The sequence below is a fragment of the Halobaculum sp. EA56 genome (assembly GCF_051195075.1).
Taxonomy (GTDB): Archaea; Halobacteriota; Halobacteria; order Halobacteriales; family Haloferacaceae; genus Halobaculum.
Map to the genome: position 1 here is coordinate 167,211 of NZ_JBNTJX010000001.1, position 54,858 is coordinate 222,068.

56 protein-coding genes, 1 tRNA gene and 1 pseudogene (2 of these 58 running past the window's edge) are annotated in these 54,858 nt (G+C 71.7%); 39 read left to right on the plus strand and 19 right to left on the minus strand.

The window, feature by feature from the left end; translation table 11 throughout:
- The 5 genes from ACQUQ1_RS00780 to ACQUQ1_RS00800 all read left to right on the plus strand — a co-directional run.
- Nucleotides 1-44: the 3' portion of a methyltransferase domain-containing protein gene (locus ACQUQ1_RS00780; protein WP_435062260.1), read on the plus strand. It extends 1,075 nt beyond the left edge of the window; 44 of the gene's 1,119 nt are visible here — the last part of the coding sequence; its start codon lies beyond the left edge, outside the window; it ends in the stop codon at nt 42-44.
- A 101-nt stretch (nt 45-145) separates the two neighbouring features.
- The gene (gene pepF / locus ACQUQ1_RS00785) at nt 146-1,948 is read left to right on the plus strand and encodes an oligoendopeptidase F (protein ID WP_435062262.1); all 1,803 of its coding nucleotides are present in this window, start codon (nt 146-148) and stop codon (nt 1,946-1,948) included.
- A 108-nt stretch (nt 1,949-2,056) separates the two neighbouring features.
- Nucleotides 2,057-3,292 (plus strand): proteasome-activating nucleotidase Pan2, encoded by a 1,236-nt coding sequence (gene pan2, locus ACQUQ1_RS00790; RefSeq protein ID WP_435062264.1) that lies wholly within the window; start codon nt 2,057-2,059, stop codon nt 3,290-3,292.
- Nucleotides 3,293-3,629: 337 nt separating this feature from the next.
- The gene (locus tag ACQUQ1_RS00795; protein ID WP_435062266.1) at nt 3,630-4,112 is read left to right on the plus strand and encodes a pyruvoyl-dependent arginine decarboxylase; all 483 of its coding nucleotides are present in this window, start codon (nt 3,630-3,632) and stop codon (nt 4,110-4,112) included.
- Nucleotides 4,113-4,384: 272 nt separating this feature from the next.
- The gene (locus ACQUQ1_RS00800; RefSeq protein WP_435062268.1) at nt 4,385-4,765 is read left to right on the plus strand and encodes a DUF5811 family protein; all 381 of its coding nucleotides are present in this window, start codon (nt 4,385-4,387) and stop codon (nt 4,763-4,765) included.
- Between the two features lie 214 nt (nt 4,766-4,979).
- On the opposite strand, the gene ACQUQ1_RS00805 is transcribed toward ACQUQ1_RS00800, so the two are convergent.
- Nucleotides 4,980-5,252 carry a hypothetical protein gene (locus tag ACQUQ1_RS00805; protein WP_435062270.1) on the minus strand — a complete coding sequence of 91 codons (273 nt, stop codon included), beginning with the start codon at nt 5,250-5,252 and terminating at the stop codon, nt 4,980-4,982.
- Between the two features lie 216 nt (nt 5,253-5,468).
- Nucleotides 5,469-7,283 (minus strand): translation initiation factor IF-2, encoded by a 1,815-nt coding sequence (gene infB, locus ACQUQ1_RS00810; protein ID WP_435062272.1) that lies wholly within the window; start codon nt 7,281-7,283, stop codon nt 5,469-5,471.
- A 323-nt stretch (nt 7,284-7,606) separates the two neighbouring features.
- Here infB and ACQUQ1_RS00815 point away from each other — a divergent pair, with 323 nt between their 5' ends.
- Both ACQUQ1_RS00815 and ACQUQ1_RS00820 read left to right on the plus strand, forming a co-directional pair.
- The gene (locus tag ACQUQ1_RS00815; protein ID WP_435062274.1) at nt 7,607-7,852 is read left to right on the plus strand and encodes a PRC-barrel domain-containing protein; all 246 of its coding nucleotides are present in this window, start codon (nt 7,607-7,609) and stop codon (nt 7,850-7,852) included.
- Complete coding sequence (locus ACQUQ1_RS00820; RefSeq protein WP_435062275.1) at nt 7,852-8,310, plus strand: NOB1 family endonuclease; 459 nt, start codon at nt 7,852-7,854, stop codon at nt 8,308-8,310. The genes ACQUQ1_RS00815 and ACQUQ1_RS00820 overlap by 1 nt, the downstream gene beginning before the upstream one ends.
- 116 nt (nt 8,311-8,426) lie before the next feature.
- Here ACQUQ1_RS00820 and ACQUQ1_RS00825 read toward each other — a convergent pair whose 3' ends face one another.
- The gene (locus tag ACQUQ1_RS00825; RefSeq protein WP_435062277.1) at nt 8,427-9,170 is read right to left on the minus strand and encodes a CPBP family intramembrane glutamic endopeptidase; all 744 of its coding nucleotides are present in this window, start codon (nt 9,168-9,170) and stop codon (nt 8,427-8,429) included.
- A gap of 1 nt (nt 9,171) precedes the next feature.
- The gene (locus tag ACQUQ1_RS00830) at nt 9,172-10,455 is read right to left on the minus strand and encodes a glucose-6-phosphate isomerase (RefSeq protein ID WP_435062279.1); all 1,284 of its coding nucleotides are present in this window, start codon (nt 10,453-10,455) and stop codon (nt 9,172-9,174) included.
- A 171-nt stretch (nt 10,456-10,626) separates the two neighbouring features.
- Here ACQUQ1_RS00830 and ACQUQ1_RS00835 point away from each other — a divergent pair, with 171 nt between their 5' ends.
- Both ACQUQ1_RS00835 and ACQUQ1_RS00840 read left to right on the plus strand, forming a co-directional pair.
- Nucleotides 10,627-11,148, plus strand: coding sequence for a hypothetical protein (locus ACQUQ1_RS00835; protein ID WP_435062281.1), 522 nt, complete (start codon nt 10,627-10,629; stop codon nt 11,146-11,148).
- 80 nt (nt 11,149-11,228) lie between these two features.
- Complete coding sequence (locus ACQUQ1_RS00840) at nt 11,229-11,792, plus strand: DUF5812 family protein (protein WP_435062283.1); 564 nt, start codon at nt 11,229-11,231, stop codon at nt 11,790-11,792.
- A 120-nt stretch (nt 11,793-11,912) separates the two neighbouring features.
- On the opposite strand, the gene ACQUQ1_RS00845 is transcribed toward ACQUQ1_RS00840, so the two are convergent.
- From ACQUQ1_RS00845 to ACQUQ1_RS00855, 3 genes are all read right to left on the minus strand, one after another.
- On the minus strand, nt 11,913-12,983 hold the full coding sequence (locus ACQUQ1_RS00845) for a hypothetical protein (RefSeq protein ID WP_435062285.1): 1,071 nt from the start codon (nt 12,981-12,983) through the stop codon (nt 11,913-11,915).
- A complete protein-coding gene (locus tag ACQUQ1_RS00850; protein ID WP_435062287.1) occupies nt 12,980-13,165 on the minus strand; it encodes a DUF4177 domain-containing protein in 186 nt (61 codons plus the stop codon). Before ACQUQ1_RS00850 ends, ACQUQ1_RS00845 begins: the two co-directional genes overlap by 4 nt.
- Nucleotides 13,166-13,227: 62 nt before the next feature.
- On the minus strand, nt 13,228-13,536 hold the full coding sequence (locus ACQUQ1_RS00855) for a hypothetical protein (protein ID WP_435062289.1): 309 nt from the start codon (nt 13,534-13,536) through the stop codon (nt 13,228-13,230).
- Nucleotides 13,537-13,892: 356 nt separating this feature from the next.
- On the opposite strand from ACQUQ1_RS00855, the gene secF reads away from it, so the two are divergent.
- Together secF and ACQUQ1_RS00865 are read left to right on the plus strand one after the other, a co-directional pair.
- A complete protein-coding gene (gene secF / locus ACQUQ1_RS00860; RefSeq protein WP_435062291.1) occupies nt 13,893-14,771 on the plus strand; it encodes a protein translocase subunit SecF in 879 nt (292 codons plus the stop codon).
- Nucleotides 14,768-16,330: a preprotein translocase subunit SecD gene (locus tag ACQUQ1_RS00865; RefSeq protein WP_435062293.1), complete on the plus strand. Its 1,563-nt coding sequence runs from the start codon at nt 14,768-14,770 to the stop codon at nt 16,328-16,330. The genes secF and ACQUQ1_RS00865 overlap by 4 nt, the downstream gene beginning before the upstream one ends.
- 58 nt (nt 16,331-16,388) lie before the next feature.
- Here the strand turns inward: ACQUQ1_RS00865 and rnhB are convergent, their stop codons facing one another.
- From rnhB to ACQUQ1_RS00890, 5 genes are all read right to left on the minus strand, one after another.
- The gene (gene rnhB, locus ACQUQ1_RS00870) at nt 16,389-17,060 is read right to left on the minus strand and encodes a ribonuclease HII (RefSeq protein WP_435062295.1); all 672 of its coding nucleotides are present in this window, start codon (nt 17,058-17,060) and stop codon (nt 16,389-16,391) included.
- Nucleotides 17,061-17,063: 3 nt separating this feature from the next.
- Nucleotides 17,064-18,521 carry a tRNA pseudouridine(54/55) synthase Pus10 gene (locus ACQUQ1_RS00875; RefSeq protein WP_435062297.1) on the minus strand — a complete coding sequence of 486 codons (1,458 nt, stop codon included), beginning with the start codon at nt 18,519-18,521 and terminating at the stop codon, nt 17,064-17,066.
- A 101-nt stretch (nt 18,522-18,622) separates the two neighbouring features.
- Nucleotides 18,623-18,901, minus strand: a complete 279-nt coding sequence (locus tag ACQUQ1_RS00880; RefSeq protein ID WP_435062299.1) for a histidine kinase — start codon at nt 18,899-18,901, stop codon at nt 18,623-18,625.
- Nucleotides 18,902-19,013: 112 nt separating this feature from the next.
- Nucleotides 19,014-19,319 carry a hypothetical protein gene (locus tag ACQUQ1_RS00885; protein ID WP_435062301.1) on the minus strand — a complete coding sequence of 102 codons (306 nt, stop codon included), beginning with the start codon at nt 19,317-19,319 and terminating at the stop codon, nt 19,014-19,016.
- A gap of 184 nt (nt 19,320-19,503) precedes the next feature.
- Nucleotides 19,504-19,701 carry a hypothetical protein gene (locus ACQUQ1_RS00890; protein ID WP_435062303.1) on the minus strand — a complete coding sequence of 66 codons (198 nt, stop codon included), beginning with the start codon at nt 19,699-19,701 and terminating at the stop codon, nt 19,504-19,506.
- A gap of 298 nt (nt 19,702-19,999) precedes the next feature.
- Between ACQUQ1_RS00890 and ACQUQ1_RS00895 the strand changes: the two genes are divergently transcribed.
- The 3 genes from ACQUQ1_RS00895 to ACQUQ1_RS00905 all read left to right on the plus strand — a co-directional run bounded on the left by ACQUQ1_RS00895 (nt 20,000) and on the right by ACQUQ1_RS00905 (nt 23,342).
- Nucleotides 20,000-20,947 (plus strand): transcription initiation factor IIB, encoded by a 948-nt coding sequence (locus ACQUQ1_RS00895; RefSeq protein WP_435062305.1) that lies wholly within the window; start codon nt 20,000-20,002, stop codon nt 20,945-20,947.
- Nucleotides 20,948-21,347: 400 nt separating this feature from the next.
- Nucleotides 21,348-22,571, plus strand: a complete 1,224-nt coding sequence (locus tag ACQUQ1_RS00900; protein WP_435062803.1) for an MFS transporter — start codon at nt 21,348-21,350, stop codon at nt 22,569-22,571.
- Nucleotides 22,572-22,697: 126 nt separating this feature from the next.
- Nucleotides 22,698-23,342 carry a peptidase gene (locus ACQUQ1_RS00905; protein ID WP_435062307.1) on the plus strand — a complete coding sequence of 215 codons (645 nt, stop codon included), beginning with the start codon at nt 22,698-22,700 and terminating at the stop codon, nt 23,340-23,342.
- Between the two features lie 18 nt (nt 23,343-23,360).
- Here ACQUQ1_RS00905 and ACQUQ1_RS00910 read toward each other — a convergent pair whose 3' ends face one another.
- On the minus strand, nt 23,361-23,663 hold the full coding sequence (locus tag ACQUQ1_RS00910; RefSeq protein WP_435062309.1) for a DUF2250 domain-containing protein: 303 nt from the start codon (nt 23,661-23,663) through the stop codon (nt 23,361-23,363).
- A gap of 188 nt (nt 23,664-23,851) precedes the next feature.
- Here ACQUQ1_RS00910 and ACQUQ1_RS00915 point away from each other — a divergent pair, with 188 nt between their 5' ends.
- A complete protein-coding gene (locus tag ACQUQ1_RS00915) occupies nt 23,852-25,201 on the plus strand; it encodes a M28 family peptidase (RefSeq protein ID WP_435062311.1) in 1,350 nt (449 codons plus the stop codon).
- Between the two features lie 91 nt (nt 25,202-25,292).
- Here the strand turns inward: ACQUQ1_RS00915 and ACQUQ1_RS00920 are convergent, their stop codons facing one another.
- Nucleotides 25,293-25,892 (minus strand): helix-turn-helix domain-containing protein, encoded by a 600-nt coding sequence (locus ACQUQ1_RS00920; protein WP_435062313.1) that lies wholly within the window; start codon nt 25,890-25,892, stop codon nt 25,293-25,295.
- Nucleotides 25,893-26,078: 186 nt separating this feature from the next.
- Between ACQUQ1_RS00920 and ACQUQ1_RS00925 the strand changes: the two genes are divergently transcribed.
- The 5 genes from ACQUQ1_RS00925 to ACQUQ1_RS00945 are packed head-to-tail and all read left to right on the plus strand — an operon-like array spanning nt 26,079 to nt 32,485.
- Entirely contained in the window at nt 26,079-27,767 is a 1,689-nt protein-coding gene (locus ACQUQ1_RS00925; RefSeq protein WP_435062315.1) for an ABC transporter substrate-binding protein, read from the plus strand.
- 1 nt (nt 27,768) lies between these two features.
- Complete coding sequence (locus tag ACQUQ1_RS00930; protein ID WP_435062317.1) at nt 27,769-28,725, plus strand: ABC transporter permease; 957 nt, start codon at nt 27,769-27,771, stop codon at nt 28,723-28,725.
- Nucleotides 28,722-29,840 (plus strand): ABC transporter permease, encoded by a 1,119-nt coding sequence (locus ACQUQ1_RS00935; RefSeq protein WP_435062319.1) that lies wholly within the window; start codon nt 28,722-28,724, stop codon nt 29,838-29,840. The genes ACQUQ1_RS00930 and ACQUQ1_RS00935 overlap by 4 nt, the downstream gene beginning before the upstream one ends.
- Nucleotides 29,841-31,121, plus strand: coding sequence for an ABC transporter ATP-binding protein (locus tag ACQUQ1_RS00940; RefSeq protein WP_435062321.1), 1,281 nt, complete (start codon nt 29,841-29,843; stop codon nt 31,119-31,121).
- Complete coding sequence (locus ACQUQ1_RS00945; RefSeq protein WP_435062323.1) at nt 31,118-32,485, plus strand: ABC transporter ATP-binding protein; 1,368 nt, start codon at nt 31,118-31,120, stop codon at nt 32,483-32,485. Before ACQUQ1_RS00940 ends, ACQUQ1_RS00945 begins: the two co-directional genes overlap by 4 nt.
- A 253-nt stretch (nt 32,486-32,738) precedes the next feature.
- Here ACQUQ1_RS00945 and ACQUQ1_RS00950 read toward each other — a convergent pair whose 3' ends face one another.
- Nucleotides 32,739-33,419: a DUF1028 domain-containing protein gene (locus tag ACQUQ1_RS00950; RefSeq protein ID WP_435062325.1), complete on the minus strand. Its 681-nt coding sequence runs from the start codon at nt 33,417-33,419 to the stop codon at nt 32,739-32,741.
- An 86-nt stretch (nt 33,420-33,505) separates the two neighbouring features.
- Between ACQUQ1_RS00950 and ACQUQ1_RS00955 the strand changes: the two genes are divergently transcribed.
- Entirely contained in the window at nt 33,506-35,143 is a 1,638-nt protein-coding gene (locus ACQUQ1_RS00955) for a gamma-glutamyltransferase family protein (protein ID WP_435062327.1), read from the plus strand.
- 181 nt (nt 35,144-35,324) lie between these two features.
- Here the strand turns inward: ACQUQ1_RS00955 and ACQUQ1_RS00960 are convergent, their stop codons facing one another.
- Nucleotides 35,325-35,918, minus strand: coding sequence for a carboxymuconolactone decarboxylase family protein (locus ACQUQ1_RS00960; protein WP_435062329.1), 594 nt, complete (start codon nt 35,916-35,918; stop codon nt 35,325-35,327).
- Between the two features lie 139 nt (nt 35,919-36,057).
- Between ACQUQ1_RS00960 and ACQUQ1_RS00965 the strand changes: the two genes are divergently transcribed.
- The gene (locus ACQUQ1_RS00965) at nt 36,058-36,315 is read left to right on the plus strand and encodes a transcriptional regulator (protein ID WP_435062331.1); all 258 of its coding nucleotides are present in this window, start codon (nt 36,058-36,060) and stop codon (nt 36,313-36,315) included.
- Between the two features lie 79 nt (nt 36,316-36,394).
- Here ACQUQ1_RS00965 and ACQUQ1_RS00970 read toward each other — a convergent pair whose 3' ends face one another.
- Both ACQUQ1_RS00970 and ACQUQ1_RS00975 read right to left on the minus strand, forming a co-directional pair.
- Nucleotides 36,395-37,000 carry a hypothetical protein gene (locus tag ACQUQ1_RS00970; protein ID WP_435062333.1) on the minus strand — a complete coding sequence of 202 codons (606 nt, stop codon included), beginning with the start codon at nt 36,998-37,000 and terminating at the stop codon, nt 36,395-36,397.
- Between the two features lie 195 nt (nt 37,001-37,195).
- Nucleotides 37,196-37,723 (minus strand): AmiS/UreI family transporter, encoded by a 528-nt coding sequence (locus ACQUQ1_RS00975; RefSeq protein WP_435062335.1) that lies wholly within the window; start codon nt 37,721-37,723, stop codon nt 37,196-37,198.
- Between the two features lie 356 nt (nt 37,724-38,079).
- Between ACQUQ1_RS00975 and fmdA the strand changes: the two genes are divergently transcribed.
- A complete protein-coding gene (fmdA, locus tag ACQUQ1_RS00980) occupies nt 38,080-39,339 on the plus strand; it encodes a formamidase (RefSeq protein WP_435062337.1) in 1,260 nt (419 codons plus the stop codon).
- 51 nt (nt 39,340-39,390) lie between these two features.
- Here fmdA and thsA read toward each other — a convergent pair whose 3' ends face one another.
- Entirely contained in the window at nt 39,391-41,082 is a 1,692-nt protein-coding gene (gene thsA / locus ACQUQ1_RS00985; RefSeq protein ID WP_435062339.1) for a thermosome subunit alpha, read from the minus strand.
- Between the two features lie 272 nt (nt 41,083-41,354).
- Between thsA and ACQUQ1_RS00990 the strand changes: the two genes are divergently transcribed.
- The 16 genes and pseudogenes from ACQUQ1_RS00990 to ACQUQ1_RS01065 all read left to right on the plus strand — a co-directional run.
- On the plus strand, nt 41,355-41,756 hold the full coding sequence (locus ACQUQ1_RS00990; RefSeq protein ID WP_435062341.1) for a fluoride efflux transporter FluC: 402 nt from the start codon (nt 41,355-41,357) through the stop codon (nt 41,754-41,756).
- 3 nt (nt 41,757-41,759) lie between these two features.
- Nucleotides 41,760-42,128: a fluoride efflux transporter CrcB gene (gene crcB, locus ACQUQ1_RS00995; RefSeq protein WP_435062343.1), complete on the plus strand. Its 369-nt coding sequence runs from the start codon at nt 41,760-41,762 to the stop codon at nt 42,126-42,128.
- Between the two features lie 121 nt (nt 42,129-42,249).
- Nucleotides 42,250-42,876, plus strand: a complete 627-nt coding sequence (locus ACQUQ1_RS01000) for a halocyanin (RefSeq protein ID WP_435062345.1) — start codon at nt 42,250-42,252, stop codon at nt 42,874-42,876.
- Between the two features lie 128 nt (nt 42,877-43,004).
- The gene (locus ACQUQ1_RS01005) at nt 43,005-44,723 is read left to right on the plus strand and encodes an ABC transporter substrate-binding protein (RefSeq protein WP_435062347.1); all 1,719 of its coding nucleotides are present in this window, start codon (nt 43,005-43,007) and stop codon (nt 44,721-44,723) included.
- A 26-nt stretch (nt 44,724-44,749) separates the two neighbouring features.
- Nucleotides 44,750-45,697 (plus strand): ABC transporter permease, encoded by a 948-nt coding sequence (locus ACQUQ1_RS01010; RefSeq protein WP_435062349.1) that lies wholly within the window; start codon nt 44,750-44,752, stop codon nt 45,695-45,697.
- 1 nt (nt 45,698) lies between these two features.
- Nucleotides 45,699-46,721, plus strand: coding sequence for an ABC transporter permease (locus tag ACQUQ1_RS01015; protein WP_435062351.1), 1,023 nt, complete (start codon nt 45,699-45,701; stop codon nt 46,719-46,721).
- Entirely contained in the window at nt 46,722-48,041 is a 1,320-nt protein-coding gene (locus tag ACQUQ1_RS01020; protein ID WP_435062353.1) for an ABC transporter ATP-binding protein, read from the plus strand.
- Nucleotides 48,038-49,066, plus strand: a pseudogene (locus ACQUQ1_RS01025) (ABC transporter ATP-binding protein); the annotation flags it as partial. The gene ACQUQ1_RS01020 and the pseudogene ACQUQ1_RS01025, both read left to right, overlap by 4 nt.
- Before the next feature lie 157 nt (nt 49,067-49,223).
- Complete coding sequence (locus ACQUQ1_RS01030) at nt 49,224-50,900, plus strand: hypothetical protein (RefSeq protein WP_435062355.1); 1,677 nt, start codon at nt 49,224-49,226, stop codon at nt 50,898-50,900.
- 81 nt (nt 50,901-50,981) lie between these two features.
- The gene (locus ACQUQ1_RS01035) at nt 50,982-51,503 is read left to right on the plus strand and encodes a hypothetical protein (RefSeq protein WP_435062357.1); all 522 of its coding nucleotides are present in this window, start codon (nt 50,982-50,984) and stop codon (nt 51,501-51,503) included.
- A 142-nt stretch (nt 51,504-51,645) separates the two neighbouring features.
- Nucleotides 51,646-52,578: a cysteine synthase A gene (gene cysK, locus ACQUQ1_RS01040; RefSeq protein ID WP_435062359.1), complete on the plus strand. Its 933-nt coding sequence runs from the start codon at nt 51,646-51,648 to the stop codon at nt 52,576-52,578.
- Nucleotides 52,579-52,701: 123 nt separating this feature from the next.
- Nucleotides 52,702-53,292, plus strand: a complete 591-nt coding sequence (trmY, locus tag ACQUQ1_RS01045; protein ID WP_435062361.1) for a tRNA (pseudouridine(54)-N(1))-methyltransferase TrmY — start codon at nt 52,702-52,704, stop codon at nt 53,290-53,292.
- A 100-nt stretch (nt 53,293-53,392) separates the two neighbouring features.
- Nucleotides 53,393-53,465 (plus strand) — tRNA-Pro (locus ACQUQ1_RS01050).
- 170 nt (nt 53,466-53,635) lie between these two features.
- Nucleotides 53,636-53,743 (plus strand): zinc ribbon domain-containing protein, encoded by a 108-nt coding sequence (locus ACQUQ1_RS01055; RefSeq protein WP_435062363.1) that lies wholly within the window; start codon nt 53,636-53,638, stop codon nt 53,741-53,743.
- Nucleotides 53,740-54,216, plus strand: a complete 477-nt coding sequence (locus ACQUQ1_RS01060) for a hypothetical protein (RefSeq protein WP_435062365.1) — start codon at nt 53,740-53,742, stop codon at nt 54,214-54,216. Before ACQUQ1_RS01055 ends, ACQUQ1_RS01060 begins: the two co-directional genes overlap by 4 nt.
- Nucleotides 54,217-54,409: 193 nt before the next feature.
- Nucleotides 54,410-54,858 carry the 5' portion of a hypothetical protein gene (locus ACQUQ1_RS01065; RefSeq protein ID WP_435062367.1) on the plus strand. It continues 64 nt past the right edge of the window, so 449 of the gene's 513 nt are visible here — the first part of the coding sequence; it begins with the start codon at nt 54,410-54,412; its stop codon lies beyond the right edge, outside the window.

A 54,858-nucleotide genomic window follows, 5' to 3' on the forward strand; every position in this document is an offset into this window, starting at 1 on the left:
GCCGGGCACCGGGGGTCCGGCTGCTCGTCGCCGAGCGGGCCTGACGGGCTCCCCCGGCGGGTCGTCGGGGCCCTCCGACACCGTCGGCCGCCGGCCGTCGGCCGGCTTGGCAAGACTTACCACCGCCGACCGGCAGGCTCGGGTAATGAGTTCGGTTCCCGAGCGCTCTGAGATCGACGCGGAGTACAAGTGGAGCATCGAGTCCATCTACGCGGACGACGGGGCGTGGGAGGAGGCGTACGAGGAGTGCGAGGAGCGACTCGACGACCTGCGCGCCTACGAGGGGCGCGCGACCGAGAGCGCGGCCACCCTCCGGGAGCTGCTCGACACCTACGAGTCGGTGTTCCGGGAGGTGGCGAAGGTCACCTCCTACGCCCGCCTCCGCTCGAACGAGGACACCCGCGACCAGGAGTACCAGGCGATGTCCTCGAAGGCGCAGGCGCTGTCGGCGGAGGCGTCCAGCGCGTCCAGCTACCTCGAACCCGAACTGCAGGAGCTGTCGTGGGACGAGGTCGAGGAGCTGATGGACGAGGAGCCCGCCCTCCGCGAGTACGAGCACTTCCTCGACGACGTGCTCCGGATGAAGCCGCACACGCGTTCGGCCGAAGTGGAGGAGCTCCTCGCCGACCTGAGCGAGGTCACCGGCGCCGCGAGCGAGGCGTACTCGATGTTGTCGGACGCCGACATGACCTTCCCGACGGTGGAGGGCCCCGACGGCGACGACGTCGAGATCTCCCAGGGCAACTTCACCACGCTCCTCCAGAAGCCCGACCGGGACTTCCGCCGGCGCGTCCACGAGGCGTTCTACTCGGAGTGGGAGACCGTCCGCAACACGGTGGGCACGACGCTCGCCAAGAGCGTGAAGAAGGACGTGAAGATGGCCGAGATCCGCGAGTACGACTCCGCCCGCGAGGCGGCGCTCGACGGGCCGAACGTTCCGGTCGAGGTGTACGACACGCTCGTCGACACCGTCCGCGACAACCTCGACTCGCTGGGCCGGCACGCCGATCTCAAACGCCGCGCGCTCGGCGTCGACACCCTGGAGATGTGGGACCTCTACATGTCGCTGACGGGCGACGAGGGCCCGGAGATCAGCTACGAGGAGGCGAAGGAACACGTCGTCGAGGCGGTCGCGCCGCTGGGCGAGGAATATCAGCGACGGATGGCCGAGGGCCTGGAGTCGCGCTGGGTCGACGTGTACGAGAACCGCGGGAAGCGCTCGGGCGCCTACTCGGCGGGAACGTACGACACCCAGCCGTTCATCATGATGAACTACCAGGACGACGTCTCCTCGATGTACACCCTGGCGCACGAGCTGGGCCACTCGATGCACTCGGAGCTGGCGAAGGAGGCGCAGCCGTGGCAGTACGCGGACTACGAGATCTTCGTCGCCGAGGTCGCCTCCACGGTCAACGAGACGCTGCTGACGAAGCACCTGCTGGAGCACGCCGACTCCGACGAGCTCCGGGCGCACGCGCTGGACCAGTACCTGGAGCGGTTCCGCTCGACGCTGTTCCGCCAGACCATGTTCGCGGCGTTCGAGCAGACCATCCACGAGCACGACGAGGCGGGCAAGCCGCTCACGCCCGACACCTTCGAAGAGCTGTACGGCGACCTGAAGGCGGAGTTCTACGCCCACGCCGACGCGACCGTGGACGAGCACATCCGCCGCGAGTGGATGCGGATCCCGCACTTCTACTACAACTTCTACGTCTACCAGTACTCGACGGGCATCTCGGCGGCCGCGGCCATCGTCGACCGGATCGAGGCCGAGGGCGAGGCCGCCGCCGAGGCGTACCGGTCGGCGCTGCGCGCGGGCGGCTCGGAGTACCCGATCGACGTGCTCGACATCGCCGGGATCGACATGACGGACAGCCGGCCCGTCGAGTCGGCGATCGGCGTGTACGACGACTACCTCGACGAGGCCGAGGCGCTGCTGGACCTGTAGGCGCCGCCGGTGCCGGACTGCGGGCGCACGCCCCCGCCTCCGACGCAGGGGCGAACGCTCCCGCCACCCAAAGCCACATTAACGGCGCTACCCAAGCACGGTCGAGAAATGTCTCGGAGTCCGTCCCTCCCCGACCGGCCTCGCCTCGACCTGGATCCCGACATGAGCGAGGGCGAGCGGCTGGAGGCGCTTCGCAAACACTTCGAGCGCATCGTCCAGGTGAACGAGGAGCTGGACGACCGCCTCGAGGAGGCCCAGAGCCGCCGCAGCGAACTCCGCGAGGAGGTCGACGAACTCAAGCGCCGCAACGAGGCGCTCAAGACGTCCTCGCTGTACATCGCCACCGTCGAGGAGCTCACCGAGGACGGCGCGGTGATCAAACAGCACGGCAACAACCAGGAGGTGCTCACCGACCTCTCGCCCCAGCTGGAGGACGAGCTGGAGGCGGGCGACCGCGTCGCGATCAACGACTCCTTCGGCGTTCAGACCGTCCTCGACGACGAGACGGACGCCCGGGCGCAGGCGATGGAGGTCGACGCCTCCCCGGACGTCACCTACGCCGACATCGGCGGCATCGACGACCAGGTCCGCGAGGTGCGCGAGGCCGTCGAGGACCCGATGATCAACGCCGAGCAGTTCCGTCAGGTGGGGATCCAGCCGCCCAGCGGCGTCCTGCTGCACGGGCCGCCGGGGACGGGCAAGACGATGCTCGCGAAGGCCGTCGCCAACGAGACCGACGCCACCTTCATCAAGATGGCCGGCTCCGAGCTGGTCCGAAAGTTCATCGGCGAGGGCGCCCGCCTCGTGCGCGACCTGTTCGACCTCGCCGAGGAGCGCGAGCCGGCCGTCATCTTCATCGACGAGATCGACGCCGTCGCGGCCAAGCGGACGGACTCGAAGACCTCCGGCGACGCCGAGGTCCAGCGGACGATGATGCAGCTCCTCTCGGAGATGGACGGCTTCGACGACCGCGGCGAGGTGCGGATCATGGCCGCCACCAACCGCTTCGACATGCTCGACGAGGCGATCCTGCGGCCGGGCCGGTTCGACCGCCTCATCGAGGTGCCCAAGCCCGGCCCCGAGGGGCGCGAGCACATCCTCGAGATCCACACCCGCGAGATGGCGATCGCCGACGACGTGGACTTCGCCGACCTCGCCGCCGAGCTCGACGACTACTCCGGCGCCGACATCGCCGCACTCACGACCGAGGCGGGGATGTTCGCCATCCGCGACGGGCGCACGACCGTCCGCCGCGAGGACTTCGAGCAGGCCCGCGAGAAGGTCGAGACCGACGACGAGGGCCCGGTCTTCAACGACGGCGAGTTCGGCCGCTACCAGTACTGACGACGGCTCCGATCCGCGTCGCAGTCACGCGGTTCTGTCGCTTCGTTCGCTTCGAGGCCTCGCTTCGCTCGGCCTCGCGCCTCGCGTTTCGGTGGGCGGAGCGGCACGAAGACCGCTCCGCCGTCCGTCCGAGGCGCTCACTTCGTTCGCGCTGTTCGCTCTGCTCACGGGTCGCTTCGCTCCCCGTTCGCTTCGAGGCCTCGCTTCGCTCGGCCTCGCGCCTCGCGTTTCGGTGGGCGGAGCGGCACGAAGACCGCTCCGCCGTCCTTCCGAGGCGCTCACTTCGTTCGCGCCTCGCATTCGACACCCACTTTCCTCCCCCCGCCCGTCCTCCGACATGGACATCCACGTCGTCGACGGCGTCGGCCGCGGCCCCACCGAGCTGGCCGCCTACGACGCCGCGCTCGCGGACGCCGGCGTCGGCGACTTCAACCTCGTGACCGTCTCGTCGGTCGTCCCGGCGAGCGCGACGGTGCGGGCGGTCGACACCGCCCCGGACCTGGGTCCCGCGGGCGACCGCCTCACGGTCGTGCAGGCGCACGCCTCGGCGACGCCCGCGGACGCCCACGAGACCGACCGCGTCGTCGCCGGCCTCGCGTGGGCGACCGGCCCCGGGCCGGGGCTGTTCTACGAGGCCACCGGCACCGACCCGGACGCCGTCCGCGAGACGGCGCTGGAGGGGCTCGCAGCCGGGCGGGACCTCCGCGAGTGGACCTTCGAGGCGGAGGAGACGCGCCTGGCGAGCGTCGAGACCGACCCCGGGGCGTACGTCGCCGCCGTCGTCGTCGCCGCCTACGGCGAGAGCGAGCCGATCGCCTGATAGTGATTGCTACGAGTCAGTCCGGGATCGACTGCACGACGGCGTGCGGTCGCACCGGTACATAGTCGTCGCAATCACTATGAACCGAACGCGGCGGCCGGGCCGGTCGCTCGCTCCACAGGGGACCCCTCGGTGCGGCGGCGACGCGGGACGACGCTCGCCGCCGCCGTCGCGGACGGCGTTCGGCCGGGAGGCGGCCGCTCGTCAGTGTCTCCGGCCGACACGTCGCCGACGGCTTTATACACGGACCTCCCCAAGCGACCTCCTACCTGATGAACGGCAACAACCCCTATGCGGGGGCGCCCGGCGTCGTCGAGGCGGGGCAACCCGAGGAGGTCGACCTCTCGGCCGACCAGAAGGACGCGCTCCGCCGGGCGGTCGCCAACATCGTGACGCGCACCGAGTCGTATCTCCCCGACGGCTACGCCGTCGGCTCCGAACTCTCCTACGGCAGCAACGGGCCGCAGGCCACCGTCGCGGTCCAGCCGCCGGTCGGCCACGCCGTCTCGGCGGGCTTCTCGCCCGACATCGAGGACGTGGAGGCGGGCCTCGACGACGACGACCGCGACGAGGTCGCCAAGGGCCTCGCCGCCAGCGCCGCCGTGCAGGTCATGTCCGCCGTCGGCGACGACCTCGAACCGACGGCGCGGTAGCGACGACGGGACGCCGACCCGGTCGGACCGTCAGGTACCCGACCGACGACCCCACCGACACCACGGAGCGACGCCGACGACTCCTCCGCACCTCGGTTCGACGCTCTATGCCCCGATCCGTATCGACGTCCTGCAATCTGTCCGGAACGTTGGAACAACGAAAAATTCGGAACACGAGGCGGCTGATCGGTACGACCGATATCTCACACGGCGGTCACTCGCCGGCGCGCCCGTCGCCGCCGCGACCGCCTCCGCCGTCGACGGGGGAGGCGACGAACAGCCCGTAGCCGACGAGTATCGCCGCGACGACCGATCCGAGACCCGTTCCGACCGTCGTCGGCAGCGGCAGCGTCGTCCCGCCGACGGTCCCGGCGAGCAACAGCACCGGCACGGCGGCCAGCAGGAGGTCGTACTTCGAGAGCGGCACGTCGCCGGAGCGGGTGACCGCCCGGCCGAAGCCGTCGCTGGAGGGGTCTCGAACGCTCATCGTCTCTCACCCGGGTAGACGTACTCTACGGTTCGTAAAATACGTTACGGAGGAAATAATATCGGGATAATACGCGTCGCCTACGCGTGCTTGTCCCCGGGGTCACACCTACCCACGCGGTCACGTTTTCGTCGCCGTGTCCCGGGGTCTGGCCTCGTCGGTTCGGCGGTCGTCGTTGCCGGCGGGATCGTCCGAAATCGGGGAGGAACGGTACGGTTACTTCCCCCAGAAGGGGTCCGCCTTCCGCCGCTTCTCCAGATACGCCTTCAGCGCCTCGATCTCGTCGGCGCGGATCTCGGAGGCGAGCTCCTGTTCGAGGATCTTCGCGTGCTTCTCGGGCAGTTCGATCCACAGCTCGTCGCCCTCCTCGATCTGGCGGCCGACGGTCGGGCCGTCGATGGCGACCGAGACGCGCTCGCCCGCCTGCGCGGACTCGACGTCGTCGCCCTGGTGCTGGATACCCGAGAGCGTGCCGACGCGCTCGGGCTCGCTCCCGTCGAACTTCACGACCTGGCGGTTGTTCGCGACCGTGCCGGAGACGACCTCGACGCCGACGACTGCGGGGTCGTTCTGGCGGAACGTGTGGTCCTGGAGGATGCGGAAGCGCGCGGGCTTGGTGATGTTGTCGAGGACGGTCTCCTGCTGGGCGCGCTCCAGCTCCTCGACGTACCCCTCGTACTCCTCGACGAGCTGGTAGATCACGTCGTCGTCGAACAGCCTGACGTCGCTGTGCTCCAGCGTCTCCTCGGCGTCGGCCAGCACGTCGACGTTGAACCCGAGGATCACCCGGTGCTTCTCCTCGTTGGCGGTCTCGGCGACCGTCACGTCCCGGGGGGCCACGTCGCCGACCTCCGCGCGGAGGATGGGGACCTCCGCCTCCTCCAGCGCGTTCGCCATCGCCTCCAGGCTGCCGAGGGTGTCGGCCTTCACGACGACGCCGTCCTCGGCGGTGTCGACCTCGATCCTCGCGAGCTCCTTCCTGACCTCCTCCTTCACGGACTCCACGTCGTCGCCGCGGACGACCCGGACGGGCGCGCCGGACATCGCCTCGTCGAGGTCCGGCGCGGCGATCTTCACGCCCGCCGCCGCGCCGACCTCGTCGACGCGCTCGAAGCGTTTCTCGGTCCGGATCTCGGCGTTGGGACGCGGCTGGAGCAGCGCGCGAACCTCCGTGACGATCGGGTCGTCGCGGCCGCCGACGACGATCGTGTCGCCCTCGCGGACGACGCCGTCGTACAGCACCACGTCCAGCGTCGCGCCGAAGCCCCGCTCGTCTTTCACCTCCAGCACCGTGCCGACGCCCGGGCCGTCGACGTCGACGGACATCTCCTCTTTCATGTACCGTTGGGACAGCCCCATGAGGACGGTCAGGAGGTCGGGGATGCCCTCGCTCGTCAGCGCCGAGAGGGGGACGACCCCGATGTTCGACCGGAAGTCCTGGACGCGCCAGTAGAAGTCCGCCGAGAAGCCGGCGTCCGAGAGGTCGCCGATGAGTTCGTAGAGGTTCTCGTTCAGACGCTGTTGCGCCCGGTCGGACTGCTTCTCCAGGGACTGCTGGATCGGCTCGCCCTCCCGGGGGTTCCACCCGGGCGTCGTGTCGATCTTGTTGGCGGCGACGACGAACGGCGTCCCGGTGCGCTTGAGGATCTGGATCGCCTCCTCGGTCTGCGGCTGGAAGCCGTCGTTCACGTCGACGACGAGCACCGCGATGTCGGCGAGGGCGCCGCCGCGCGACCGCAGCGTCGAGAACGAGTGGTGCCCCGGCGTGTCGATGAACAGCAGGCCGGGGAGGTCGAAGTCGGTCGGGTCGACGAGCGCGCCGGCCATCTCCGAGATGGTGTCGAGGGGGACCGCGGTCGCCCCGATGTGCTGGGTGATGGCGCCCGCCTCGCCCTCCTGTACGGCCGATCCGCGGATGCGGTCGAGCAGCGTCGTCTTCCCGTGGTCGACGTGGCCCAGCACCGCCACGATGGGGGTGCGGAGCGCTCCGGCGTCGAGCGGTGCGTCGGCGTCCGAGTTGGTGTCTGACATGGCTGAATCCCTCCCTGCGGCGAAGAACCGGTCCTGTCGGTACGGAGCCGGCGACGTGAGGTAAGGGCTTCGACTCCCGGGACGGACGGACGACTCCGGGACCGCACGCCCGACCCTCCGGTTCCGGTCGCCCGCTCGCGGTTCCGTCCGCGGAACGCGCCCCGCAGTGCTCCCCCGGTCCCCCGGAACGGTCCCCGCCCGCCGGGACGGTCCAGTTCGCCGGGACGGCCCCGCTCACCTCGGCGCGGCGGCGGTCCCGCGGCGTACGCCCCGCGTCGGACGCCGGCGTGGCGTTTATTGTGACGCACCGAATTGACCGAGGTATGGCAGATATCCTCGCCGAGAACCTCTCGGGCAAGGCCGTCATGGGCTCGGACGGCACCGAACTCGGGATGCTGTACAACATCACGATGGACCTGAAGACGGGCGCGCTGTCGGACCTCCTCGTCACGCCGAACGAGGAGCTCTCGCCGGCGCAGGTGCCGTTCGACCGCGACGAGTCCGGGCGCTTCCACGTGCCGGTCGGGAACGTGCAGGCCGTGAAGGACTACATCGTCGTCCGCACGTAATGGAAGTCCTCGACGCCTCGGCGTTCATCCACGGGTACGACAGCGACGGGCGAACGGCCTCCATCCCGGCGGTCCAGTCGGAGCTCACCGGCGAGACCGCCCTCCGATTCGACGCCGAGGAGGGCGCCGGGATGCACATCCACGTCCCCGGCGAGGGGGCGATCGGACGCGTCCGCAGCGCGGCCGAGGAGACGGGCGACCTGGCGGAGCTGTCGGAGACGGACCTCCGGCTGCTGGCGGCCGCCTTCGAGCTCGACGCGACGCTCGTCACCGACGACTACGCGATGCAGAACGTCGCCGAGCACATGGACGTGAGCGTCCGCGTCATCGCCCGCGACGGCATCGAGGAGGAGCGCGAGTGGCGCTTCCAGTGCGCCGGCTGCGGCCGGACGTTCGACGAGAACCGCGACCGCTGTCCGATCTGCGGCAGCGACCTCTCGCGGAAGAACCCCGCGTGAGCGGGCGGCCGAACTGACGGCCCGAGTCCTCCGATCCGTACCGCAGTCACCGACTTCCGGCGTCACCGACGGCAGTGGATAGGATCGCTGAAGGGATCGGACGGGCGGTACTGTCGCTACGCCAGGCCGGTCGCGGAGGCGTACTGGACCGCGAACTGGACGGCGTTGTAGGCGCCGTGGACGACGACGGGGACGACGAGGTTCTCGGTGTACTCGTAGAGGACGCCGAGAACGGCGCCGAGGACCGTCGCGATGACGACGTACACGAGCTGCTGTTCGGTGGTGCCGGCGCCCGCGCCGAAGTGGATCGCCCCGAACAGCAGGGACGCGACGGCGACGGCGCCGGCCGGGCCGAGCGCCCGGCGGAGTTCGCCCTGCACGACGCCCCGGAAGACCAACTCCTCGCCGACGGCGACCGCGAGGAAGGAGAGGGGGATCATCGCGAGGAAGTACGGCGGCGGGTTTCGCAGCGCGCGGTTGGTGCTCGGCGTGATCCCGACCGCGGCGAACGCCGCGATGATCGCGTAGCCGGCGACGATCAGGCCGACCGACCCGGCGACCGCCAGCGCGGCCTCCCGTCGGGTCGGCACGCGGGCCCGGAGCAGGTCGCGGTCGCCGGCGTAGACGACGAACAGGACCGCGGCGACGGCGAAGCCGACGTACTGGCCGACCGTCGCGGCGACCGCCATCGCGGCCGAGCCGTCGGCGGCTCCGAGCGCCGAGGCGGCCGCCCGGAACGCGGGCGTGACCGTCCAGGCGGCCACTAGCGCCGACAGCAGCGCCAGCAGCGCCTGCCCGCCCCGGACCGCGACCGCCCGCGGCCGGATCCCCTCCGCCGGGGGACCGAACTCGACGCTCACCTCACTCCACCTCCAGCCGACGCTTCCCCGTCACGGCCTCGGCCTCCGGGAAGTCGCCGCCGCCGAGCAGCCCCCGGGCGGCCTTCTTGCCCCACTCGACGGCGGGCTGGGTGAACGTCTCCACGCCGGCGAGTTCGCCGTACAGCACGCAGGCCGCCTCCATCCCGTACAGCAGTTCGCCGACCCCGCCCGCGTCGACGCGGTCGAGTTCGACCCGGACGTTCTCGCGCCCGGCGGCCGCGAGGCTCGCCTCGGTCGCGCGGAACTCCGCGTCCATGAGCGCCCCCAGCGACGACCCGCCGAGGTACGACAGCCCCGCCAGGTCCGTCTCGGGGATGGCCACGTCGGCGCCCTCGCGGGGCCGTACGAGCGTCACGAGCTTGTCGGCCGGGCCGGCCCGATACAGCTGGAGCTGGCTGTGCTGGTCGGTCGCGCCGAGCGCCCGGGCGGGCGTCTGGCCGCCGCCGTCCTTCCCGAGCGACTCGGCCCACAGCTGGGCGAACCACTCGGCGAACCGCTCCAGCGACTCGGCGTACGGCATCACCGCGTTCGTCGCCGCGCCGCGCTCGGCAAGCGCGTACGCCGTCGCGCCGTACGCGTAGGCGGGCGACTCGAACAGCGAGCCCGCGAGGCGGTCGGCCTCGTCGGCGGCGCCCGCGAGCACGGCGTCGATGTCGACGCCCGCGACCGCGGCGGCGAACAGCCCGACCGTCGAGAGCGCCGAGAACCGCCCCGGAACCCCGTCGGGCACCCGCAACACCGGGAGGTCGTGCTCGTCGGCCATCGCCCGGAGGTTCCCCGCCTCGCCGGTCGTGACGACGGTGCGGTCGGTCCAGTCGACGCCCGCCGCCTCCATCGCCTCGCGGACGACCAGAAAGTTCGCGAGCGTCTCGGCGGTCGTCCCCGAGCGGGAGACGACGTTCACCACGGTCTCCGAGAGGTCCACCTCGTCGAGGATCCCGCGGACCCACGCCGGGTCGACGTTGTCGAGGTAGCGGCAGTCGACGCCGGCGCCGAGCGCGTCGGTGAGCGTGGCCGCGCCGAGCGCGCTGCCGCCGATGCCGACCGTGAGGAGGTGGTCCGGATCGAACCCGTCGGCGACGCGCCGGATCGCGTCGGGATCGCACGTCTCGGGGAGGTTCAGGGCCGCGTAGCCGTGTTCGGCGTCCGCGCGGCCGCGCTCGATGCGCTCGTGGGCGTCGGCGACGCGCCCGTCGAGCGCGTCCAGGTCCGCGCGCTCCAGGCCGAGGTCGCCCCCGAGCGCGTTGCCGATGTCGACGTTCATGTGCGGTGGGCGGTCCGCCGTCGGCAAAACCCTGCCGTCTGTGCGGGCGGGCCGGACGCGACCGATCCCCCTCCGCGGGGCGGATCCGGGCCGGCGGCTCCCGCGGGGACGACCCGGCGGTCCGGGACGGCGGACGGGGGGCTTAACCCTGCCGCGGCCCAACCGCCGCCGATGACCGACGCCGAGGCGACGCCCGACGCGACGGCCACGTCGGAGGCGGGCACCGCGGACGGGACGGGCGCCGACGACGAGGGCTACCGCGGCGTGTTCGGCGCGTTCCCGTACGCCTTCCGCGCGACCGACTCGCTGGTGTGCAAGTCCTACGTCGCCGTCGGCGGCCTCGCGGCGCTCCTGTTGACCGTGCTGTTCGGCCTGGCGCTCGTGACGCTGTTCGGCGCGACCGCCCAGGCGCGCTTCTCCATCGTCCGGGCGTTCTACGTCCTCGTCGGCCTCGGCGCCGTCGGGCCGGCCATCACGCCGGTCCTCCTCGTCGCCCGCTCGCGCCGCCGGGGGGCGTCGCGCCGCCCCGGCTACGACGCCTCGCTCGCGCTCGCCGGCTACGCCTTCCTCGCGTCGCTGTACGTCGGCGCGGCCGTCGGCGCGGAGCAGACTCCCCTCCCGGCGTCCGCCGGCCTCGCGTTCCCCGCCGCCGGCGGCCTGCTGATCGCCGCCGCACACTACCTCCGGCGGTAGCGCCTCGCGCCCCGGCGGCGAGCCGCTCGCGTGGGGAGCGGAGCGACACGGGGAAAAGCGTCGCCGGCCTACCGACCCTCATGACCGACCGCGACTCCGACGGCTCAGAGCCGGACGCCGTCCGCGACGCGCTCGACCGGGCGACCGGCGGCGACGCCGGCGCCGCCGACACCGCAGACGGCGAGAAGGACGGCACCTTCCTCGTCACCCACGCGGACGACGGCTCCGCCGTCCTCCGGGACGTCGCCTCCGGGCAGGTGCACGCGCTCTCCTCGAACCCCGGCGTCGACGAGGGCGAGGCTGTCGAGGGGAGTGTCGCCCCGGACCCGCCGATGAACGTCTCCTGGCAGCTCGTCGAGGTCCGCGAGCGCCGCCACATCGCCGTCGAGGAGAGCGAGGAGCCGCCGACGCGCCAGTCGCTCGACGTCGCCGCCGACCAGCCGGTCGGGGAACTCACCCGGACCGAGCGCGCCGGCACGGGGGAACTCCACGTCGTCACCGTCCCCGAGGCCGACACGGAACGGGCCGTCGCCGACGTGCTCGCCGACGAGGACGGCGTCCGGTCGCGCGCCGCCCGCCTCGGCGTGAACCGCGTCGAGGTGCGGTCGGCGCCGGGCGTCGTCGTCGTGCGGTACATGCCCTGAAACGGCTCTCGTCCGACTTCTCCGGCGCGAACGACCCGTGCGAGCCCGGGCTCCGATCCCCGGCCGATAAACCCTACGGCGCGATATCGAACCGAACGCCCGCGGCAGATCGGGTCGGGCCTACCGCTGCGACCCGCGGAGGATGAGCGGCCCGATCGCGAGTGTCCGCTTGGCGACGGTGGCGATCCGCGCGATGTACGACACGAGGATGAGGAACGGGAGCACCGAGACGGTGAAGGCGGCGGCGACGAGCCAGAGCACGTTCGCCACCCCGAGGGTCGTTCCGGGCAGGGGCCCGCTCCCGAAGAACGCGAGCGTGCTCCCGGCGACGACGAGCGCCGGCACCGCGGCGTAGAGGATGAGCTGCGAGAGGTCGACGAGCGCCCACTGGAAGTAGAGCGTCTTGATGTGTTCGCGCGCGGGGCCGTACATCGAGAGGGCCGTCCGCAGATCCGAGAGGAGGCGTTCGGTGTCGGGGTCGATCGCGTCCGCGTGGTCGTGTCCGATCCGTTCCACCTGGAAGATCTTCCAGCCGTAGTTGAAGTCCAGCGCGGCGAACACCACCCCGAAGCTGCCGAACGTCGCGCCGTCGAGGCGGTCGCTCACCGTCTCCGCGTTCCCGGTGAGGCTCTCGGTGAACTCGTCGACCTCCGCGCGGAGGTCGTCGTCGTCGCTGTCGGCGACGGAGTCGCGCAGCGCCTCCGCCCGACGCCCGGTCTCCTCGACCAGCCGCCGGAGGAACGCGGAGGGGTCGACCGGCGTCGGCCCGTCGTACAGGTCGCCGACGTACTCGCGCACGTCCATCGTGTTGCTCATGCGTTCGTGCTGGTCCCCGAGCGGCCCGTTCTCCTGGGAGACGACCAGTTGACTGATCGTGACAACCAGCGTGGTGCCGGTGATGATCGCCCCCAGCAACGTCGAGAAGATCGTCCCCTTCGTGTCCCCGGACTCGAGGTTCCCGGCGATCCCGGCCGTCGTCCCGACCCCGACCAGCGCGAGGAAGACCGCCAGCCCGAGCACGCCGGCGATGAGCAGCCTGTTCGCCTTGAGCAACACCCACAGCTTGATCCGGCTCTCGTCGGCCCGCTCGCGCATCGTGTTCGCCGTGGAGATGTCGGTGTCCCCCGAGGTCTCGATCTCCGTGTCCTCGCCGGCGTCGGCGTCGACCTCGGCGTCGGGCTCGACGCTCATCGCTCGGCGGGCCGCTTGAGCACGAGGTACTTCGTCCCGCCGCCGACGTAGTCGACGGTGTCGACGAGCTCCCATCCCTCCTCGCCGAGCTCGTTCAGCTCGGCCTTCGGATCGACCGCCTCCTTCCGGGTCGCCCCGCGTGGCGGCTGTAACGTCTCGTATTCCCACGCCTCGGGTGCCATGGTCGTACATCCATGGCGGGTGTAAAAAACGCACCCCGCCGGCCGAAGCGCCGGGGAGGGGGTTACTCGGTCGGTCCGCCGGCCGACTGGACCCGCCAACCGCCCTCGACGTCGCCGGCGCGCTCGACCAGCTCGACCGCCGTCGACTCGCCGACGCGGGTCCCGCCCTCGACGGCCTCGACGCGGAAGGTGAGGTCCAGCGAGTCGCCGCAACACCCCACGTCGACGAACTCCTCGCGCTCGTCGCCGACGGTCGGTTCCTCGAGCACCCGCCGGAGGTACCCCCGGTAGCGCTCGGTGTCGATCTGGTCTCGGCCCCAGTCGCTCAGGCCCTCGGGGAACGACAGCACCACGCGCGTCGCCTCGCTCATGGCCGCGGGTACGGCCCGGAGCCACATCGCCCTGTCGCCCGAGTCGGTGCCCCGACCGACACCCGTCCGGCCCGGCGGGTTCGGTTTCGTATCGCGGATACCGCTGTATCGTCGGCGGCGCGGGAGGCGGTCTCGACTCGCGGCGGCACGGCCGAAGACCGGCGGTGCGGACGGCGAATTCGGCGTCGCTGGCCGCCGGCGCCGCCGGTCGAGTCGCGACGGCCGGCTCGTGGCGGCCGAGGTACGGCGGTCGTGGCGGGGTCCGGCGTCCAGACCGTACGGGCGGCGTACGACCGCTGAGCCGCCGGGAGCCGCGAAGAAGAAGGCTTATTCGGCGCGCGGGGGGAGCGGCACGCATGGCTCGATTCGAGGTACCGGAGGTCGATTACACCCGGTACGACAACCGCCAGCTCGCCGCGATCCCGCTGGCGGTGTTGATCGTGGCCCTCCTGGTCATCGGCGGCTCGTACGCGACGACGGGCGCGCCGGTCGACCCCGGGCTCGACTTCACCGGCGGGACGGAGCTCCGGATCGCCGTCGACGCCCCGAGCGAGGAACAGGCGCGCGACCGGATCGCGGAGGCGTTCGCGGCGACCCCCGACAGCGTCCAGCGGGTGGGGACCGGCGACGTGTACGTCGTCACCTTCCAGGCGTCGGAGGCGGAGACCGACGAACTCGAGGCGCAGGCCGAGGCGGCCGGCTTCGAGATCCGGTCGATCGACGCGGTCTCCGCCAGCTTCGGGGCGGACACCCAGCGGCTCGCGCTGATCGGCGTCGGCGTCGCCTTCGCCGGGATGGCCCTGCTCGTGTTCGGGCTGTTCCGGACGCTCGTGCCCAGCGTCGCCGTCGTCGTCTCGGCGTTCTCCGACATCGTGATCCCCGTCGCGCTGATGAACCTCCTCGGCATCGAACTGTCGCTCGGAACCGTCGCCGCGCTGCTGATGCTCATCGGGTACTCCGTGGACTCGGACATCCTGCTGAACAACAGCGTGCTCCGCCGGTCGGGCGACTTCTACGAGTCCACCTACCGCGCGATGCGCACCGGCGTGACGATGACGCTCACCTCCATCGCGGCGATGGCCGTGATGGCGGTCGTGGCGTCGTTCTTCGGTATCGGTCTGCTGGCGAGCATCGGGATCATCCTCGTGTTCGGGCTCACCGCCGACCTGATGAACACGTACCTGCTGAACGTGTCGCTGCTCCGCTGGTACAAGTTCGAGGGGGTGGCGCGATGAGCACCTGGGGGACGATAAAGGACAACTGGCGGGTCGCCCTGCTGGTGTTCGTCCTGCTGGTCTCGACGGTGTTCCTGTTCGCGCCCGCCTTCGAGCCGTCCGAGGGGCCGGCAGCACAGGAGACGCCGACGAACCTCCAGTACGGACTCCAGCTCTCCGGCGGCACGCGGATCCGCGCGCCGCTGGTCGGCGTCACCGCCGAGGAGGTGCAGTTCGGCGACGACGACACCGCCACGGTCGAACGGCGGGTGGCCGCGGAGCTCCCGAACGCCGACAGCTCCGACGTGATCGCCCGGTTCACCGGGAACGCCAGCGGCACCGTCGAGCTCGTCGCCGAGAACGCCACACAGGAGGACCTCGCCGCTGCGCTCGATGCCGCCGGCTACGAGTACGAGACCGTCCGCGACGGCGTCACCGAGGAGACGCGCCAGCAGACGGTCGCCGTGTTGCGCTCCAAGATCAACGCCGCCGGCCTCTCCGGGGGGACCGTCCGGACCGTCCAGACCATCGACGGGGAGAACTTCGTGCTCATCGAGGTCCCCAACGACGACCGCAGCGAGGTGATCGACATCGTGAACTCCCGCGGGACCGTCCGGATCGCGGCGTACCACCCGGTGGAGCGGAACAACTCCACGGAGTACGTCAACACCACCGTCATCCGCCAGGAGGACTTCCAGACGGTCGGCACCGCCCAGCAGGGCGGCCAGGGGACCGGCCCGCACGTCCCCGTCTCGGTCCGCCAGAGCGAGGCCGAGCGCGTCCAGCGGCTGTTCGTCGAGACCGGCGTCGCCGGCCAGGGCGGCACCGACTGCACGTTCCGGGAGAACCCGCAGTCGACCGAGCCGTGCATCCTGATCATCCGCGACGGCCAGGTCGTCTCCTCGTTCGGCATGAACGCGAACCTCGCGCAGTCGATGCGCAACGGCGAGTGGGCTCAGGACCCGCAGTTCATCCTCGTCACCGGCTCCTTCGAGCGCGCACAGGACGTCTCGGTCGACCTGCGCGCCGGGGCGCTCCCGGCGGCGCTGGCGCTCGACGAGGGCACCGCCTCCTCCATCAGCGCCGCGCAGGGGGAGAACTTCCGGCGCGACTCGCTGCTCATCGGCGTGCTCGCGGTGTTCACCGTCGCGGGCGTCGTGTTCCTCCGGTACGGCAACCCGAAGGTCGCCGCCCCCATGGTCGTCACCGCGCTCTCGGAGGTGGTCGTCCTCCTCGGGTTCGCGGCGTTCATCAGGTACCCGCTGGACCTCTCGGTGATCGCCGGGTTCATCGCGGTCATCGGGACCGGGGTGGACGACCTCGTGATCATCGCCGACGAGGTGATGGCCGAGGGCGACGTGAACTCCCGGCGCGTGTTCCGGTCGCGCTTCCGGAAGGCGTTCTGGGTGATCGGCGCGGCCGCCGCGACGACCATCGTCGCCATGTCGCCGCTGGCGTTCCTCTCGCTGGGGGACCTCCAGGGCTTCGCCATCTTCACCATCCTCGGCGTGCTCGTCGGGGTGCTGATCACCCGCCCGGCCTACGGCGACATCCTCCGGGCGCTGCTGACCGACCGCTGACCGACCGCCCGCTCCGCGGATCGGCCTTTTCCGGGATCCGAACCGGTCGGTCCCCGCCTCAGAACTCGTCCAGCGCCGACTGCTCGGCCGCCGCCAGCACGTCCTCGCAGGTGCTCCACGAACGGCGCGCACACTCGGGCAGGTCGCCCTCGCGGTCCACGTACGCCCGGAGGAACTCGCGGGTCGCCGGGTCCGAGGGGTAGCCGCTGCCGACCCCGTCGTAGCCGCGGTCGCGGTAGGCCGCGTCCAGATCGGCGACGATCCGGTCCCGTTCCACCTTCGCGACCACGCTCGCGGCCGCGACGACCGGGTACGACTCGTCGGCGCCGTGCTCGGCGGTCACGTCGATCCCGGTGCCGTCGTCGTCCTCCCCGTCCGCGACCGCGTCGGCGACCCGGTCGGCGAACCGGGACTCGCTCACGTCGCCGGCGTCGACGACCGCGCGGTCGCCCGCCTCGGCGACCGCCGCGAGCGCCTCCGCCTGCCCCGCAACCGTGAGCGTGTTCATGTCGGTCGCGGGGTCGTCGATGCGGTCGACGGGGACGACCGCGACGGCGACCTCGACGCGGTCGTCGTCCCGCAGGGCCGCGTCGAGTTCCTCGCGCCTGGCCGGCGAGAGCCGCTTGGAGTCGTCGACGCCGTCGGGGATCGCGTCGGGGTAGGCGCGGACCGCGGCCGCGACCATCGGGCCCAGCACGGGTCCCTTCCCCGCCTCGTCGGCGCCGAGCATCGCTTACTCCTCGTCCGCGTCGGCGGCCCCGTCGCGCTCACGGGTCGCTCCGCTCCCCGTTCGCTCCGAGGGCTCGCTCCGCTCGCCCTCGCCGAGGAAGAACTCCTCGCGCTCGAACGGCTCCTCGCGCCCCCCGACCGCGAGCACGTCGAGCGCGGTCACCTCGGCGTCGACGCCGAGCACCCCCGCGAGGCTCGGCTCCGTGCGGCCGCCGTCGCCGGAGATCAGCTCCTTGATGTAGAGGCCGCCGGCGCCGTGGACCTCGACGGTCGCGTGGCGGGCGTCCTCGCGCTCGGCGCTCACCTCGTGGGCGACGCGGGTGCGGGTCTTGCCCGCCCGGCGGTGGTCGACCCGGTTCGGGGTGTACTGCTCGATGGTGGCGCCGTCGAGCTCGGCGACCGCGTCGGCCAGGTCCTCGGCGGACACGTCGCTCCCGAACTCGACCTCGGCGCGGTAGCGCTTGGTCGCGTCGAGCTCCTTGACGCGCTCGACCATCGTGTGCTCGCAGAGCCGGAGCCCCTCGACCTCGACTTTCCCGTCGGCGAAGGCGTTGATGTCGGCCTCCAGCCGCTCGGTGTCGATCCGTCGGCGCCGCGGCTCCTCCACCTCGATGACGAACGGGCGGCCAGTCCCGAGCATCAGGGCGTCCACGTCCTCGCGGCCGGCGCCGTGGAACGTCGAGTCGACGCCCTCCATCACGTCCTCGACGACGGGGGCGGTGAGCTGTTCGACGCTCTCGTCGTACAGGTAGCCCGAGCCGCCGCAGGTGTCGCACTCCTCGCGTCCCTGCCGGCCGGAGCCGCGGCAGTCCGAGCAGGGCCACTCCGTCTGGGGGATGTCCCGCTCCAGTTTCCGGTAGCGGCCGTACACGTGCGCGGAGTTGACCGTCGCCTCCACCCGGTCGGCGTCCACGTCGAGGAGGAACTGGACGTGCGGGCGGTCGAAGTCCACCTCCGCGCCGGTGACTTGCCCGACGCGCTTGCCGACCTCGCGGTTGAGTTCCTTGCGGAGCGGCTCGCCCGAATCGGGGTCCAGCCCGGCGTCCTCGCGGAGCAGCCGGTCGTTCTCCTCGGAAAGCGGCGGGACGCGCGTGCCGACCTGGTAGGTCGAGAACTCGTAGTCGGCGACGGCGTCGGCGGCGCGCTCGGCGAACTCGTCGAGGCGCTCGAAGACGCCCTCGCACACCCAGCAGTCGCCGCCTGCGCCGCGGCTGAAGTCCGTGTCGTCCGCCAGCGCGGCGGCGACCCGGAGCCCCCGGCCGCGCTCGTGGTTGCCGAGCCCGAACGAGCGCTCGGCGAACGGCCGGCCGAGGCAGTGGTCACACAGCGGCCCGGTCGCGATGAGGGCGCGAGCGGTGTCGAGCACGTCGTCGAACGCCGGCTCGGCGTCCGGGGCGGCGTCGGCGTCCGCGTCGTCCCCGCCGCCGCTCGCGGCGTCGGCGGGCGCGTCGGAATCGGTCATACCCGCCCTCGTCGCGGCGGGCGGTAGGCCCTTTCGGTCGACGGCGTGTCCCGCCGGAACCGAGCGTCAGCGTCCGTTCCGGGATCGGCCCGCGACCCCGGTCACGAGCAGGTCTCCGCCCCGAACAGCGACTTCAGGAAGTCCGGCACCGGCAGGGAGCCGATCAGGTCGGACACGAAGTCGGGGACGACGGAGCCGAGCAGGTCGCCGACGAACCCGGGCGGCCCGCCGTCGCCGTCCGGACCGGCGTCGGCGTTCCGGCACTCGTCGGTCGGTACGTCGGTCCCGTCGGGCTGTGCCGCGGCGGCCGCCGGCGCGAGCGCCAGTCCCGCCACGACGAGGGCCGCGACGAGCAGTCGCGCGAGGTCGGTCGTGGTCATCACGGTCGGTCGGACGGGCCCGTCGGACAAGAGGGTGGAGGGAGCGAAAGCGGGGTTTCGTCCGGATACACCCGGATTAACCCGCCGTTCGCGGGTCGCCCCCCGCGACCGGCTACTCGCCGACCGGCGCGGCGGCCTGGTCGCCCGCGTCGGGCGGGACCGAGCGGACGGCCGCGACCGTCACGTCGTCGACGCCGAACTGCGCGGCGAGCGCGTCGGCGACGGCCTCGCGCGACTCGCCCGCCTCGCCCGCGAGCGAGACGGTCGCGTCGGCCTCGACCGTGAGGTCGTTGAGGCCGGGCTGGAGGCCGCGAATGTCGAGCGACTCGACGGCCTCGACCGCGTCGGCGCGGCGGAGCTTCGTCTCGGCGCCCTCGGCGAGGTCGCCGGGGGCCGAACGGGACACTGCGATGGTCATGCTGGCGTCGGCCAGTCGGTGTCGGTGGACCGACATAGACTCCCTGCGCGGCTCGAACGCGACTGCGGGCCTTCCCGGGGAGCGGGTCGGCCGCGCGACTGCGGGACGGGCGGGGGTGACCTGAACGGTAGGTGGAGAAGGGTGTCCGCCTCCGCTCGGGTCGACCCCCGAGCACGTCGCCGCGTCACGCGGCGATGGAGACGGACGGTGCGGCGTCGGAGGTGCCGTACCCCGTCCCCACGGCGTCGCCGGTCCCGTCGGCGTTCGCCTTCGGCGCGGCGAAGGCGGCACGGGGTTCGGCGACGGCGTCGGGAACCGACCACCACGCGGACCCGGCGCTGCCGAGGGGCAGGCGGGTCGCGGGAGCGGTGTGGTCGGTCATCGGGGTCCTCCGACTCTCGTCGTATCTCCTCCGTTATGTGGACGATTATTAATGATTTCCCCGGGGTGTCACGTGCTAACACGAGGTGACCGCGGCGGCTCGCGACCGGCGGTCGGCGGCGTGCAGTCCGTCGAAATTCTTATTTGAAACGATCGTGTGATACACATGGAATGCCGGAACGCACGAACCGCGGGCGGGGGCACGACGGGGCCCCGTCGCCCGCGTCGGCGCTCTGCCGGATCACGACGTCGAACGCGGACGCCGGGCATCCGTCCGCGGTAGCGGAGCGGGCGGCCCAGTGACGACGCGGCGGCGGGAACGGGAGCGGAGCGACGACCACGACCCCGAACACGTCGACCCCGAGGAGGTCGACGAGGCGGACCTCGTCCACACCGACGACGGGGAGGTGATCCACGAGCCGACCGGGCTCGTCGTCGAGGAGGACGCCGTCGACCGCGGGCCGGAGTGGCGGGCCTTCGACGCGGCCGAGCGCGACCGCAAGAGCCGCGTCGGGTCGCCGATGACCCGGACGATGCACGACAAGGGCCTGACGACCACCATCGACTGGCGCGACCGCGACGCGGGCGGGCGGGAGCTCTCCGCCGAGAAGCGCTCGCGGATGAAGCGGCTGCGGACGTGGCAGGAGCGAATCCGCACGCAGGACGCCGGCGAGCGCAACCTCCGGCTGGCGCTCTCGGAGATCGAGCGCATGTCCTCCGCGCAGGGCGTGCCCCAGTCCGTCCGGGAGGTCGCCTCGACCATCTACCGGCGCGCGCTCGACGAGGATCTCATCCGCGGCCGCTCCATCGAGGCGATGGCGACGGCGAGCCTGTACGCCGCCTGCCGCCAGCAGGGGATCCCCCGGTCGCTGGACGACTTCGTGGGGGTCGCCCGGGTCGACCGCCGCGAGTTCGCCCGGGCGTACCGCTACATCTCGGGCGAACTCGGGCTGGCGCTGGAGCCGGTCGACCCCGCCGAGCACGTGCCGCGGTTCTGCTCCGAACTGGGGCTTCCCGAGGAGGTGAAACGGCGGGCCACCCGGATCGTCGACGCGACGACCGCCGAGGGGCTCCACGCGGGCAAGTCGCCGACGGGCTTCGCCGCGGCGGCCATCTACCTCGCCTCGACGCTGTCGGACCACAAGCGGACCCAGTCGGAGGTCGCCGAGGTGGCCGACGTGACCGTCGTGACGGTCCGAAGCGGCTACAAACAGCAACTGGAGGCGATCGACCCCGCCCGGATCTGAACCGATCCGCCCCCGACGGGTGGCCGCGGTCGCCCGCCCGCGGGCGACTCGGCGGGGGCGTCCGCCCGTGCCGCCTCCCTGTCCTCCGTCCGCGCCGCCGTCCTATTTCGAACCGAAACACTTTCCGAGCGGTTCGCCGATCCCGAGCCATCGAGCGCCGCAGCGGCGTGGTCGCCGTGACCGCGCCGCCACGGGGGCGGGCCGAGAACTGATCGGATAGCTTCCGGATATCGACCGATCGCCTCCCGGTTCGCCCTCCGCTTCGACTCGAACCCGCACGACGCGACCGACCCGGACACGGAGCACCGACGTGACCGATACGACAGACCCGACAGACGCGACGGACGCGACCGACGCGACGGACGCCCCGGAGGGTGCCCCCGTCTACTCGGAGCGGCAGGTGCGGACGGTCGTCCTCAGCCTCGTCGCCGGGGTCTTCTTCGGGGGCGTCGGCGGCGGCGTCGCGTTCCCGACCATCCCGGCGCTCGGGTCGGTGCTCGGCATCGCGCCGTTCCTCGTCGGGCTGATCCTCTCGATCAACCGGTTCACCCGGCTGGTGATGTCGACGCCGGCGGGCGGGATCCTCGACCGCATGGGGACGCGCAGGCCGATGATCGCCGGGTTCGTCGTCCAGGGGCTCGTCCCGTTCGGCTACCTCGTCGGGCTGAACCCCCCGTTCGGGGCGCCCTCCTCGGCGGTCTTCCTCGCCTCGCGGGCCGCGTGGGGGGTCGGCTCGGCGTTCGTGTTCGTCGGGGCGTTCTCGACGGTGACGCACGTGACGACGCCCGCGAACCGGGGCCGGTGGGTGGGCTACATGCGCGGCGGACAGAGCCTCGGCTTCCCCACGGGGCTGATCCTCGGGGGCATCGTCACGGAGCTGTACGGCTACGGGGAGGCCTTCGCCGTCGCGGGCGCGGCGGGGCTGTTCGCCGCCGTCGTCGCCTACCGGGTCCTCCCGGACGTGTCGCCGGAGATGGAGGGGACGAGCCGCGTCCGCGACGTGCCCGCGCTCGTGCGGGCCGATCCCCGCATCGGCGCCGTCGGCGCGGTGAACTTCACCATCCGGTTCCTGTACGCGGGCGTCCTCCTGTCGACGGTCGTGCTGTACACCGAGGCGAACGATATCTCGCTGGGCGGGCTCGCGGGCACCGGGACCAGCGGCGTCGTGATGGCCGTCTCGGTCGTCGCGCTGTCCGTCTCGAACCTCGCCGTCGGCCGGCTATCCGACAGCATGGGCCGGCTCACGACCGTGGTCCCGGGGCTGGCCGTCTTCGGCGCGGGCTTCGCGCTCGCGGCGCTGGTCCCGACGGCGCCCGGGGTGCTCGCGGGGGTCGGCCTCGTCGGCGCCGGCGCGGGGCTGGCCGGCCCGCCGCTGTTGGCGTACCTGGGCGACATCGCCCCCGGCGGCGACGTGGGGAAGCTCGGCGGCGTCTACAACGTCTTCGGCGACCTGGGCTCGACGCTCGGGCCGCTCGTCGCGCTCCCGCTGGCCGCCCGGATCGGCCTGGCGGCCGAGTACCTCGCGTGCGCCGGCCTCGTCGTCGTCGCGGGCGTCGTCGCCGCGACCGCGCTCCGCGACGACACCGAGGCGGAGGCGGCCGCCGCGGCCGCCGGCGACGACTGACGGGGGGCACGACCGGGGGGGGCGTCACGCCCCGACCGGCGAGCGGGCCGGGCCGCCGGAGCGGTCGACCGGGCCGCCGCCGCGGGGAACGCGAACGCTTAGGTGCCGCCGGCCGCCAGCGCGGGTATGACGCTGGTGTGTACGGGGTACGAGCCGTTCGGCGACCACGACACCAACCCCTCCGGGTCGGTCGCGGAGGCGCTCGACGGCCGGAGGGTCGCCGGCCACGAGGTGGTCGGCCGGACGCTCCCGGTCGCCTTCGACGCCGCCGGGCCGGCGATGGCCGACCTGATCGGCGCCCACGACCCCGCGGCCGTCGTCGCCACCGGTCTCGCGGCCGGGCGCTCGGCGGTGTGCGTCGAACGCGTCGCGGTCAACGTCGCCGACACGGTCGGGACCCCCGACAACGCCGGCAACGACCCGGTCGACGAGGCGCTCGACTCCGACGGCCCCGACGCCCGGCTCGCGACCCTGCCCGTCCGTGCGGTCGCGGAGGCGTGTCTCGACGAGGGGATCCCGGCCCGCGTCTCCAACAGCGCGGGGACGCACCTCTGTAACGCGCTCCTCTACCGGACGCTCGCGACGCTCGACGGGAGCGACACCCCGGCGGGGTTCCTGCACCTCCCCTCCACGCCGGCGCAGGCGGCCGCGGTCGCCCGGGAGGACGGGGCCGCGCGCGGGGCGAGCGTGCGCGCCAGCCTCCCCCTCGACCTCGACGAGCGGGCGGTGGAACTGGCGTTCGAGACGGCGCTGGCGTCGACGGACGGGTGACCCGTCCGGCTCCCGGCGTCAGTCGCCGTCGGGGGTCGTCGTCCCGCCGTCGGCGACGGTGCCGTCCGCGGCCGGCGCGCCCGTCGGGGCCGGCGCGTCGCCGGCGAGCGCCCGGCGCCCGTCCTCGGTGATCCGGTAGAGCCGCTCGGCGGTCGCGACCTCGACGAACCCACGCTCCGCGAGCGTCGCCATCCTGCGCTCCACGAGCGGGATGTGGAGGCCGGTGTTGGCGGCCACGAGCGCGGGGTAGTCCGCGCTCGTGTCGGCCAGGTGGCACAACACTCGTTCGTCCGCGTCGGAGAGCTCCGTGGGTTCGGGCATCTTTTGCGTCATTCGGTAGCACACCTCATGAAGTTGTCGCCGCGGCGGACGCGACCCCGGATCGTTCCCCGTCGCGTCCACGGATCGCCGTGTCGACGGCGACCGGACCCGTTCGGGGGGACGGCCGATCGTCCGGCGGCGGTGACCGGGATCCGGGGGCTCAAGGCGGTCGCGTCGAACCCCGGCGTATGCGACTGCCGAACGCGGCCGTGGGCGACGCACAGACGAGCGGGTTCGCCTGGGGGGTACTGACCGACCTCGTGGACGTGGGGAGCCGGATGGCCGGGCAGGCGGGCGAGCGCGAGGGCGCCGCGGTCGTCCGCGACGCCTTCGAGCGCGCGGGCGCCCGGAGCGCCCGGATCGAGGAGTTCGAGATCCCCGGGTGGTGGCGCGGCTCCTCGTCGCTGACGGTCCACGAGCCCCACGAGCGCGTCCACGACGGGCAACAGGACGTGCTCGCGCTCCCCGGGTGTCCCGCCGGGGAGGCGACCGGCCGGGTCGTCGACGTGGGCGACGGCACCTACGAGGAGTTCGAGGAGCGGGCGGACGAGCTGGAGGGCGCCGTCGCGATGGCGTCCTCGGCGACGCCCGAGGACGTGGACCGGTGGATCCACCGGATGGAGAAGTACGTCAACGCCGCCGACCACGGCGCGGTCGCGTTCGTCTTCCGCAACCACGTCGAGGGGTCGGTGCCGCCCACCGGCGAGGTCGGCTACCACGAGCGCCCCGGCCCCATCCCCGCCGTCGGCGTCTCCCGGGAGGTGGGCGAGCGCCTCGCGCGCTACGCCGAGGAGGGCTGTGAGGCGACCGTCTCCGTCGACTGCCGGACCGAGGCGACCACCTCCGTGAACGTCGAGGCCGAGGTCGGCCCCGACACCGACGAGCACGTGCTCGTCACCGCCCACGTCGACGCCCACGACATCGCGGACGGCGCCAACGACAACGGCGCCGGCTCGGCGCTCGTCGCCGAGGTCGGGCGGATCCTCGCGCGCGACGACGTGGACATCGACACACGGGTCCGTCTCGTCACCTTCGGCGCCGAGGAGATCGGGCTGTGGGGGGCGTACCACTGCGCGGAGACGACGGACCTGGCGGACCTGAAGTGCGTCGTCAACCTCGACGGCGCGTGTAGCTCCCGGACCCTCAGGGTCGGGACGAACGGCTTCGAGGCGATGGAGTCGGTGTTCGAGGCGGTGACCGACGACCTCGACGCCGCCCTCTCGACGGACGACACCATCTCCCCCCACGGCGACCAGTGGGCGTTCGTGCAGGAGGGCGTCCCCGCGGTGATGACCTCCACCACCTCCGAGCAGTCCGGGCGGGGGTGGGGACACACCCACGCGGACACGCTGGACAAACTCGACTCGCGCGACCTCCGCGACGTGGCCGTGCAGGTCGCGGAGGCGGTCGCGCGCTTCGCCTCCGCGGACGTGGAGACGCCGGGACGGACCCGCGCGGAGATGCGCGAGGCCATCGACGAGGGGTACGAACAGGAGCTGCGGATGGGCGGGCGCTGGCCGTACGACGACCCGGAGTAGGGTCGCCGACGGCGACGCGGCGGCCGGAGCCGCCGGTTCGTCGCGGGTCGGCCGCCGGGCTGTTGGGGCTCGGGCGGGTCCCGCGCGGCCACTACCCCGTCTCGGGGTCGAGGAAGTCGCCGAGGTCCGCCATCACCTTCCCCTCGGCGCGCGCGAGGTGCTCCCACGCCGTCGTCGTCCCGATGCCGAGCTCCTCGGCCACGTCCTCCACGCCGGCGTCCTTCTCGTGGCCGTAGTAGCCGGCGGCGATCGCCGCCGCGAGCGCCTCGCGCTGGCGCTGGGTGAGGTCGTGGAGCGCGCCGACCGTCTGGAACCGGGAGGCGGGCTCGATCTCCGTCATCTCCAGCTGCCGGACGAGCTGGACGTCGTTGCCGTCGTCCTCGATCGTCTCGATGATCTCGGAGAGGTCGTCGTCGGGGTCGAGGTACAGCGTCCACCGCTCCCAGCCGTTCGTGATGATCGTGCCGGTGCGGTAGTGGACGCCCAGCTCGGCGAACTGCTCGGCGATGCTGTCCCACTCGGCGGCGTCGAACGTGAGCGCGACGAACACCGTCGGCTCGCCCAGCGGCGTCACCGGCTCGGCCGCGATGATCGGGTCGCCGTCGCGGAAGTCGTCGATGAACGCCTCGATCTCGTCCGGGTCGCCGCTGAGCTCGATGATCCGCTTGCGCTCGTTCAGCCGTCCGGTCATCGAGGAGACCGATCGCATCGTGACTCGGGGATATCGTTCCGATACTTCACACTCCGGCTGCCCGTTGTGCTTGATCTTCAACGTCACTTCCCGCATCGTCCCCGTTCGGCCGGATCCGGTTTCCCCCGCCATAGCCCAAATATATTTGGGGACAACTTGAACGTTCGCACTACCGATCCGTGTCGTATGGCAACGGATAGCAACGAAGAGTTCAGCGAGGAGGCGCTCAGCGGCCCCGTGGTCGACCGGCGGACGACGACGGCGCTGCTGGGGGCGGCCGGCATGGGTGCGCTCGCCGGCTGCACCGGGGGCGGCGGCGGGTCGAACGACGGCGGCGACTCCGGCGGCGGGACCGGCGACGGCGGCGGCGACGACACCGCCACCGAGACGCCGGCCGAGGACCGGTCCGGCGGGACGCTCCAGGCCGGCTGGTTCACCGGGAGCATCGACACGCTCGACCCGCCCTACATCAGCGTCGGCCAGTACTTCCAGGTGGCGGCGAACATCTTCAGCGGGCTCGTCACGCTGAAGGAGGACCTCACGGTCCGCGGCGACCTCGCGAGTGACTGGGAGGTCACCAACGACGGCGCCACGTTCACCTTCCAGCTCCGCGAGGGCGTGACGTTCCACGACGGGTCGGAGTTCACCGCCGAGGACGTCCGGTACACGATCAACCGGACGATCGAGAACGAGACGCCGGCGGCGCCGAAGCTGTCGACGCTGAAGCCGGTCGACGAGGACGGCGTCGTGATCGAGGACGACTACACGGTGACGCTGAACTTCGAGCGGCCGATGGCGCCCGCGCTCATCTACCTCACCCGCGGCCCCGGCCGCGCGGCGACGATCGTGAGCAAGGAGGCCATCGAGGAGATGGGCGCCGAGCAGTACGCGGTCACGCCCGTCGGCACCGGCCCGTTCCAGGTCGAGAGCCACGAGGTCGGCTCCGAACTGAAGCTCACCGCCTACGACGACTACTTCGGGACGGACTCGGACGGGAACCAGCTCCCGTACCTCGACGGCGTCACGATCACGCCGATCCCCGAGCCGTCGAGCATCGTCAACGCGCTGCGCTCGGGCGACATCCACTTCGCGAACCTCGTCCCCCTGCAGAACGTCTCGCAGGTCGAGGACGCGAGTTCGGCGAGGAAACTGCAGGCGCCGGGCGTCAACTGGTACGGCTTCGCGATGAACCAGGAGCGCGAGCCGTTCGACTCGCGCACGGCCCGCCTGGGCATCGCCAAGGCCATCGACAACGAGAAGTTCATCGAGACGGCGTACTTCGGCAACGCCATCTCCGCGCAGGGCCCGATCAACAAGGCGACCGCGTGGGTGTACCGCGAGGACAAGCCCGACACGCAGGCGTACGACCCAGAGCGGGCCCAGGAACTCCTCCAGGAGGCCGGCGCCGACGGCGCGAGCTTCTCCATCCTGACGACCCAGAGCAGCCTCCGGCAGGCGAAGGCGATGCGCCAGCAGCTCAACGCCGTCGGCCTGAACGTCGAGGTGGAGCAGGTCACTTCCTCGACGTACTGGGACCGCTACGCGAAGCTGGACTACGACACGACGATCTCCGGGTCCGTCGGCGACCCCGACCCCGACCAGTCGCTGTGGAACTTCTACCGCAAGGACGGCCCGTGGAACTGGGTGTCCTACGAGAACGACGAGGTCCACCAGCTCCTGGCCGAACAGCGCCGTCAGCTCGACCGCGAGCAGCGCGCAGAGACGCTCCAGACGCTGGAGGACATCCTCATCGAGGACGTCCCGCACGCGTACCTCTCCCACCAGGACGACATCGCCGCCCGTCGGCCCGAGGTGAAGGGATTCACGCACATCCCGTTCATGCGGAACTTCCACAGCGTCTACCTGTCCGAGTGAGATGTGGCGGTACATCGTGAAGCGCGTCGGGCACGCCCTCTTCGTGATGTGGCTCGTCGCCACCACGGTGTTCTTCGGCCTCCGGGCTATCCCCGGGGGCCCCGTCCGCACGATGCTCGGACAGGAGGCCACCCCGGAGGCGGTCGCGCGGCTCCGCGCGGAGCTGGGGCTCGACAGGCCCCTCGGCGTCCAGTACGTCGACTTCCTCACCGACCTGCTCACGCTGGAACTCGGCCGCAGCATCACCTCCAGCGAGCGGGTGATCACGATCGTCGCCGACGCCGCCCCGAAGACGTTCTCGATCGCGGCCGTCGGCGTCGCGCTCGGGCTCGCGGTCGCGATCCCCGCGGGCGTCATCGGCGCGACGCGGCGCAACGAGCCCGCCGACTACGCCGCGACGATCGCGGCGTTCCTCGGCATCTCGATGCCGGCGTTCTTCGTCGGGATCCTGCTGGCGATCCTGTTCGGGGTCTACCTGAACTGGTTGCCGATCGTCGGCTACACGCCGATCTCCGAGGGCGTCGTCCCGTGGTTCAAGAGCATCGTCCTCCCGTCGATAGCCGTGGGACTGCCGTACGCCGCCGGGGTGACGCGGATGATGCGCTCGTCGCTCATCGAGACGCTCAACGAGGGGTACATGCGCACGGCCGTCGCGAAGGGCGTCGGCTCGCGGGTGCGCCTGTACAAACACGCGCTGCAGAACGCGCTCATCCCCGTGGTGACGGTCGCCGGGATCCAGCTCGCGCTGGTGCTCGGCGGGTCTGTGACCGTGGAGCTCGTGTTCTCCATCCAGGGGCTCGGGCGCGTGCTCGTCAACTCGATCCTCGAACGCAACTACCCCGTGACGCAGATCGCGATCCTGCTCATCTCGGGGGTCTTCGTCTTCATGAACCTCATCGTCGACATCGCGTACACGGCGATCGACCCGCGGATCCGGATCGGGGGTGAGGGCGCGTGAGCGGCCCCGCCGACGGCGCCGACGGCCGCGACCGCGACCCGACCGCCGACTCCCGCTCCGACCCGCGGGACCGGACGGACAGCACGACGACTTCCGCGGGCGCCCGGCCCGACGGCGGGACCGAACGGGGCGACGCCCCGAGCGCCTCCTTCGGGATCTACGAGGGAGAGTTCGGGCCCGGCGAGACGCCCGAGGGCTACGAGGAGCAGGGTCCCGTCGAGGAGCACCGCTCGATGCTCGGCCGGATCGTCGCCACGTTGAAGGCCGACCGGCTGGCGCTGGCCGGGGCGATCGTGATCGTCGTCTTCGTGCTCGTCGCGCTGTTCGCGCCGTTCGTGGCCCCCTTCGGACCCGAACAACAGTTCGGGTTCATGCAACCGCCGCTGTCGGAGTCGACCGGCGACTTCGACGGCGACGGGACGACCGAGACGGTCACCCACTACCTCGGTACCGACTCGTTCGGCTACGACATCCTCACGCGGATCATCTACGGCGCGCGCGTCTCGCTGATCGTCGCGCTCGCGACGGTCGCCGTGGCGTTCTCTATCGGGACGACGCTCGGCATCGTCGCCGGCTTCTACGGCGGCTGGATCGACTCGGTCATCATGCGCTACGTCGACTTCCAGTGGGCGTTCCCCGAGATCATCCTCGGGGTGGGGATCATCGCGCTGATGGGCGGGCTCGGACTCGTCAACGTCGTCCTCGCGATCGGGATCGCGTTCATCGACGACTTCGCGCGGATCATCCGCGGGGAGGTGCTGTCGATACGCGAGGAGGAGTACGTCACCGCCGCCCGCGCGGTCGGCATGGGCGACCTCCGGATCATGTTCAAGGAGATCCTCCCGAACGCGGTCGCGCCGCTGATCGTCCAGGCGACGCTCATGATCCCGCTGGCCATCCTCGCGGAGGCGAGCCTCTCGTTCCTCGGGCTCGGCGTCAAGCCGACGACGCCGACCTGGGGGCTGCTCATCTCCGACGGCCGGCAGTTCATCTCGCAGGCGCCGTGGATCAGCGTGATGCCCGGGCTGGCGATCATGCTCGTCGTCCTCGCGTTCAACACGCTCGGTGACGGCCTGCGCGACGCCTTCGACATCAGCGAGACGGAGGTGGAGTGAATGAGCACCGAACCACCCAGCGGCCGCCCCGGGACGACCCGGTCGGCCGGCCGGGACCCGCTCCTGGAGGTGTCGGGGCTGCGGACGCAGTTCCCGACCGACCGCGGCACCGTCGAGGCCGTCGAGCGGGCGGACCTCTCGATCGAGCCGGGGGAGATCGTCGGGCTGGTCGGCGAGTCCGGCTCCGGCAAGTCGGTGCTCGCCGAGAGCCTCATGGGGATGGTCGAGCCACCCGGCGAGGTCGTCGCCGGCGCCGTGTGCCTGCACGACCTCGACGTCGTCAGGGAGTTCGCCCGCGAGTTCCCCGACGCCGTCGCGGACGTGACCGACGAGGACGCCGCGATCGCCCGGGCGGCCGCCGACGGCGCCCGCTCGGAGGCCGCGGCGGCCGCGAGCCTCGCGGGCCCCGGCGAGTTCGTCGTCGTCCGCGAGCGCGACGCCGACGGCGAGCCCGGCGAGGGGTTCGTCGACCTCCGGCGGGCGCCGGAGCCGGCGCTCCAGCGGCTGCGCGGCGGGCGCATCTCGATGGTGTTTCAGGACCCGATGAACTCGCTGAACCCGACGCTCACCGTCGGCGAGCAGATCGCCGAGACCGTCCGCCTCCACCAGGACGTGGGCGAGTCGGTGTCGCTGTCGGCGGAGCTGAAGCGGAAGATCGTCGGCGCCGCCAAGAACGGCGAGGCGTGGCGCCGGGCGATCGAGATGCTGGAGGCCGTCGAGATCCCCGAGGCCGAATCGCGGGCGACGGACTTCCCCCACGAGTTCTCCGGCGGGATGCGCCAGCGCGCGATGATCGCCATGGCGCTGTCGTGCGAGCCGGACCTGCTCATCGCCGACGAGCCGACGACCGCGCTCGACGTGACGATCCAGGCGCAGATACTCGACGAGTTGACCTCGCTGAAGGACGAGTTCGACACCTCGATCCTGCTCATCACCCACGACCTCGCGGTCGTCGCCGAGACGTGCGACCGCGTGAACGTGATGTACGCCGGCGAGATCGTCGAGAAGGCGCCCGCCGACGAGCTGTTCGCGAACCCCCAGCACCCGTACACCCGGGGGCTGCTCGCGTCGACGCCGCGGCTGTCGAACCCCGACGACGAGATCGAGCCGATCCACGGCAACGTCCCCGACCTCATCGACATCCCGTACGCGTGCCACTTCGCGCCGCGGTGCCCGGAGTCGCTGCGGGAGTGCTTCGAGCGCGAGCCCGACTTCCGCGAGGTGGGCGAGTCACACGAGGCGGCCTGTCTGCGCCGCGGCCCGGCGGGTGATCGCCTGTGAGCGTCGTCTCTGACGCCGTCGGCTCTGCGGACGCCGCGGGCGAGGCGACCCGCGCCGGCGACGCCGACGGCCCGGTGCTGGAGGCCGAGGGCCTCCGGAAGTACTTCTCGCAGTCCGACGGCATCGTCGACCGGATCCTCGGCGCCGGCGGCACGGTGAAGGCCGTCGACGGCGTCGACCTCGACCTCCACGCCGGCGAGACGCTCGCGGTCGTCGGGGAGTCCGGCTGCGGCAAGTCGACGCTGGGCCAGACCCTGCTCAACCTCCACGAGCCGACCGGCGGGACGGTGCGCTACCGCGGCGAGGACATCACCGGCCTCACCGGCCGGGACATGCGGCCGTACCGCGCGAACCTCCAGATGATCTTCCAGGACCCGCTGGCGTCGCTCAACCCGCGTCAGACCGTCGGCGACATCCTCGCGGCGCCGATGAAGGTCCACGGGATCGGCGACTCCGACGAGGACCGCCGCGACCGCGTCCGCGACCTGCTCGAACGGGTCGGCCTGGAGGCGCGCCACATCGACCGCTACCCGGCGCAGTTCTCCGGGGGACAACAGCAGCGCGTCGGCATCGCCCGCGCGCTGGCGGTCGAGCCGGACGTGATCGTCGCCGACGAGCCGGTGTCGGCGCTCGACGTCTCCGTCCAGGCGCAGATCCTGCAGCTCCTGCAGGACCTCCAGGCGGAGTTCGACCTCTCGCTGCTGTTCATCACGCACGACCTCTCGGTCGTCCGCCACGTGGCCGACCGCGTCGCGGTGATGTACCTCGGCGAGATCGTCGAGACGGCGCCCACCGACGAGCTGTTCGAGACGCAGCACCACCCCTACTCGGAGGCCCTGCTGTCGGCGGTGCCGCGCATCGACCCCGCGGCGCGCGGCGGGCGGATCGTGCTTGAGGGGAACGTCCCCTCGCCGATCGACCCGCCCGAGGGGTGTCGGTTCCACACCCGCTGTCACCGGGTGATCCCGCCGGACGACTGGACCGGCGACCAGCCGGCGTTCCGGCGGGCGTTCACCTTCCGAAACCGAGTCGAGAGCGGCGACGTCGACCCGGGGGCGGCGCGGCGGCGGCTGAAGGCGGAAGGCGAACCCACCGACGACGCCGCCGTCGCGGATCACGTCCTCGACACGTCGCTCCCGGGATCGGTCGAGGACCTGCCGCCGGACGCCCGCGAGGCAGTCGAGACCGCCGCGGCGCTCGTCGTCGACGGCGACGACGACGCGGCCGCCGACCGCCTCGGCGAGGCGCTCCCGTCCCCGTGCGTCGACCGGGTGCCCCGGACCGTCGAGCCGGCCCCCGGCCGGACCGCGGCCTGCCACCGGACCGACCCCGAGGCCCCCGCCGAGCCGATGACCGACGGCTGAAGCGGTCACGTCGTCGGGTTCCGGCCTCCCCCCGACCGCTGTGTTCTCCGACCGTCGCGTCCGCTCCCGAGGCGCTGACAGACGGGACCCTCGACGCTGTTCCGCGCCGTGTCGTGTCGGGCCGTTTCGACCCCTAGTTCGCGCGACCGGGTCCCGTGCACCCGCCCTGGCCGCGCGACGGTTCCCTACGTCATCGGGGGTGCTGGGCCCGTCATCGTTCAAAAGGGTTCGCGGGGATCGGCCCCGACGCGCGTCAGTCGAAGATCCGCTCCTTCTTCTCCTCGGTGAAGTCGCCGCTCGCGGCCTCGGCGGCCTCGTACACCCGGCGCAGTTCCGCGAGCGGGTCGTCGTGTTCGTCGACGCGGAGGTCGTGGTAGGCGGTCGCCTTCGGGGCCTTCACGAGCACCGCCGCGGAGCTGTGGCCGCGCTTGTCGCCGCCGGCCTCGCGCCCGGCGTCGAGCGCGTCGAGCAGGCGCGGGACCAGGTCGGCGTCCGGGACGGGGTCGTTCGAGGCGTCGGCCGCCCCGGCGAGGAACGCGTCGGCGGCGGCGTCGAGCGTGTCGCCGTTCGCGAGCATGTTGCCGGCGGCCGTGACGCCCTCCTCCTCCCGAACGAGGTGGCCGCACCACTCCTCGCAGCCGTCGCCCGTGAACGCGAAGGCCCCGCCCCCGTCGTCGACGCCGTGGAGCTGCCGGAGGTCGCTGTGGTCGTCGCGGGCGAGCAGCCCCGGGAGCGCCTCCTCCACGCCGATGTCGTCGAGGAGCGCGATCCCCCGCCTGCCGAGGCGGACGTTGACGAAGCTCTGTGTGCTGACGGCGCCGCGGTGGCTCGCGTAGGGTGCGAGCGCGCCAACCGCCGGCGCGTCAGTCGCGACGCCGACCCCGAACGCCGGCCCCTCCGGCGTCTCCGTTCGGACGCAAAGCGAGAACGTCATGTCCGCGACTCCGAGCGGCGACGCAAAACCGGTCTGCCGAATGTATTCGGTACCACGTTTTCCCGGTACGGGGGGCTTCCCTCGGTATGAACGACCCAGACATCGATCGGTTCGCCTCCCGCCGATCGACGGTGTACGGACAGCGGGGCGTCGTGGCGACCAGCCAGCCGCTCGCCTCCCAGGCCGGTATCTCGGTGCTGGAGGACGGCGGCAACGCGTTCGACGCCGCCGTCGCCACCGCCGCCGCGCTGAACGTCGTCGAGCCAACGTCGACGGGGCTGGGCGGCGACGTGTTCGCGCTGTACCGCACCGCCGACGGCGATGTCGGCGCGATGCGCTCGTGCGGCCCGGCGCCGGCGGACGCGACGATCGAGACCGTCCGCGAGGCGGTCGCCGCCGAGGAGGGGATCGACCCGGCGGACGCGACGATGCCCGACACGGGCGCGCACGCGGTGACGGTCCCGGGGACGGCCCGCGGGTGGGAGGTCACCGCCGAGCGGTTCGGCGAGAAGCCCCTCTCGGAGCTCCTCCGGCCGGCGACCCGGTACGCGATCGAGGGGTACCCCGTCTCGGAGGTCGTCTCCGCGCAGTGGCAGCACGGCGAGGACCTGTTCGAGACCGATCACGCGCGCGACGCCTTCCTCTTCGACGGCGAGGCGCCCGACGTGGGACAGCACGTCACGCTCCCGAAACTGGGCGAGTCGATGCGACGGATCGCCGAGGAGGGCGCCGACGTGGTGTACGAGGGGGAGATCGGCGAGCAGATCGCCGCGGAGGTCCAGGAGCAGGGCGGCTTCCTCACGACCGACGACCTCGCGGCGTTCGAGCCGGAGTTCCTCGACCCCGTCTCGACGACGTACAACGGGACGGAGGTGTACGAGCTCCCGCCGAACAACCAGGGGCTCATCGCGCTGGAGGCGCTCAACATCGCGGAGGAACTGGGGGCCGCCGACCACGACTACGGCTCCCCCGAGCGCGTCCACTACTTCTCGGAGGCGATGAAGCTCGCGTTCCACGACGGCCACCGCTACATCACCGACCCCGAGTTCGCGGACCACCCGCCGCTGGCGTCGAAGGAGTGGGCGGCGAAGCGGGCCGCGGAGGTCGGCGAGGAGTGCAACGACGACGTGAGCTTCGGGGTGCCCGACGCGAACGCGGAGGACGCGGACACCGTGCTCCTGTGCGTCGCCGACGACGAGGGCAACGTCGTCTCGTTCATCAACTCCCGGTTCGCCGGCTTCGGCTCGGGGCTCGTCGCCGGCGACACGGGCATTGCCCTGCAGAACCGCGGCTCCTCGTTCTCGCTGGACCCGGAGCACCCCAACTCGCTGGCGCCGGGTAAGCGCCCGTTCCACACCCTGATCCCCGCGCTGGCGGACTTCGCCCCGGACGACGACGGGACCGACGACTGGGCCGCCTTCGGCGTGATGGGCGGGTATATGCAGCCGCAGGGACACGTGCAGGTGATCTCGAACGTCGTCGACTACGACATGCCGCTGCAGGCGTCGCTGGACGCGGCCCGGTGGCGCTACCGCGAGGAGGGGAGCCTCGCGCTGGAGCCCCACTTCGACTCGAACGTCGCCGCGAAGCTCGTCCGGAAGGGCCACGACGTGAAGACGCTCCCGCCGGCGCTGTTCGGCGGCGCACAGATCGTCCGCAGCGCCGACGGCGTCCTCTCGGCGGCGACCGAGCCGCGAAAGGACGGCAACGCGCAGGGGTACTGATACTGTCAGACGTCCTTCGTGAAGATATTCGCCACCCCCGAGTAGCGAAATTCTTGAAGTGCTCACGTCTGACAGTATGAGCGGGGGACCGCGGCGGGACGGACCCGAAGGCGCGGGTCGGGCGTCGAACGACGCGGCTGCGGGCGACCGCCGCCGGGCGAACTCGGTCCCCGACGCGTCCTCACTCCCGCCGGGTCCTCGGCTCCGGTTCCTCAAGCGGGTACGTCACGTCCTCGGGGTACGGCCCCTCCTCTGTCGGCTGAAGCTCCAGCGCGATACAGAACCGGTCGAGGCCGACCTCCAGCCCCGCGAACAACAGCAGTTCGACGACCGCCTCCTCCGAGAACTCCTCCCGGAGAGCCCCGAAGAACTCGTCGGCCAGCCGATGGGGGTCGGTCGAGAGCTGTTCGGCGAGCGACACGGCCAGGTACTCCCGTCGGGTGAGGCGCTCCCCGTCTACCTCGCCGAACACGGCGTCCTCCTTCGGTGCGACCTCGTCGCCCACGGCTATCGTCCTGACGGTCGCGCAGTAGGCACATCGGTGGCGCTCGGCGATCTTGAGCCGCATCAGCTCCAGCAGTTCGTCGTCGACGTCGTCCCCGCGGCCGAACGCCTCGAACGTCTCGACGATCCGTCGGAACAGCTCCGGCCGGTGCGCCATCGCGCCGAAGAACGCCGTGTCGCCGTACCAGCCGGTCCGCGCGTCGGCCAGCAGGGCGGCGACCTCCGGGTCGTCCGCCTCCTCGGGGTCGAGCGGCTCGGGTCTGGATCCCATGTGCATCGATACCGTGTCGCGCAGTGAGAACCTTTCCGCGACGCGCCGTCCGCACGGGGCACACGCCTCGCCGGTGCGACCGCACGTCCCGTCGGCGCGGACCGCGATATTAAGCCGCTGGACGGCCCACGTCCGGTACATGGTGCCGGAGCCACCGGACGAGCCGGACGGGCCGGAGTCGCAGCCGCCGAAGACGATCACGGACCGCCTCTCCGGCCTGGAGCGGGGCGACACGGTGCGGGTCAACAACCACGAGCGGACCTACGAGGTCGTCGACACGGACACCTACTCGGTCGTCGCCGAGGACGGGGCGGGCTACCGGGTGACGTTCTCGCAGAACCTCCAGACCGGCGGCTGGACGGTCAGCGAGGAGGTGCTGCGGGTCGAAACCGGGTGACGTCGCGGGCCGACCCCGGGCGGACGGGACCGGGGCGCGCGGCGTCGGCCACGACGGGATCGCGGCGAGCGCGTCGGCCTCAGTCGGGCCGGAGGAACAGCCTGAACTCGAGGTCGTCCTTGTGGTCGCCGGCGACGTCCGTCGACTCCTTCCGCATCGGCGTCGAGAGGGACGTCCCCGCGATCTCCGAGCGGTCGCCGAGGCGGTCGGCGAGGCGCTGCACCTCGTTGGCGAGGTCGGCCCGCGACCGGAGGACGACCCCGTCGTGGTCGTCGCCGCGGGCCGCCGCGACCGCCCCGGCGACCGTCGCGACGTCGTCGGACGGCAGGACGAACGCGCTGGCGTACGTCCGCCCGTCGAGGGCGAGCGTGTCCGCCTCGGCCGGGGACCCGTCCGGCTCGTGCCGCTCGGAGACCGCCCGGCGGACCCGGGTCGCCCGCTCGGCCCCTCGGGACCGCCAGCGCTCGGGGGACGCGTCGGGCGGGCAGCGGACGGCGTAGCGCGACCCGTCGAACGTCAACAGCCCGTACGCGACCGCGAGATCGAGCAGTCGCCCGCGGTCGTCCGGCCGGACGTCGGGGTCGAGCCGCTCGGCGGCGAACGGCTCCGTCCCGACGCGCTCGTAGGCGGTCAGGTAGAGGCGGACGCAGTCGTCGATGTCGGGAAGCACGCTCGCTGTGGACATACGTGGACACTCATGGCGCTCGACTCACATGAAGGTGGACTCCGGCGCCGTCGGCCCGTCCGCGTCGGGCGGGGGGCGATCCGATCCACGGCCCGTCGCGACCGGCATCGACCCCGTCGCGACGGTCGGGGAGGTTCCGGGACCGCCCGCACGCCGGCGGGCGGGCGAGGCGGCACGCGGTCGCGGACCGACTCATCAGGCCCAGGGCCAGAACCCGGCCCCCATCAGGTATCCGGCCGCGCCCGTCACGATGCCGACGGCGATGGTGAACCACGCGATCGGGTTCGTGTACTCGTCCCGTTCGAGCCCCAGCAACACGCCGAAGGTCAACCACAGGACGGCCCACACGAACCACAGGGCCGAGAGGCCGACGTCGCCGACCTGCGTGAGTACGATCCACCCCGTCGGGACCGCGACGACCGCGACGAAGAAGCAGTACCACCCGAGCGACCGCTGGTCGTCCTGCCCGGCGTAGGCGTTCCGCCCGACCCACAGATACGTGAACGCGAACAGCAGCGTCCCCGCGGCGTTGAACGCGTTCCCCTCGGCGTTCTCGCCACCGAAGGCCCACCACATCGCGATCAGGAACGTCAACGCCCCCGTGAAGAAGTTGAGCACCGCCGTGTCCCTGCTGTCGGCCTTGCCGAGAAGCCACATCCCGTTGACGATCAACACCGCGCCGACGAACAACAACCCCATCCCGAGTACTGTGTACAGTGCCATGGTCTGATCTCTCCGTATGCCCAACGTGAACAATCAACACGGCAGTAGTTATAGATCACCGTTCAGTTCAAATATAAATAATCAGAATATTTATTATAGCGTATCGAAACGACGGGCGCGGCTCGGTTCGTCACGTCGAGTCACGATATTCGTCTACGAGGCGCTTTGTCGTAGTTTTCGAGGCACCAAGCGAATCAATACTACAGGCAACCGACGCGAATTTGAACCGATTATAACTACTATGGACGGCGGTAAAACGGGTGCTGCATAATCCATTCGACACTATTGCGCGGCCGAATCACCATCATCTTTACAATAGGTATATTTGAACTGTGTGACAATAGTGAACGTGGATCATGCCGGAGACAGTCTTCGAGGTAGACACGGACGCACCGCCGGACGAACAGCCCGACCCGATCGTGAACCGGTGGCATCCGGACATCCCGCCAGCCGCGACGGTCGAACCCGGGGAGAAGTTCCGGATGGAGTTCCTCGACTGGACCGGCGGGCAGGTCAACAACGACGACAGCGCCAACGACATCCGGGACATGGAGCTTGACCCGAACCACCACCTCAGCGGCCCGATCGCGGTCGAGGGCGCCGAGCCCGGCGACATGCTCGTCGTCGACGTCCTCGATTTGGGGCCGTTCCCGGACCACGAGTGGGGGTTCACGGGCATCTTCGACCTGGAGAACGGCGGCGGGTTCCTGACGGACCACTTCCCGGAGGCCCGCAAGACGATCTGGGACCTCAACGGCGTCATCACGGAGTCGCGCCACATCGAGGACGTCCGGTTCCCGGGCTGCGCCCACCCGGGCCTGCTGGGAACCGCGCCCTCGCACGAACTGCTCGAGGAGTGGAACGAACGCGAGCGCGCGCTGATCGAGCGCGGCCCGGACGCGGAGACGGCCGTCAACCACGAGACGCGCGAGGACGTCCCGCCGCTCGCGCTCCCGCCGGAGCCGAACGGCGTCCTCCTGGGGGGAATGGACGACGACGAGGCCGAGGACGCCGCCGAGGAGGCCGCGCGCACGATCCCGCCCCGCGAGAACGCGGGTAACTGCGACATCAAGAACCTCGGCCGCGGCTCGCGCGTGTACCTGCCCGTCTACGTCGACGGCGGCAAGATCACCACCGGCGACCTCCACTTCTCGCAGGGCGACGGGGAGATCACGTTCTGCGGCGCCATCGAGATGGCCGGCTGGATGGACCTGCAGGTCGACGTGATGAAGAACGGCATGGAGAAGATGAACGCCGACTACCCGCTGTTCAAGCCGGGGTACATGGACCCTGACTTCTCCAGCTACGTCGTCTTCGAGGGCTACTCGGTCGACGAGGACGGCACCCAGCACTACAAGAACGCCAACGTCGGGATGCGCCGGGCGTGCCTCAACGCCATCGACTACATGACGAACTTCGGCTACACCCGCGAGCAGGGGTACTTCATCCTGAGCACGGCGCCCGTCGAGAGCCGCCTCGCCGGCGTCGTCGACCTCCCGAACACCTGCGTGACGGTGTCGGTCCCGCAGGAGATCTTCGAGTTCGACATCGACCCCGACACGCTCGAGGACGGCAGCGGCGCCGACGACCGCGGCGAGGTCGCGAAGACCTCCTGAGCCGCGGCCCCTCCCTCGGGTCGCCGAGCCGCCGTCCCGGCATCGACGGCGTCAGTGGCCCATCGAGTGCCCCAGCGCCCAGGGGTACCCCTCGGTGCTGTGGACGAGGTCGCCGGGACCGTGTTCGTGGTCCTCCTCGTGGTCGTGACCGTGGCCCTCGCCCTCGCGGGTGACCGGGATCGTGTCGTCGATGCGGAGGATCAGGTTCGCCGCCTCCGCGGCGCCGGCGATCGCCCGCCGCTTGACGTAAAGGGGTTCGAGCACCCCGAGATCGGCGGCGTCGACGACGGCCCGCGCGTCGAGGTCCAGCCCGGCCCGCGCGTCGCCGTCGTCGTGGGCGGCGCGGAGCCCGACGAGCGCGTCGACCGGGTCCATGCCCGCGGTCCGGGCGAGCGTCCGCGGGACCGCCTCCAGCGCGGTCGCGAAACGCTCCACAGCCAGCTGCTCCCGGCCGGCGACCTCGGTCGACTCGTCCCTGAGCCGGCGGGCCAGTTCGACCTCGACCGCGCCGGCCCCGGGGACGAGCACCCCGTCCTCGATCGCGAACTTCAGCGCGTGGAAGCAGTCGTCGAGCACCCGCCTGGTCTCCTCGGCGACGTGTTCGGTCCCGCCCCGGCACAGAAGCGAGACCTGGTCGAACTCGTCGAACCCGGCGGTCACCACGACGACCTCGGTCGACCCGACCGGGCGCCGCTCGACGCGCCCGGCGCGGCCGACGGTCGCCCGCGTGAGGTCCTCCATCGCCACCGCCTGCCCCCCGGTCGCGCGCGCGAGCTTGTACAGCTCGTCGCGCCGCGTGCGCTCGACGGCGAGGATACCCTCCGCCGCCAGCCCGTAGCGCACGGGGTCGTCGATCGACTGCTGGCAGAAGACGACGTCGGCCCCCACGTCGACGAGGCGCGCGACGTACCCGTCGTACACGTCGCGCTCGTACTCCCGGAACGACCGGTAGTCCTCGTAGGACTCCGGGTTCACGGCGCCCATCCCGGTCGGCTCGTCGATCGAGAGCTGTTCGTCGACGAGCGCGACCGTCGCGTCGCGGAGCTCCCGGGGGAGGTCGGCCGGCGTGACGACGTCCGTCGAGGACTCCTCCAGGTCGATGACGAGCCCCTCGACGACCGCCGAGTCGGAGAACGACCCCCCGGGGACCGTCTTGCGGGTGATCCGCTCGAACCGGACCCGCCCGTCGCGTTCGATCGCCCCGACGGCGTCGACGGCGAGCCCAGCCAGGAAGTCGGTCGCCTCCGCGTCCCACTTCCCGGTGACGACGGTCCGGGCGACGTCCCGCAGCAGGTCGTCGTCGTCCGGGTCGACCGGGACGGTCAGCTCCCCCAGGAGGTCCCGCGAGCGCTCGGCCGCCAGCCCGTACCCCGCGGTGACGCTCGTCGGGTGCACGCCCCGTTCGAGCAGGGACTCCGCCTCGTGCAACAGCTCGCCGGCGACGACGACCGCGGTCGTCGTTCCGTCGCCCGCCTTGAACGACTGCTGGTCGGCCACCTCGGCGACGAGCCTCGCGGCCGGGTGGTCGATGTCCAGCCTGTCGATGATGCTCGCGCCGTCGTTCGTGACGACGACCCGGCCGTCGTCGGAGACGAGCATCTTGTCGAGCCCCTTCGGGCCGAGCGTCGTCCGAACCGTCTCCGCGAGCTGACGGGCGGCGTTGAGATTCGAGCCCCGTCCGGCGTCGTCACCCCCGCTCGCGTCCGAGACCGGCGACCGGGGGCCGGCGGCGTACTGTGTCATGGTATCGTCTGACACACAGTTTCGCGCGCTCCTATATATGTGTCACGCGCTAGTTGGGTTCGCCCCGCGGCGTCCGCCCCCGGGACCTCGCGCACCCCCGATTTCATACCGGAGTGCACCGGACGTGTTCCCGGAACCGATGACGAGTCATCTGCCCGTCGCCCGACGCGGGAGGAACCGATCGACAGACGCACGGCCCGTCGGTCCGCCCGGGCGGGCGCCGGCAGCCTCGGGTCCCGGCCGACGACCGCGACCCCCGCGACGCCGCGACGATGGTCGATAGACACCCGCTCGTCGCGCTGGAGACGGTCGTGCTCGTGGCGATGGGCGGGGCGCTGGGCGCGAACGCGCGCTACGGCGTCGGCCTGCTCGTCCCGGGGCTCGGCGGGACGCTCGCGGCGAACGTCACCGGCTGTTACCTCCTCGGCGTCCTCGTCTACGAGGGTCGGTACACGGGGGTGCTGGCCGACCGCTCGCGCGTCCTGATCGGGACCGGGTTCCTCTCCTCGTACACCACCTACAGCACGTTCGCGCTGGAGACGGTCCGGTCGGCGCCCGCGGTCGCCGTCGGGTACGTCGCGGTCAGCTACGCCCTCGGGTTCGCGGCGGTCCTGGCCGGGCGGGCGACCGCGCGTCGTATCCCGGCGGCCCCGACGCCGACGGGGGGTGAGTGAGCCGTGGTCGACCCGACGCATCTGGTCGCCGCCGGGGGGGTGATCGGCGCGGTGCTGCGCCACCTCGTCGCAGAGGCCGTCGACGGCGGCGACCTCCCGCTCGGCACGCTGACCGTGAACGTCCTCGGGAGCTTCGTGCTCGGCCTCGTCACCTTCCTGGGCCTCGGTCACGACGCCCTCCTGCTGGTCGGGACCGGCGTCTGCGGGTCGTTCACGACGTTCTCGTCGTTCTCGGTCGACACCGTCCGGCTCTGGGAGGAGGGGGACCGCCTCCTGTCGGTCGGCTACGCCGCCGTGAACCTCGCGGGCGCGCTGGCCGCCGTCGGGGTCGCCTGGCTGCTCGTTCGCGGACTGATCGCGACCGGCGGGTGAGCGGCCGTCCGGCGGCCGCCGAAGGCGACCCGTGGAGTCCTCCGCCGCGGCCCGACCCGTGGCCGTCAGGACCGGTCCGGGGCCGTCAGGGTTTATCACTCGGCGTCGCCAAGGCCGGGCCATGCGAAACCCGCTCACACGTCGTGAAACCCTCCGCACGGCCGGCGCCGCCGGGGTGGCCGGGCTGACCGCCGTCGCGGGGTGTTCCGCCGCCCCGGCCGCGACGGACGGCGAGGAGCCGACGCCGACTCGGACCGACGGCCCCGGAGCGACGGGCACCGAAACCGCCGGAGAGGCGTCCGGCGTCGTCGAGACGACTTCCGTCGGGATGAGCTGTTACACCGACGAGGAGGAGTACTTCTTCCGCCCGGCGCTGATCCGGGTCGACCCGGGGGCCGCCGTCTCCTTCGGGGTCGGCACCGCGTGTCGCCAGCAGGCGCTGGCGTACCACCCGGACAACGACGCGCCGCTCCGGATGCCCGAGGGGGCCGAGCCGTGGGCCAGCCCGGTGATGCAGGGGTCGAAGGCCGGCACGTTCGAGGTCACCTTCGACGCGGCCGGCGTCTACGACTACTTCGGTCTCCACGAGGACTTCGGCCAGGTCGGCAGCGTCGTCGTCGGGACGCCCGACCCCGAGGGCGAGCCCGGACTCGCGCCGCCGCAGGAGTCGATCCCCGCCCCGGCGCGCGACCTGCTCGCCGAGCTCAACGAACGAACCAGATCCTACCTGTCTGATCGGGGCGTTTAATTACTGAAACGGCGATTTTACCCATTCTCGGGCCACCCTCAAACACCGATACGGGGCGACTGAAGCGCTGAGAAGCCGGTTGAAGGTTTATCGAAACAGTTTTATGCGGTCAGGCGACCCATGTTGGTATGTCCCAGGATGACATCCGGGGTCGGTTCGATCTCAACAGACGGCAGCTAGTGAAGTCGCTCGGCGTGGGCGGCGTCGCGGGCCTCGCGGGGTGTGCCGGGGGCGGCGGCGACACGACCACCACCGAGGGGGAGGACACGCCGACGCCGGAGGACGACACGCCGACGCCGGCCGACGCGAGTCAGGTGCAGATGGGCGGCGAGCTCATCGCCTCCTTCGGGGCCGACGTGAAGAACTTCGACCCCACCCAGCAGAACGACACCACCTCCTCGAAGGCGTTCGGACTGGTGTACGAGACGCTGCTCCAGACGGACTTCAGCGGCAAGCCACAGCCGCTGCTCGCCACGGAGGTCACCCAGCTCGAGGACGACCTGACGTGGCAGGCGAAGATCCGCGAGGGAGTCACCTTCCACAACGGCAGCGAGCTCACCGCCGAGGACGTGAAGGCCACCTTCGAGCGGTACAAGGGGACGCCCCGCGAGGCCGACGTGTACGACTGGTACGACTCCTCGACGGTCGTCGACGACTACACGCTGAACTTCACGCTGAAGACGAAGTACGCGCCCCTGAAGTTCGCGCTCGGCGGCGTCCCGATCGTGCCGAAGGAGGTCGCGGACGGCGACCTCTCGCTGAAGGACGACCCGGTCGGGACGGGTCCGTACGTGTTCGAGGAGCACCAGCCGGACACCCTCTTCCGGATCAGCCGGAACGAGGACTACTGGTTCACCGGCTCGGAGAACATGCCGGAGAAGCCGCCGATCGAGACGGTCACGTTCCGCGTCATCGTCGAGCAGTCGGCGCAGCTGGCGGCGCTCCAGGGCGGCGACATCGACTTCATGAACAACGTCCCGGCGGACAGCTACTCGGACCTCAAGGACAACGACGACTTCACCGTCACGGAGCGCACCCAGGGCGGGTTCGACCTCCTGGCGTTCCCGCTGGCGGTCACACCCTACGACAACGCGAAGGTCCGCCGCGGCGTCTCCCGGCTCATCCCGCGGGACGCGATCGTCAAGTCCGTCTACCAGGGGATCGGGACGCCGGCGTACTCGCCGATCTCGCCGCTGGCCGCGCAGTTCACGTCGTCCGAGTTCAACCAGGAGATGGGCGAGAAGTACCTCGCGTACAACCAGGAGAAGGCGACGCAGCTCCTGGAGGAGGGGTTCAACGAGGCCGGGGTCTCCAAGCCGTTCAAGACGAAGATCATCACGAACCAGAACCCCCAGCGCGTGAAGTGGGCACAGCTCATCCAGGAGTCGCTCAACTCCACCGAGTTCTTCGACATCACGCTGGAGCAGTTCGAGTGGAACACCTACGTCGGGAAGATCCTCGCCAAGGACTCCCACGAGCAGAACAACCTCATCGCGGTCGGCTGGTCGGCCGGGTGGGACGCCGACGCGTACGTCCACAACCTGTTCTACAGCAAGCAGTTCACGCCCGCCTGCTGTAACATCCCCCACTACGAGAGCGAGGAGGTGGACAACCTCATCGAACAGGGGCTGCAGACGTACGACCTGGAGGAGCGCAAGCAGATCTACCAGCAGCTCATGGAGAAGGTGTGCAAGGACGCGCCGATCACCTACATCCGGTTCGGCAAGGCGATGGACGCCTTCCGCTCGGACGCGGTGAAGGGGTTCCAGACGTACCCGATCGACTCCGGTGAGTACACCGGGATCTTCTCGGCGGCGGCCGAGGCGTTCACCTACGTCGACAAGTAACGACGCGGTCCCGACCCTCTCCACTCATGTCGCTTCAACGATATCTCGTCAAGCGCCTGCTGGTGACGATCCCCGTCCTGCTGGGCGTGTCGCTGCTGACGTTCTCGCTCGTCGAGCTGCTGCCGGGGAACGTCGTCGACTTCATCCTCCAGTTCCAGGAGGCGACCCCGGAACTCCGGGCGCAACTGGAGGCGCAGTACAACCTCGACGAGCCGATCTACGTTCGGTACTGGCTGTGGCTACAGGACGCGGTGTTCTTCGACTTCGGTACCTCGGTCATCTCCGACCGGAGCGTGTCGGCGGCGATCGCGGGCCGGCTCCCGGACACCCTGTTGCTCGGGTTCCTGGGGTTCGCCATCGCCGTCGGCATCGGCATCCCGCTGGGGGTCGTCTCCGCGGTGAAGAACGGGGAGCCCGCCGACGAGGTCAGCCGCGTCGCCGCCCTGCTGGGCATCGCGACGCCGAACTTCTGGCTCGGCCTGATGCTGCTGCTGGTGTTCTCGGTGCAGCTCGGCTGGTTCCGGGTGATCCCGCCGGACAAGTCGCTGTTCACGCCGGCGATGCTGAAGTTCACGATCCTCCCGGCGATCACGCTGGGCACCGCCTCGGCGGCGTTGCTCATGCGGCTGACGCGCTCGTCGATGGTCGAGGAGCTCGGCAAGGACTACGTCCGCACGGCCCGCGCGAAGGGCCTGTCCGAGCGGACGGTGATCCTCAAGCACGTCCTCCGGAACTCGCTCATCTCGGTCGTCACGGTCGCGGCCCTGCAGATCGCCTTCCTCGTCGACGGCGCGGTCGTCGTCGAGCAGGTGTTCTCCTGGCCGGGGATCGGCCGGCTGCTAATCAACGCGATCATCCAGCGGGACTTCCCGATCATCCAGGCGGTCGTGTTGATGATCGCAACGACCATCGTCTTCGCGAACCTGCTCGCGGACATCGCCTACTCGTGGCTCGACCCACGGATCAGATACTAACATGTCTCAGGAATCACGCACACGAACCACGGAACGCGGTCGCATCAGGGTGACCGGGTTCGACGCCGAACAGCTCGCCGAGCGCGGGGAGCTGTTCGATTGGAACCCCGAGGGGAACGACCTCTCGCGCTCGCGCACGGCCCGCGCCTGGCGGCGGTTCAAGCGCAACCGGACCGCCATCCTCGGAGTGTTCATCATCGCGGTGATGGCGTTCGCCGCGATCTTCGCCCGGCCGATCACCGTCGAGGGGATCACGGTCCAGCCGTTCTCGCTGGCGCCGTACGACCCCGGCGCGTCGAACTTCAACGCGCTCGAACAGCCCCCGTCGGCGGCCCACCCCTTCGGGACCGACTGGTCCGGCAAGGACATCTTCTCGCGGGTGATGTACGGCGGGCGGTTCAGCCTCTCGATCGGATTCATCACCGTCTCGATCGCGCTGCTGGTCGGCGTCCCGCTCGGGTCGATCGCCGGCTACTACGGCGGCTGGATCGACGAGATCATCATGCGGATCGTCGACGTGCTGTACTCGTTCCCGTTCCTCGTGCTCGCGATCGCGCTCATCGCGGTGCTCGGCCAGGGGTTCTGGAAGATGATCCTCGCGCTCGTGCTCGTCGTCTGGATCGGCTACGCCCGCCTCATCCGCGGGGAGATCCTCTCGATCAAGGAGAACGAGTACGTCACCGCCGCGAGGGCGCTGGGGGCGCGCGACCGGTCGATCATCTTCCGGCACGTCGTCCCGAACGCGCTCGCGCCGGTGATCGTCCAGGCGACCCTCGGCATCGGGACCATCGTCCTGTCGGCGGCCGCGCTGGGCTTCCTCGGGCTGGGCCTCCAGCCGGGGACCGCCGAGTGGGGGAGCATGCTTTCCTCCGGCCGCGAGACGCTGATCCAGGGCCAGTGGTGGATCACGGTGTTCCCGGGGCTGGCCATCTTCCTGTTCGTGCTGTCGATCAACCTCGTCGGCGACGGCGTCCGCGACGCGCTGGACCCGCAGGGCGAGACCGAGACGGGGAGGCAGCGATAGATGGCCTCCCGCGACGCACCCTCGTCCGCCGCCCGCTCGGGGTTCGACCGCCTCGACTCCGCCGACCGGCCGCTGCTGGAGGTCCGCGACCTGGAGACCGCCTTCTACACCGAGGAGGGGAAGGTCAAGGCCGTCGACGGCGTCTCCTACACGATCGGCCGCGGCGAGCGGTTCGCCGTGGTCGGGGAGTCCGGCGCCGGCAAGTCCGTGACGAGCCTCTCGCTCATGCGGCTCATCGACTCGCCCGGGCGGATCGAGGGCGGGACGATCCGGTTCCACTCCGAGGTCGCCGTCGCGAAGCTCGCCCGTCGCTTCCCCCAGGGGGTCGCGACGAACGACCGCGACGGCTACATCCACGTCGAGGAGGTGGCGGGGACGGACGTGGGCGCCGACCCCGGCGCGGCCGTCCGCGACCGTCCGAAGGACGTCGCCACCGAGTTCGAGGACGGCGACCTGGAGATCCGGCGCGGCTACGTCGACCTGCTTCGCGCCCCGGACGACGCGATGCGGCAGATCCGCGGCGGGGAGATCGCGATGATCTTCCAGGACCCGCACACCGCGCTCAACCCGGTGTACACCGTCGGCGAGCAGATCGCCGAGGCGGTCCGCACGCACATGGACCTCGACGACGACGAGGTCCGCGACCGGGTGATCGAGATGCTCGACCAGGTCGGCATCCCCGACCCGGAGGAGCGCTACTCGGATTACCCCCACCAGTTCTCCGGCGGCATGCAGCAGCGCGCGGTCATCGCCATCGCGCTGTCGTGTGACCCGGACCTCATCATCGCCGACGAGCCGACGACCGCGCTCGACGTGACGATCGAGGCGCAGATCCTCGAGCTGCTGGAGGAGCTGTCCGACGAGTTCGACGTGGCGATCCAGCTCATCACCCACGACCTCGGCGTCGTCGCCGAGGTGTGCGAGCGGGTGATGGTGATGTACGCCGGCCGGGCCGTCGAGAAGGCCGACGTCGAGTCGCTGTACTACGAGCCCAAACACCCCTACACCGTAGGGCTGATGGGGTCGATCCCCCGCATCGGCGACCGGCGCGAGCGGCTGGACACCATCCCCGGCACGATGCCGGACCTCGTCCAGCTGCCGCCGGGGTGTAGCTTCCACCCGCGGTGTCCGTACGCCGAGGAGGCGTGCACGAAGCGCGACCCCGCGCTCGTGGACACCGACACCGGGGAGCTGGCCGACGAGGACGACCCGTCGGTCCACGCGGCGGCGTGTCTGGAGTACACCGGCGAGCTACGGGAGGGACTGGACTTCGAGATCGAGATCCGTGAGGACGAGGACGTGTACGGAGGTGACGAATGAGCATCGACGACCCGGCCGGCGACGGGAGCACCGCCGGCCCTGACGCGGGGACGACCGGGGACGACCCCCTCGTCCGCGTCGACGGGCTGACCAAACACTACCCCACCGAGGAGGGGTTCCTCGACCGGGTCCTCGGCGAACAGCAGTGGGTGCGGGCCGTCGACGGCGTCGACCTGGAGATCGGCGAGGGCGAGACGGTCGGGCTCGTCGGCGAGTCCGGCTGCGGGAAGTCCTCGCTCGGGCGCACCATGCTCGGGCTGGAGGAGGCCACCGCCGGCTCCGTCTACTACGACGGCGTCGACCTGACCGAGCTGTCGGAGTCGGAGATGCGGCCGTACCGCACCGACCTGCAGTTCATCTTCCAGAACCCGTTCGCCTCGCTGAACCCCCGACTCACCATCTCGGACATCGTCGGGGAGGCGCTCGACATCCACGGCCTCGCGGAGGGCCGCGAGCGCCGCGAGCGCGTCGAGGAGCTGCTGGAGATCGTCGGCCTGCAGGCGAGCCACGCCTCGCGGTACCCCCACGAGTTCTCGGGCGGCCAGCGCCAGCGCATCGGCATCGCCCGCGCGCTCGCCGTGGACCCTGACTTCATCGTCTGCGACGAGCCGGTGTCCGCGCTCGACGTGTCCGTCCAGGCGCAGATCCTGAACCTCCTGGAGGACCTCCAGGAGGAGTTCGGGCTGTCGTACCTGTTCATCGCGCACGACCTCAGCGTGGTCGAGCACATCGCCGACCGGATCGCCGTGATGTACCTCGGGGAGATCGTCGAGGTCGGCACGACCGAGGAGATCTTCTCGCCGCCGTACCACCCGTACACCCGGTCGCTCCTGTCGGCGATCCCGGAGCCGGACCCGCTGTGGGACGGCGACCGGGTGATCCTCGAGGGGAACGTCCCCTCGCCGATCGACCCGCCCTCGGGCTGCAAGTTCCACACGCGGTGCCCGATCGCCCACGAGGAGTGCTCCGAGTGGGACGAGCACCCCGACCTCGAGGACGTCGGCGGCACCCACCGTATCGGGTGCCCGTTCTACGAGGAGGTCGAAGCCGAGATGGGCTGAGCCGGGGCCGACGGCGCACGACGGCCGGGTCGGCCGACCGCCGCGGGCGGCCGTCGACCCCTCCGACCGCGCGCCGATTCCGACCCCGTTTTACCGACCCCCCACGCAGACCCGTCAAGCGATGCGTCCCCGTGTACACCTGCTCTCCGCGCTGGTCGTCCTCGCGCTCGCCGTCGGCGCACAGATCGCGTTCACGGACGTCGGCCGCGAGGTCGGCGGCGACTGGGAGGAGCCGACCGAGCTGTCGGCCCTCGGCGGCGGCTCGACGGCGTCGGTTCCGGACGTCGCGGCCGCGGGCGGCGGGGGCGAGGGGGGCGGCGCTGTCGTCGCGTGGGTCGAGACCGAGGCCGGCACCTACCGCGTCAGGGTCGCGGAGCTGACCCGCTCGCCCGACGGCGTGACGGTCACCGGTGTCCGGACCCTCCTCGAGACCGACGAGGAGCTCCGCGAGGTCGACGCGGCGGCGCGTGGCGACCGCCTCGCCGTCGCCGTCGAGAACGCCGCGGCCGAGCGGATCACGCTGCTGCGGACGGACAGGGAGGGCGGCGAGGTGACCGAGACGACCGTCTCGTCCGGCGAGGCCGCCCGCGTCGAGAGCGTCGACGTCGCGGCGCTCGCTGACGGGACGGCGGTCGCCTGGCGCGCGTACGACGACGGCTTCGCCGGCCGGCTCGCGGTCGTCCCGGTCGGCTCCGGGAACGCGACGGTGCGGACGCTCCCGGGGGCGTCGACCGGGCGGAACTCGCCGGCGCTGGCGGCCGCCGGCGACGGGACGCTCGCGGTCGCGTGGATCGACGGCCGCGACGCCGGCGTCCACCTCGCGGTCGGGCCCGCGGACGGCGACCTCGACGGCCGGCGGGTCGGCGACGCGCGGCGCGGCGCCTCCTCGTTCAGCTCGGCCAACCTCCCGGCCGTCGTCGACGTGGCGAGCGCGCGGGCGGGCGACCCCGCGCCCGTGCTCGCGTGGACGGACCTCTCGGTCGTCCACGTCCGGGTCGCCGTCGGCGCCGACGGGGACGGGTCGGCGCCGGCGACGTTCGGCTCCGGCGACCGCCTGCGGGTCGCGGGCGACGCCGACGACTGGACGGCGACCTGGACGGTCGCCGACCGGACGAGCGGGCGGGACCTCGTGTTCGCCCGCGGGGGCGGCGACCTCGGCGAGGGCGTCGAGCGCGGCCACGTCTCGCGGCTCCCCTCGAACGCGCTCGCGGCCGCGCCCGTCTACGTCGGCGACGCGCCGGCGGTCGCCTGGGTCGAGCGCGGCGGCGACCGGCGCCTGCTCGTCTCGGGGTACGTCGGCGGCGGGCCGGCCGGCCCCGGCGAGCGCCTCGCGGCGACGCCCCTGCGGTTCGGCTTCGTCGCGGTCGTCGCCGGGGCGCTGGCCGTGGTGACGGTCCCGCTGCTCCCGTGGGTGGCGGGGCCGCTGCTCGTGGGGTTCCTGGTCACCACGCGGACGGTGCTGTCGGCGGTCGGGGCCGTCCACGCGCGGCTGGCCGGGCTCGTCGGCCGCCCCGCCTCCCCGGGGGACGTGCACACCTGGGTACAGGAGGCGCCCGCGTGGGCGGCGCTCGCGGCGTTCGTCCCGGCCAACCTCGCGGTGCTGGCGGCGCTCGGCGACGGCGGGGTCGTCCCCGGCGTGCCGGCGGTCGACCCGTTCGGGCTCTCGGCGCTGGCGCTGGCGGCGACGCTCGCGGTGGCGTGGGTGCGCGACATCCGGTCGTCGTGGCGGCTCGTGTTCGCGTACGGCTACTGCCAGTCGGTGGCGCTGTGGGCGGCGGCGGCGCCGGCGTTCCTGTAGCCGCCCGCCGGTTCCGGCCTCCGGCCGTGCGGGGGCCGCCCGGGCGCGGGGTTTAATCCGCCGCGTCGCCTGCGGTCGGGCATGCGGCGCATCTACGAGTCGGAGGCGCTCCGGCGAGACGACGACGACCCGTTCTCGCCCAACGAGTCCGAGGAGGGGCGCGGCTCCCACGTCAACTGGGCGAACGTGAGCCACGCCCTGTTCCCCTCGCGCCTGCGCGCCCGCGCCATCGCCGTCGACGTGGAGACCGACAAGGACCGCTACGCGCCCGACGAGCCGGTCCGCTTCCGCGCGACGTTCCGCAACCGCCTCCCCATGCCCGTCTCGCTCGTGACGGAGACGCCGGTGCGCTGGTCGTGGGCGGTCGACGGCCTCGTCGAGGCCTCGGAGGTGTACGAGCCGCCCGAGCCGAGGCGGACCCGGTTCGACTTCCGCCGCAGCGAGCGCAAGCGGTTCGAGCGGCGCTGGCCCCAGCGGATCCGCGAGCGCGAGGACGAGTGGCGCGCGGCCGCCCCCGGCGAGCACACCCTCTCGGTCCGGATCGGCGCCGTCGACGGCGCCGAGCACCTCGTCGCCGAGACGACGTTCACCGTGGAGCGGTAGCCCGCCCCCGCCCTCGCCTCCGGCCCCGATCCTGGCCCCGCCCCACCCCTGGCCCTGCCCTCGACCGCGACCCCCGCCGGGCCGCCGCGCGCGAGCATGTTCGGCGTGTCGTCCATCCCCCGCCGGGCCCTACCGCTCGGCGATGTCGACCGGAACCGCCGCACCGCGGATCGACGCCGTCGAGGACCCGACCGAGCGCATCGGCGAGACGCCGCTCGTCGACCTGACCCGTCGCGCGCCGGGGCTGTACGCGAAGTACGAGGCCGCCAACCCCTTCTCGGTGAAGGACCGGATCGCCCTCGCGATGGTCGAGCGCGCCGAGCGCGAGGCCGGCGTCGACGCCGACACGCCGCTGGTGGAGCCGACCAGCGGCAACACCGGGATCGGGCTCGCGTTCGTCGCGGCCGTCCGGGGGTACGACCTCGCGTTGACGATGCCGGCGTCGATGAGCGAGGAGCGCCGCCGCCTGCTGTCGGCGCTGGGGGCGGATCTGGAGCTCACGCCCGCAGAGGACGGCATGGGCGGCGCCATCGACCGGGCCGAGGAGCTGGCCGCGGAGCGCGACGGGGTGCTCCTCCGGCAGTTCGAGAACGAGGCGAACCCGGCGGCCCACCGCACGGGCACGGGACCGGAGATCTGGCGCGACACCGACGGCGCGGTCGACTGCCTCGTCGCCGGCGTCGGCACCGGCGGCACGATCACCGGGATCGCCAGACACGTCGAGGTGGACCGCGGCGCGTCCCTCCGCAGCGTCGCCGTCGAGCCCGCGGCGTCGCCGACGCTGTCGGCGCCCGAGCCCGACGACGCGGGCCACGACATCCAGGGGATCGGTCCGGGATTCGTCCCCGAGGTGCTCGACACGGACCTGATCGACGACGTGGAGCGCGTGACCGGCGACGAGGCGCGGGCGGCGGCGCGCTCGCTGGCGCGCGAGGACGGCCTCCTCGTCGGCGTCTCCGCCGGCGCGGCGCTGTCGGCCGCCGAGCGCGTCGCCGAGCGCCGGCCGGCCGAGACGACCGTCGTCGTCCTCCCGGACACCGGCGAGCGGTACCTCTCGACTGACCTGTTCGCCTGAGGCGGTCCGCGGGACGCGGAGCGGGGCCGCCGTCGCCGGCTCCCGTCGTCCCCGGCGGACGACCGTGGGGACGGGCCGCGCCGAGTCGGCGGGGCTAAGCCCTGCGGCCACGCCCCTCCGGGCATGCGTCAGTTCGTCGTCTGCGGTCACGACGCCCCCACCGACCCCGACTTCAGCCTCGACGACCTCGCGGGCGGGGCGGGCCGGCTCGACCTCCTGTGTCGCTGCGTGAACGCCGGGCTGTTCCTCTCGCACGGTATCCGCGAGGACAGCCGCGTCCACCTCGTCCTCGGCGACGAGTACACCGTCCGCTTCGACGGCGCGACCGCCCGCGGGCTCCACCCCGACGAACGCACCACCGCCGCGCGGGTGCGCGACGCGCTGGACGCCCGCGAGGACGCCATCGGCCACATGCCCGCCGAGGTGTCGCCGGGCGTCGAGCTGTACCGGATGGGGCTGGCCGAGACACTCGATTCGCTCTCGGGCACGCTCGTCCAGCTCCACGAGGACGGCGACCCCGTCGCCGAGGTGTCGCCGCCGGCGGACCCGGTGTTCGTCCTCTCGGACCACCACGACTTCACCGGGGCGGAGGCGGACCTCCTCGCCGAGCGCGCCGACCGCCGGGTCCGGCTCGGTCCGGAGGCGGTCCACGCCGACCACGCGATCGCGGTCGCGCACAACTACCTCGACACCGACGGCTACGAGCGGTACTGAGCCGGGATCGGGGGACGCGGGCGCCTCGGTCGCGGGACGGGGACCGCGTGGCACCGGGGTTCGGAAGCCTTAACAGAGCGCCTCGCCTTCCTGAAACTGCGGGCCGGTGGGGTAGCTTGGTATCCTTCGGCCTTCGGGTGGCCGTAACCGCGATTCAAATTCGCGCCGGCCCACTACCCCTATATAATTTTTGGAGGGTTACCTGATAGGTTAGCGGCCGCTACGGGGTGGTTCGCGTGAGCGTCGACGACGCCGACGAGCCGCTGATCTGCGACTACTGCGGCAGCTGGATCCTCGAACCCGACCAGCCGTGTCCGGCGCTCGACGACGGGAGGTGTTCGCCGTGAGATTCTGTCCCTCCTGTGGCGCGCGCCTCGAAACCCGGACCGCGACCGGGAGCGGGATCCCGCGTCGCGTCTGTCCCGAGTGCGACGGAGGTGATGTCCGGTGAGCACCGACGACCGTGCGCTCCCCGACGCGGCGGAGGTGACGGTCTCGGACGCCGTGAGCGGCGACGTGCTCGACTTCGAGGCCGCCATGGGCGGTACCTCGTGGGAACGCGCCGACGGCCTGCACGCCCTCATCGAGCGGGCGAGCACCTACGGCTGGCGCGTGACCCTTCCCGGCGGAAGCGACGCCCACAGCGTCGCCCTCGCGGACGAGCACGGTGCGTACGTCGGCTGGTGCGACTGCGACGGCTTCGCGTTCCACGACGGGCCGTGCGCCCACCTCTGTACGCTCCGAAAGGCCGCGTTCATCGGCGGGCGAACAACGACCGGCGAGCGCGTCCGGATCGCGTCGACCGCCGTCGAGGACTCGCCACCGTCCGGTGAGGCGCTGCCCGACGGCGGCCACCAGATCGAGCGGGCGCTTCGCGAGGATGCCGTCGGCGGCCGCCGCGTTGGCGGGGAGGGTCGTCGATGACGATTCGGCTGTTCTCGGCCGTCTCGATCCGACAGCGACGGCGGTTCCGGCGGCCCTCGCGTGCGCGCACACCCGGGAGCGCACGCGAACCCCGCGCTACCCCCTCCCCGGGGGGGTGTGTAGCGGAGGCCCGTTACCCGTCGCCGTCTGCGTATTACACGCGAACCAATCTGCTACACACGGAGGCGTTCTGATGCCGCGCAAGCAACAGAGCAAGAGCAACGACAGCGCGCAGTTGTCCGTCCGGTGCGACGCCGAACTGAAAGCCGAGTACCAGGACGTGCTCGACGACCGCGGCGACAGCATGAGCGACGACCTCCGGCGGCACATGGAGTCCGTCGTCCGCCGCGCTCGCGGTCGCGACACCAGCGATGAGTACCGGCCCGACGATGAGACGCTGGCGCGGGTGTACGACGCCCTGCTGGCGTTCGCCAACGACTCGCTGAAGCTCACCCTTGACCACTACGACTCGGCGGTGGCGAACCAAGCGGACGTGAAGAAGGGGAGTCTCGACGCCTTCACGCACCGGCTGCAGAAGCGCGGCTACGTGAACCTCTCCGGCGACGGTCCGGGCGTTCGACAGTCCAAGACGTATGTGCGGGTGAAGCCCCCAGCGGCCGACCCCGAGCAGTGGGTCCACCG

Bases quoted from the DNA above. Each gene is read 5' to 3' on its own strand.
- ACQUQ1_RS00910 (WP_435062309.1), bottom strand. From the start codon at position 23,663: ATGCCCGAACCCACGGAGCTCTCCGACGCGGACGAACGAGTGTTGTGC.
- ACQUQ1_RS00830 (WP_435062279.1), bottom strand. From the start codon at position 10,455: ATGAACGTCGACATCGGCAACGCGCTCGGGGGCGACCTCGGCCTGGAG.
- ACQUQ1_RS00890 (WP_435062303.1), bottom strand. From the start codon at position 19,701: ATGACCGACCACACCGCTCCCGCGACCCGCCTGCCCCTCGGCAGCGCC.
- ACQUQ1_RS00850 (WP_435062287.1), bottom strand. From the start codon at position 13,165: ATGGCACCCGAGGCGTGGGAATACGAGACGTTACAGCCGCCACGCGGG.
- secF (WP_435062291.1), top strand. From the start codon at position 13,893: ATGGCTCGATTCGAGGTACCGGAGGTCGATTACACCCGGTACGACAAC.
- ACQUQ1_RS00835 (WP_435062281.1), top strand. From the start codon at position 10,627: ATGACCGACGCCGAGGCGACGCCCGACGCGACGGCCACGTCGGAGGCG.
- ACQUQ1_RS01035 (WP_435062357.1), top strand. From the start codon at position 50,982: ATGCGGCGCATCTACGAGTCGGAGGCGCTCCGGCGAGACGACGACGAC.
- ACQUQ1_RS01020 (WP_435062353.1), top strand. From the start codon at position 46,722: ATGGCCTCCCGCGACGCACCCTCGTCCGCCGCCCGCTCGGGGTTCGAC.
- ACQUQ1_RS01005 (WP_435062347.1), top strand. From the start codon at position 43,005: ATGTCCCAGGATGACATCCGGGGTCGGTTCGATCTCAACAGACGGCAG.
- ACQUQ1_RS00940 (WP_435062321.1), top strand. From the start codon at position 29,841: ATGAGCACCGAACCACCCAGCGGCCGCCCCGGGACGACCCGGTCGGCC.
- ACQUQ1_RS00955 (WP_435062327.1), top strand. From the start codon at position 33,506: ATGAACGACCCAGACATCGATCGGTTCGCCTCCCGCCGATCGACGGTG.
- ACQUQ1_RS01015 (WP_435062351.1), top strand. From the start codon at position 45,699: ATGTCTCAGGAATCACGCACACGAACCACGGAACGCGGTCGCATCAGG.
- pan2 (WP_435062264.1), top strand. From the start codon at position 2,057: ATGTCTCGGAGTCCGTCCCTCCCCGACCGGCCTCGCCTCGACCTGGAT.
- ACQUQ1_RS01010 (WP_435062349.1), top strand. From the start codon at position 44,750: ATGTCGCTTCAACGATATCTCGTCAAGCGCCTGCTGGTGACGATCCCC.
- trmY (WP_435062361.1), top strand. From the start codon at position 52,702: ATGCGTCAGTTCGTCGTCTGCGGTCACGACGCCCCCACCGACCCCGAC.
- ACQUQ1_RS00925 (WP_435062315.1), top strand. From the start codon at position 26,079: ATGGCAACGGATAGCAACGAAGAGTTCAGCGAGGAGGCGCTCAGCGGC.
- infB (WP_435062272.1), bottom strand. From the start codon at position 7,283: ATGTCAGACACCAACTCGGACGCCGACGCACCGCTCGACGCCGGAGCG.
- pepF (WP_435062262.1), top strand. From the start codon at position 146: ATGAGTTCGGTTCCCGAGCGCTCTGAGATCGACGCGGAGTACAAGTGG.
- ACQUQ1_RS00930 (WP_435062317.1), top strand. From the start codon at position 27,769: ATGTGGCGGTACATCGTGAAGCGCGTCGGGCACGCCCTCTTCGTGATG.
- ACQUQ1_RS01000 (WP_435062345.1), top strand. From the start codon at position 42,250: ATGCGAAACCCGCTCACACGTCGTGAAACCCTCCGCACGGCCGGCGCC.
- ACQUQ1_RS00880 (WP_435062299.1), bottom strand. From the start codon at position 18,901: ATGACCACGACCGACCTCGCGCGACTGCTCGTCGCGGCCCTCGTCGTG.
- ACQUQ1_RS00905 (WP_435062307.1), top strand. From the start codon at position 22,698: ATGACGCTGGTGTGTACGGGGTACGAGCCGTTCGGCGACCACGACACC.
- ACQUQ1_RS00920 (WP_435062313.1), bottom strand. From the start codon at position 25,892: ATGACCGGACGGCTGAACGAGCGCAAGCGGATCATCGAGCTCAGCGGC.
- ACQUQ1_RS00915 (WP_435062311.1), top strand. From the start codon at position 23,852: ATGCGACTGCCGAACGCGGCCGTGGGCGACGCACAGACGAGCGGGTTC.
- ACQUQ1_RS00840 (WP_435062283.1), top strand. From the start codon at position 11,229: ATGACCGACCGCGACTCCGACGGCTCAGAGCCGGACGCCGTCCGCGAC.
- ACQUQ1_RS00815 (WP_435062274.1), top strand. From the start codon at position 7,607: ATGGCAGATATCCTCGCCGAGAACCTCTCGGGCAAGGCCGTCATGGGC.
- thsA (WP_435062339.1), bottom strand. From the start codon at position 41,082: ATGACACAGTACGCCGCCGGCCCCCGGTCGCCGGTCTCGGACGCGAGC.
- ACQUQ1_RS00875 (WP_435062297.1), bottom strand. From the start codon at position 18,521: ATGACCGATTCCGACGCGCCCGCCGACGCCGCGAGCGGCGGCGGGGAC.
- ACQUQ1_RS00845 (WP_435062285.1), bottom strand. From the start codon at position 12,983: ATGAGCGTCGAGCCCGACGCCGAGGTCGACGCCGACGCCGGCGAGGAC.
- ACQUQ1_RS00965 (WP_435062331.1), top strand. From the start codon at position 36,058: ATGGTGCCGGAGCCACCGGACGAGCCGGACGGGCCGGAGTCGCAGCCG.
- ACQUQ1_RS01030 (WP_435062355.1), top strand. From the start codon at position 49,224: ATGCGTCCCCGTGTACACCTGCTCTCCGCGCTGGTCGTCCTCGCGCTC.
- ACQUQ1_RS00820 (WP_435062275.1), top strand. From the start codon at position 7,852: ATGGAAGTCCTCGACGCCTCGGCGTTCATCCACGGGTACGACAGCGAC.
- ACQUQ1_RS00990 (WP_435062341.1), top strand. From the start codon at position 41,355: ATGGTCGATAGACACCCGCTCGTCGCGCTGGAGACGGTCGTGCTCGTG.
- cysK (WP_435062359.1), top strand. From the start codon at position 51,646: ATGTCGACCGGAACCGCCGCACCGCGGATCGACGCCGTCGAGGACCCG.
- ACQUQ1_RS00970 (WP_435062333.1), bottom strand. From the start codon at position 37,000: ATGTCCACAGCGAGCGTGCTTCCCGACATCGACGACTGCGTCCGCCTC.
- fmdA (WP_435062337.1), top strand. From the start codon at position 38,080: ATGCCGGAGACAGTCTTCGAGGTAGACACGGACGCACCGCCGGACGAA.
- ACQUQ1_RS00800 (WP_435062268.1), top strand. From the start codon at position 4,385: ATGAACGGCAACAACCCCTATGCGGGGGCGCCCGGCGTCGTCGAGGCG.
- ACQUQ1_RS00950 (WP_435062325.1), bottom strand. From the start codon at position 33,419: ATGACGTTCTCGCTTTGCGTCCGAACGGAGACGCCGGAGGGGCCGGCG.
- ACQUQ1_RS00885 (WP_435062301.1), bottom strand. From the start codon at position 19,319: ATGACCATCGCAGTGTCCCGTTCGGCCCCCGGCGACCTCGCCGAGGGC.
- ACQUQ1_RS00855 (WP_435062289.1), bottom strand. From the start codon at position 13,536: ATGAGCGAGGCGACGCGCGTGGTGCTGTCGTTCCCCGAGGGCCTGAGC.
- ACQUQ1_RS00975 (WP_435062335.1), bottom strand. From the start codon at position 37,723: ATGGCACTGTACACAGTACTCGGGATGGGGTTGTTGTTCGTCGGCGCG.
- ACQUQ1_RS00795 (WP_435062266.1), top strand. From the start codon at position 3,630: ATGGACATCCACGTCGTCGACGGCGTCGGCCGCGGCCCCACCGAGCTG.
- ACQUQ1_RS00865 (WP_435062293.1), top strand. From the start codon at position 14,768: ATGAGCACCTGGGGGACGATAAAGGACAACTGGCGGGTCGCCCTGCTG.
- rnhB (WP_435062295.1), bottom strand. From the start codon at position 17,060: ATGCTCGGCGCCGACGAGGCGGGGAAGGGACCCGTGCTGGGCCCGATG.
- ACQUQ1_RS00805 (WP_435062270.1), bottom strand. From the start codon at position 5,252: ATGAGCGTTCGAGACCCCTCCAGCGACGGCTTCGGCCGGGCGGTCACC.
- ACQUQ1_RS00960 (WP_435062329.1), bottom strand. From the start codon at position 35,918: ATGGGATCCAGACCCGAGCCGCTCGACCCCGAGGAGGCGGACGACCCG.